Below are 57671 nucleotides of genomic sequence, written 5' to 3' on the forward strand. Positions count from 1 at the left end.
TTTGAATTTTTATACGAATGCGTTTACAATTAATGATATTTAATCATCATATGACTAGATGATTGTTATTTTGCTTAAGGGGGCGTTTTTATTATGATGTTATTAGTTGCTTTTAGTGCTGTAATCGTGCCTTTTATATTTTTAGTATTACTACGTATGTCTGCACTAAAGGGAATGATTATCAGTGCGTTAGTCGTAACATTGTTAGGGATTGTTATTTGGGGGATGCGAGGCAATGTAATTTTTGCTTCTCTACTTCAAGGTACGCATAAAACACTTACCATTCTCTATATTTTGTTCGGCGCACTCGTATTATTAAATACATTAAGGGAAACTGGTGCGGTAACACGTATCAACGAAGGTTTCAAAAAAATATCAGGAGATATGCGGGTACAAGTTATTATAGTCGCTTTTTTATTTGGTTCGCTTATTGAAGGTGCATCTGGGTTTGGTACACCTGCCATGGTTACTGCACCACTCTTGGTTGCACTTGGTTTCAGACCGATGATTGCTATTGTTACTGCTTTGATAGCTGATAGTGTTGCAGTTTCATTCGGGGCAGTGGGAACGCCCGTATTAGTCGGTTTAAGTACATTAAAAGAAGCCGACAGTGCATTTTTCCAAACAACGGCTGAGCGTATCACTACATTAGATATGCTGAGTGGCATTTTTATACCTATTATATTAATTGCTACTTTAATTATCTTCTTTGGTAAGAACAATAAATTCAAATCCATTCTCGAAATGATTCCATGGCTAGCATTAATTGGATTTATCTATGTCGCTTCTTCATTTGCTTATGCATTTCTATTCGGCCCAGAATTTGTTGCAATTCTTGGTTCATTAACGGGACTTATTGTTGCAGTATTGACAGCAAGTAAAGGATGGCTGTTGCCTAAAACGGAATGGACGGAAGGATTATATGAATCCTATACAGCTTCAACACCTGAACATTCTATGCCATTATTAACGGCTTGGGCGCCTTATTTAATGGTTGTTGTCTTATTATTACTTACGAGAACTGTACCTCTAATTAAAGGTTTCACAACACAAGTACTAGATTTTTCTTGGAATCATATATTAGGATTTGAGACCATTTCATCCGACTGGCAATTTCTTTATTCACCAGGAACTATCTTAATTCTTTCTGCCTTATTTGCCATTCTGGTCCAGAGAAAATCAGTCAAAGATTTATCAAATGCTAGTATAGCGTCACTAAATACAATTAAAACTACTGGTATTACACTAGTCGCAACACTGGCTATGGTACATGTATTTATCAATTCAGGTATTAACGCCAATGACTTAATCAGTATGCCAGAGTATATCGCCGAAAATATGGCTAAATACTTAGGACCTATATGGTTGTTCATGGCGCCTTTCCTAGGTGCATTAGGCTCCTTTATCACTGGTAGTGCTACGGTTTCAACATTGACATTTTCACCTATCCAGCTAAATATTGCGAATTCAATTGGCGCAGAACCTTATACTGTACTTGCGGCACAAATTATTGGTGCCGCAGCTGGTAACATGATTTGTGTACACAATGTCGTTGCCGTTTGTGCGGTTGTAAATATGCCAGGTAAAGAAGGCAGCGTCATTAGAAAAACGCTAGGACCTGCACTACTTTATTGTATACTGGTTGGTTTGAGCGCTTATATTATTACATCTCTATTCTTTTAATTTATGAGCAGTTATTAAAGGGAAAGTTAGACAGAAATCTGATTTTATTAAAATGATTTCGTCGTACCATACCCTCAAAAATGACTAGAATTGATAAAGTCCCATTAACTCAATAAATTGAACAGTGGATTTAAAGGTTTACCTGAGTTTTGCTTATGTATAACTCATTCATAACTCATGTGGTTGTTTTCTAAAAAGTTACATAATAGTGCAATTTATATCTCGTAATTACAGAAATTGCAAATAATATTTCAAAATATTTAGGTTATATAAATTCTTAATATTATCATCTTTATTACTATTTTGATAAAGTACTATTAAAATACTTTTTAAAATATACATACTATGTGGGGATGGGGTGTACATATGAAATTTGAAAGTATAACGTTATTCACTTCTGAATTAGATGAAACATTACAATTTTACGAAGAGATTTTGGAATGTCCTGTAACAGTCATTAATCAAGATGCTTTCATAGTTAAAATAGGAGAAACACAGTTGCAATTCCGTAAGTCTGATGAAGTCGCTCAACCTTATTATCATTTCGCAATTGATATTCCATATAATCACTTTTATAAAATGAAAGAGCATTATCAGAATATCTTATTTTTATTAATGGAAGATGGGCAGCATACAGCTTATTTTGAATCTTTTGTAGCACACGCTTTATATTTTAATGATCCTTCTGGAAACATCGTTGAATTGATTGCTAGGGTTTCAAATATAACCGATGAACCCGAATTCACAAGAATAAGTGAAATCGGCTTTGTTTGTAACGAAACAAATGCAATCTACCAAGCCTTGTCAGATTATAAAATTGCTACATTTGAGCATGCTCATTTTGAACCGTGTGCGTTGAATTTTCTAGGAGATGCAAATGATGAAAGTTATATTCTGCTCATACCTGAAGACAGACGTTGGTTATTTTCTGATAAACATTCTATAGCTTATCCAATTGAAATTAAAACACAAAAGTTTCATTTATCATATGACGTACAGCATCGCTGGCATGTATCACCTGCATAAATAATAACTGAAAAATAAAGTGTCAGTACTTATCAATAAAAAGAAGGCAAGCGTTAAAAAGCTTGCCTTCTTTTTATATTGTCAACCTTACTAAACATAGATTATCCTTTTTGAGGTTTCTGCCAGATAAAATAACTTAGTGATATAAGCAAGTCAATCCCCAAAATAATGGTCCACAATTTGATAACATGATATAGTGCTAGCACATGCTCACTATGACCTACAATATTTATAATGAGCCACAACAAGCCAGTTCCGATTAAGTACGCCAATACGTGTCTTAGCCAACTTACAAAATATGCTTTTGCATACGCGATGCCAGTCTTCTTTACAGGTAAGTGACCTACTTTCAAAACATAATATTTAAAGCGTTCATCTGCCCATCGAATCATTTGCTTACCAAAAGCCAATGACACACCAATATACACAGCTGCTATTCCATGTGGAACAGTTGCTTTAGCACCATTTAATAGATCCAATGTCATCGTCATAATTAAAATCAAATCAATGACAGGCGTCATTGATAGAAAAATCAAACCCACTTTATTCAAACGTAATACATATCGCAAAACTAATCCCAGAACGATGACAACCCAAAATAATATCTCAGCTGCAATCAGTGTCATAACTACCCAATTCATGATATTACCTCCTTATCCAAGAATCAACTTCATGCTCAATTAAATATTCAATATCTTGATTAATCATCTTCTCAGGGTTTAACCATTTATGTAACGCTAATCCATCTATCAATGCATGCATTTTTACAATTGCCATATATTGATCCAGTGAGTCATCTAATAAATGATGCTGCTCTAAGAATGACATCGACGATTTCACTAACATAAATATTTCATTTCCCATGGAGTCTTTGCCCACTTCATGCAACTCATATTGAAATGCCATCCAAACTTCCATATCTGCATAACGTTCGTCATCAAGTGGCATGGCTTTTAGCAAAGCTTGTATCACTTTATCTCGTGGATTTAAACTTTCGTCGGTAAAAACCGCTTTAATCCTCCCTCTAACTTTACAATCTACTTCAAGTGCTACCGCTTTTAGCAAATCATGGTGACTCGGATAATAATAACGTATTTGCCCTGGTGTCATACGCGCTAATTTAGCAATATTTCTAACCGTAGCCCCTTTTGCACCATCTTCTACTATAGATTGCCATGCATAGTGAATAATTTGTTGCTTCTTTTGCTCATGATTGACTATTTTTGGCATATATCGTTCCACCTTTTTAATACAGTTGTATGAATTAAATACAAAAAAATAAAACAATCTTTAAATGCATTTTCTCAACTTTAACATATTTTAATACGTTCGTGTTAAAAAAATCATTTTTAAGGCGTGTCCAAATGAAACAGACACGCCTTAAAGTGAATAACTTGTTATTCTTTTACTTGAGCTTTATCACTGACAAACTTTTTTAAAGTTTTATTTAGGCCTTCTTCCGCTTCTTGATCGTAGCCGTAAGTACCGTCTTCATTTGCAGTAATATGCTTATCTAAAATAAATCTACCTTTATGAATCGTATCTGCGCCCAACTCTTTAATCACTGGATCTAAACTATATTGAATGGCTAACACATGTGCAAATGTACCACCCAATGCCAAAGGGAGTACTGTTTTACCAGTAAATGCACCACGTGGAAGTAAATCTAAATACGTCTTCACAATCCCTGAATAAGCTGCTTTAAATACAGGGGACACAATCACAATCCCGTCCGCTTTATCTATGATTTGATGTGTTTCATTAATTGTTTTATTAGTAAAATCTGCGGTAATCAATGCTTCAGCGTCAAGTTGATGTACATGTATAACATCTGTATCGATACCCTTATTATTTAAATAGGTCTCGGCATATGCTACCACACCCGTCAATCTAGACTGAATTTTATTACCACCTGCAATGATTGCTACACTTGCCATACATCTTGTCCCCTTTCATTATTTAAATACGTTATATCTTACATAAATGACTATTATAGATAAGTTTACAGTTCAACTATCAAATCCCTAGTCATTCACGTTTTGTTAATATACTGTTTTCAGCTAACTACATTATAAACTTTCTATAACATCTACCGTATCATCAATTATAAGTGCTGTCATAGTATACGCCTTAAATAACTTATCTTTTCACTCGTATTTATTCATTACTGAGGGATATTTTCTGCTATTACGACTTGATTGTTCATATCCATGTAAGTACAAGTACCTGCATGTATATCGATATCCCATTTATAAACACCCGCTTGTGCTATTTCATTACAAAATATTGGAAAACTCGTTTCACCAGCTTGATGACGTTGTAATATATCTTTTACTAATGATAAATTAGCTGTTTGAGCTATAGGTGTAGTTACTTTAATACCTTTATCCGAAATTTCTGAACCATCTTCATGAATATACACTGTAATGCCTTGTTGTATGTTCACTGTATTCATAATGATCCCCATATCCTTGAATGCTTTAAATAGTTTTGGAAAATCTGCTCCTGTATATCGCTGATGTGCTTGTTGAATTTTTGTTAATGATAACATTAAAATAGTCCCCCCTTTTCTCTTTTATTCAATATTTCTAAATCATAGCTTTAAAACTTGTAAACGACAAGTTTTATGAACAATTTAAGCGTATCATTACAGTTACATATAATATATATTAAATTTATATACTTTTATTAAAAGTCTTTTCGCTTATCAAAATAATTTGCCAGATGTATACTTATTATAGTTTTTCTAAAGGAGTGGTATGTTATGAGTACATTTTCTGCCGAAGAAAAAGTACAAATATTATCAGATATTGTAGCAATCAAAACAGTAAATGATAATGAAATTGAAGTATGCAAATACTTACAAAATTTATTTGAGCAACACGGAATTAAATCAACTATCGATAAAATTGATGAACGTCGTGCTAACTTAATCGCTGAAATTGGTGAAGGTAATCCTGTCATAGGTATATCTGGACATATGGATGTTGTTTCGGAAGGTAACCGCGAACAATGGACATATGATCCTTTTAAACTTACTGAAGACGATGGCTATTTATATGGTCGTGGCGCTGCTGATATGAAATCCGGACTCGCAGCACTTGCAATTGCGCTTATTGAAATACATGATGCACAATTATTAACAAACGGTCGCATTAAATTCTTAGCCACAACAGGTGAGGAAATGGAACAATTAGGTTCTCAAAGACTATACGAAAATGGTTACATGGATGACGTAGAAGCGCTCATTATAGCTGAACCATGTCAAGATATGATGGTTTATGCACACAAAGGCTCCATGGACTATCGCATTAAATCACAAGGTACTTCCGCACATAGTTCAATGCCTATTCTCGGTGTAAATGCCATTACGCCTTTAATAGAATTTATCCAAGATATTGATAAGTCGTATAAAAAAATCTCTGAAGATATTAAAGGAGAAGCTTTAGACTTCACTCAACTCATCGAACGAATGAAACCTTCTTTACCAGCTACATTTGCTGTCGAAGAAATTGAATCCGCATTACAGGGTCTTGTCATTACGAACACATTAATCAAAGGCGGCGTTCAAGTTAACTCTGTACCTGAAGAGGCCGATGCTGATTTCAACATTCGTACAATTCCAGAATATAACAATGACCAAGTTAAAAATTTATTTAATAACACAATTGAACAACATAATACTAAAGGAGCAAATTTAGAAAGTGATTTGTATCTAGATTTAGATCCTGTACTTACTACTGGGCAAAATAGCTTAATTGATACTGCTAGATCGCTTGGTAAATCAGCATTTAATAAAGACTTTGTCGCTGCACCTATTGGTGGTGTAACTGATGCTTCTAATTTACTTCGCGGTAAAGATGAATCATTCCCCTTCCTAGTATTTGGACCAGGCGAAAAACCACACCAAGTAGATGAGCGCGTAGAAAAAGAGATGTACCTAAAATTCATTGATTTCTACAAAGAACTATTCATCACTTATTCAAATAATCATGAACGTACTATTGGGAATGAATAAAAGTGTTTAGCCTACTTATCTAAAATAAGCAAACATCGTCTAATCGATTCTCAAAAAATGTACGACTAAAATAAAAACACTTCCATTAAATTCAGACTAAAATGAATTTAATGGAAGTGTTTTTTAATGAAATATGAGTACTCCCAGAAGATGTATTTAACTATAATCACAGTCTACTTCGTTTTACAAACCCGTTCTTGCCACACCTTAATATTATGAGAAATAACTTACTTTATTTTCACCGATACTTCGGCCTATTTTTCTCCCAGAAAATGTTTGTTTTAGTTTACCGATTACAGTTGTATCGTTGTCCCCAATTGCTGTCCATCTCTTATTCTTTGAACAACATGCGCTTCGTTACCTGCTGCAATCACTACATTTTGACAGCCATGTTCAATTGCAGTTACAGCTTCTTGTACTTTCGGAATCATGCCACCATAAATTTGTTCTTGTTCAATATAATGTTGAATATGTTCCGACGTTAGCGTTGGCTTTACCTTATCCTCTATGATTACACCTGGAATATCACTCAACAAATAGATTGGCGCCTTTAATATTTGGGCTATTTTGTATGCTAAAGTATCTGCATTAATATTATATAAATGACTAGAGGAGCGATGCATGCCAATTGAAGCAATGATGGGAATATAATGTTCGGTAATATGATCTATAACTGCTGTATTAATATTTATAGCTTCACCCACATACCCATATTTTTCATTTAAAGGTTTAACGTCAAACAATTTTGCATCCACACCATTCAAACCGATACTTTGTATATGCGTATGATTCATTTTTCCTACCAATTGCGGATTTACCATTCCGACAAGTATCTGACTTGTAATAGTCAGCACCTTATCTGTAGTAACCCTTAATCCATCTTTAAATGATGTATGCACGCCTTGCTGTTTAAGAGCTTGATTGATAAATGGACCACCCCCATGAACGATAATCGGGCGCATCCCTTGCTGCTTTAACTGAGCGATATCTTCAATTGTTGTATCATGAAGTTCCGTCAAAGTGCTACCGCCTATCTTAATAACAATATAACTCATCTTAGACACTCCTTATGTTCTATATGAAGCATTGATACGTACGTATTCATATGACAAATCACAACCATATGCAGCCGCTTCTCCTTTACCTTCTCCTACAGAAGTTTCTATTACAATATCGTCTTCTGTTAGTCGCTCTTTTAATAATTGTTCATCAAAATCTAAATGAATGCCTTGTTCTAATACAGGTACCTGACAGAGATAGACATTCGTCTTCTCTGGTTCAATACATTTTGATGCATAACCTATAGCAGTCACAATTCTACCAAAGTTTGCATCTTCTCCATGTATTGCCGTTTTAACCAAATTAGAAGATACGATACTTTTGGCAATCTTTCTTGCCTCATCCACATTAGGTGCCCCTGTCACTTTTGCAGTAACTAATTTCGTCGCACCTTCTCCATCTTTAGCAATTAATTTCGCTAGATACTGACTTACAAAATTGAATGCGTAAACGAATTTATGCCACTCTGGATGCAAGGCATTAATTTCACTATTATGTGCTAAGCCGTTAGCCATGCATATCACCATATCATTTGTACTTGTATCCCCATCAACTGTAATCATATTAAATGACTGATCCGTTGTTTGTTTTAAACAATAATCTAACGTATTCGCATCAATATTAGCATCCGTTGTTATGAAACCAAGCATGGTTGCCATATTGGGATGTATCATACCAGAGCCTTTCGCACTACCACCAATGGTTACTGTTTTACCATCAATCTCAACTTGCACCGCTATATGTTTAGTAACAGTATCAGTTGTCAAAATGGCTTGATTGAAGAATTGGCTATTATTATACGCTTCTTTCAAGACATGCTGTGTGCCGTAATAAATTTTATCCATAGGTAAAAATGCACCTACGACCCCAGTTGATGCCACGCCAACGTTTTGTTGGTCTATATTCAATCGTTCTGCTACCCAAGCTTGTGTATCTAGCGCATCTTGTGTACCTTTTTCTCCTGTACAGGAATTCGCATTCGCTGAATTCACAACAATGGCTTGTAGTGTCTTATTAGAGTTAATACTGTCTTCTGTTAATTTTAAAGGGGCTGCCTTAAAGCGATTCAGTGTATACACACCTGTAGCTACCGCTTCCGTAGTCGAATAAATCCAACCAAAGTCTTTTTTCTTTCTTCTTAATCCTGTATGAAATCCACCAGCAATGAAACCTGATGGAGAACTTACATCACCTTGCACATCTATATTTAATTGCTTTAACGTATCAATTGTTTCGATATCTATCATATTCTCTCCCCTTTCAGATTAGCTTATGGATATACCGGTGTTTGAGTTAGTCCAGTCTTTTCGTGCCACCCAAACATTAAATTTAAATTTTGTATCGCTTGTCCGCTTGCCCCTTTAACTAAGTTATCAATGACCGATACAATAATGGCATTTTGTCTTTCTTCATCTACATAAATTCCAATATCGCAAAAATTACTACCATATACTTCTTTAGTTTTTGGATAAACACCTACATCTCTGATACGAACAAATGGTTTATCCTCATAATATTCTTTAAAAATAGAATGTAAGTATTCACCAGTCACATGTTGATTCAGCTTCACATACATTGTTGATAATATGCCTCTTGTCATTGGTACAAGATGTGGCGTGAATATAACTTTTATTTCTTGGTTTGCTAGTTTTGAAATATATTGTTCTATTTCGGGTTTATGTTTATGCTTACCTATCGCATACGCGCTAAAGTTTTCATTCATCTCTGAAAAATGAACATGTTGTGCCAAAGATCTCCCTGCCCCTGAAACACCCGTTTTGGCATCAATTATAATTGAATCATAGTCAATGATTTGTTGATCGATAAGTGGATGTAATCCCAATAATGTAGCTGTTGGAAAGCAACCAGGGTTCGCAATCAACTGCGTCGTTTGAGGATTTACATCAGACCATTCAGCAATGCTATAATTTGCGTTATCTAATTGTTGTTGAGGTGCTGCCACTTCTCCATAATATGTTTCATACACAGTTCGATTACTCAACCTAAAGTCACCAGACAAATCAATAACCTTTATATTTTGCTCAATTAATGCGGGTGCTAAATCTTTACTTACGTTAGATGGTGTTGCGAAGTATACAACATCACAGTTTATATCCCCGCTATTGAGTGCTTCATATTGATATGTTAAGTGGCTCAAGTGAGGAAATGTTTCTTTAATTGGTTCATCAATTTTTGAATGTGAAAATATATATTTAACATTTACATATGGATGATGTGTTAATAGTCTGATTAATTCAATTGCGCCATAACCACTACCACCCACAATTCCAACATCTATCATGACATTCATTCCTTTCTGAATATTCAGTCTTTTGAAGTGTTATTGTCTGCCTTTTTCTAACACTTCAGTAATCACATGGACTACTTTATCAATCTCTTGTTCATTAATAACTAGCGGTGGTGCAATACGAATAATATTACCTTGCGTTTCCTTACATAACACACCTTTTTCAATCATTTTCAAACAATATGGCTTCGCTTCTTCTGTTAGTTCTATACCGATAAATAATCCCCTGCCTCTCACATCAGAGATGATATGACTGTCTATAAGTTGTAATTGATTAAGTAACTTCTGTCCAAGATTTTTAGAATTCTCTACTAACTTTTCTTCAATTAATACGTCTAACGCGGCAATGGACACTGCACAGGCAAGTGGATTACCTCCAAAAGTAGAACCATGTGTACCTGGTGTAAGTACTTCCATCACATTCTGATTCGCTAATATTGCAGAAATCGGGTATAATCCTCCGCCTAATGATTTACCTAATAAATAGATATCAGGTTCAACGTGTTCCCACTCCATTGCGAACATTTTTCCTGTTCTACCTAACCCTACTTGAATTTCATCTGCTATTAATAACACGTTATTTTCATCACATAACTTACGCACCGCCTGTAAGAAATGATCTGGTGGTATATTCACACCACCCTCACCTTGAATAGGTTCTAGAATAATTGCAGTTGTTTGCTCATTGATTAAATTTTTCAACTGTTCTATATCCCCAAAATCTGCATAGTGCACGTTATTTAATAATGGACCAAACCCTTGTTTGTAATTATCCTGAGATGATAATGATAACGAGCCTAAAGTACGACCATGAAAGTTGCCTTTCATAGCAATAATTTCTGTAGTTGATTCAGCAATCTGTTTAACATCCGAACCCCATTTACGTGCAATCTTTATTGCCGTTTCAACTGCCTCAGTTCCTGTATTCATTGGTAATACTTTTTCTTTATTTGCCAACTTACATATTTTTTCTTCCCAAATGCCTAAATTTTCACTATATAATGCACGGGAAACCATTGTAATTTTTTGACTTTGTTGTTGAAACGCTTTGATAATTTCAGGATGACAATGACCCTGATTAACTACCGAAAAACCTGAAATACAATCTATATAACACTTACCTCCAACATCCCACACTTTTGCACCATACCCTTTAGCTAAAGCTAATTTAAGTGGGCTATAGTTGTCAGAACTATATTGGTCAGTCTGTTCAAATAAATTAGACATAAAATCCTTCTTTCTTAATAATATTTATTCTTAAAAATGAATTAATATTCATAAATGATATACTTATTATATGAATACGTCAAAGAATTTTTTGAATTTTTACACTTAATAAATCTGTGAAATGCTGTTTTAAAGCAAAATAAAAAAGATTATTAAATACTTTTATTTAATAATCTTTAATCTACCATCATATGAACGATGCATTAATTTTGCATAATATGTAGTCTACTGTATTATTGTACACAAACGTTACTTATGCATTATTCAGTTGTTTTACTAATTTCGGTAATTGTGAAATATCTTCTATAACATCCTTTGCATGAAGACTATTAAATCGTTTATTACTTTTTCAAAATGAGTATATAAACAATCTATTTCTTGACTCTCGTTTAAATAGATACCATCATCAATTCATAAGACCCCCCTGAGACACAGTTGTGTTTCAGGGGGGTTTTACGAATCACTTTTCAATGCTTATCATCACAGCACTATATTATGTTTCACTAGATTGTTTCGCTTTACGTTTTTCACGTAAATCAGCACGCATATCTTTATTAATCTTTTTAGCACGTTTAAAGTAAACACTTTCAAAGTAACTTGACGTACCTATTTTATAAAATATCAATGCAATAACGATAATCACAATAAAGTCGTATGGGTAATGAATCCAGTTCATACCTTTAAACTCTTTACTACCTATAAATGAAAGAAAGGCAAGTAAGATAAGATATAAAATGATCCATAAACTACCGCCTATTTGTTTTTTCGTATTTTTCCAATTCATTTTATATTCATAAAAGAAATAAATAGGTAAACCTAAAATGATTATCAAAATAACTTCTGCAGTTGTTGGCCACATAGCCCAATATATCGCTAATGAAGCCATAACAAATGAAAATGGCGCCATGAACTTTAACAAGTTCGCTCTGAATGGTCTATGCATTTTAGGTGCCATTTTACGCAGAGCAATTACTGTCGTTGGCCCTGTTAAATACGCAACGAGAGTAGCTGTTGAAATCACACTCGCTAAAGTACCCCAATCACGGAATAATGATACCATCACCATGCTAATAATTGCATTAAACACAATTGCTACACGGGGAATCATATATTTTTTGTTCATTTTACCTAAAAATTTAGGAATGTGCCCATTTTGTTCCATAGCGCGTAATACACGTCCAGTAACGGCAACAAATGATACACCAGTACCAAACGGTGATACGACTGCTTCCATATACAATAATATAGCTAACCAATTTAATCCTAATAAAATAGCCATATCAGCAAATGGTGAGTTAAAGTTTATACCACTCCATCCATTTTCATGAATCATTTCACTTGGCATTGATGTGATAAATGTACTTTGAAGCACTATGTACAATACCGCACTTAATGTCAGCGATATCGCGATACCACGCGCAATATTTTTTTCGGGTTTTTGAATTTCTGATCCCATATTAATAATTGTTTGGAAGGCATTAAATGAAAAAATAATACCTGATGCCGTTGTAGCAGCAAAAATCGGTGCTGAACCATATGGCATAAATTGGCCGGCCGAATGACCATAATTCCCGGTATCAAAACCAGAAATGATTAACATAATAATTGTTAATAAAGGTACACCTAATTTAAATATTGAAATTAAACTTGTAAATGACGTTAATAACTTAACCGACCAATAGTTTAACAATGAAAAAATAATGATAATTACAAATACTGCTAATAACCCAGCATTACTAATTGTAGTTCCGTCCATTAAACCAGTCGTAAATTTCGCCCAATCCCATGGCCAAGAACTCATATATTGTACAGCTGACACTGCTTCAATCGGGATGATAGTTACCAGTGATACCCAATTTGCCCATGCAGCAATAAATCCAAGTAATGAGCCATGTGTATATTGAGCATAGTTACTCATACCACCTGATTGTGGAAACATCGTTCCTATTTCTATGTAGTTATAAGCAATTGAACCTATGACTACAAAACCTATAATCCAAGAAATAATAGCAGCTGGCCCTGCAATGGAAGAAGCCTCCCAAGCGCCGAATAACCAACCAGATCCTATTAATGAACCTAAACCTAGTAAAACAAGCTGTGGTAAATTAATTTTACTACTTTCGTCTTTTTGTCCCATAATTACTCCTAATATTGTCTCTTTTATATTCATATCAAGAACACGTAAAATTTATACACCTTCTTGTATATGGTGTTATTATACTCGTATAACAATTCAAGTCAAATCAACTTCTCTGTTAACTATAAGTGAATAAATCAGTATTTTTATTCATATATAACATAATTATTGTATAAAAGCGTTGCCCAACAAGTCACTTTCAATTCACTGTCAGCCATACTTTGAAGCTCTATTTACTCATGTTACTTATTTATTCATTTAAAGCATATTTTTAAAAAAACTTTATTTTAAAATTTATAAAACGCAAATCTTTTAAACTCAGTATTTACAGTACTTTAAAGCTATTCCGCCTATTTTTTTGTAACATTTTTACACAATGGTGTATTTATACAAAAATAAAGCATTATCTACAAGATTATCTTTAATAACCTAGAAATAATGCTTTATACGATGTTACTCAAATATAAATAAATACTTTTCAATTCTTGCTACACTATAAGTGATTGATATATTTAATCTTTTCTAACTTCATCTTCCCACCAAAGTGCATCTTTTGGATTCTTCACTACATCTTCATAATCTTCTTGTGTATCAACATTTGGATAAGAACCTCTTAGTGATTTATTTGAGGTAGATTTAAACATTGTTATAAAGACAATGAGTCCAATCACATTAATAAACATTAAGTAATAGGATGGCGCAATTTGTTGTCCTGTTGTTTCTACTAACGTTGAAAGGATAAATGGTGTTAGACCACCAAATATTGCAGCACCAATATTATAAACAAGTGATAGTGTACGTAATCTCACTTTAGTATGGAACATACTTGGTAATACTGAAGGCATCACACCCTCAAATGTGGACATAAATAGCGCAATGATAAATAATCCGAGAATTACAAAAGGAATCATTGGGATACTCATCAACCAAAATGCAAGTACTGAGAACAAACTAAATCCTACGAGTCCAAATAAAATTGTCCGTTTGTTCCCTACTTTATCACTATACCAACCAAAGAAAAATACTGCCGGTATCATGACCAACATGGTGATGGTGCTTAATATTGAGCCCATTGTACCACCTAGATTAATCGTTGAATTCAAGAAAGACGGCATGTAGGACAGAACCATATAATTTGCTACATTTAAAAAGGCTACACCTGTAAAGCAAACTACTACGTCTTTCCAATAATATTTAAAAATATCTAAATAAGAATACTCTAATTCTTCTTGTTCTTCTAATGTAGACTCATAAGCAGGACTTTCATCTAAACTTGAACGTAAGATAATACCAATAATCCCCAGTGGTGCAGCAAGAATAAATGGAATTCTCCAACCCCAATCTGCCATTTGTTGATCATTTAATATTGAGTACATTAGACCTGCCAAGATGGCAGCCATGATATTACCAGCTAGTGTCCCAATTTCTAGACCGCTTCCTAATTTACCTCTAGTCTTATCAGGAGACGTTTCTGCAATGTAAGTCATTGCACCAGCATACTCGCCACCAGTCGAAAATGACTGAATCATACGTACAACGAGTAATAATATAGGCGCCCATATACCAATTTGCTCTTGTGTAGGTAAAAGTCCAAGCATTAATGTTGATGCCGCCATAAGTAAGATTGTTGTCGATAATACAATTTTCCGTCCATACTTATCACCTAAATGGCTAAAAAATATACCACCAATTGGTCTTACGATAAACGCAAAGGCAAATACAGCAAATGTTGAAACTATTTGCATTTCTTGCGGTAAGTTACCAAAGAAATTAGCACTTAATATGACAGCTAATTGTGCATATAATCCAAAATCAAACCATTCTATCGCATTACCGATTCCCGTTGCTACAACGCCTTTTTTGGCTTGATCAGAATCTACTCTATTAATTTTTTCTTTTTTAAATTTCACAAATAAAAACACCCCTTAAATTGTTTCTATTTATATAACATAGCCTATGTATTAAATTATAAACACTTATAAGTTATATTTAGTTGTTTTTAAAATTCTAAATCAATAAATTTCATAATGTTATTAGAAATTTATTAAATGCTATGTTAACCAGCGGTCTGGCGCTATATTTGTTAATATCAAAAGAGACACAATCCGCATATTGATAACCGGCACTTCATTTTCAAAAAATAATGTACTCTAATAAGATTTTTTCAATTGTTTCTATTTAATTTATTCAACTTCATCAATCAAATCATTTCCCATAACACTTACTCTACACTCTTTATATGTCTTTTGTTCACTTTTGATATAATAACTTTATTACATATATATGGAGGTCTTGTATGAAACAAATTTATTTTAATCACGACGGTGGCGTAGACGATTTAATTTCCCTATTTCTGTTGTTGCATATGGATGATGTAAATCTCATTGGTGTTAGTGCGATTGGCGCTGATAGCTACGTTGAACCAGCAGTGAGCGCATCTCAAAAAATGATTAATCGTTTTTCCAAGCACCCTATTGATGTCGCTGCCTCAAAGCAACGCGGTAAAAATCCATTCCCTAAAGATTGGCGTATGCATGCTTTCTTTATGGATGCCTTGCCTATTTTAAATGAAACAAATAAAGCGCATGCTAACTTACTTAAACAGGATGCTTATCAAGATATCATAGAAAAAATTCGAAACAGTCCTGATTCAGTAACCTTATTATTTACTGGACCCTTAACTGATTTAGCTAAGGTAGTAACCGTTGACCCAACGATTGTTGATCGTGTGGAGCGCTTAGTTTGGATGGGAGGCACTTTCTTAGATAAAGGAAATGTTGAGGAACCTGAACATGATGGTAGTGCAGAGTGGAATGCATTTTGGGATCCAGAAGCTGTTCAAACTGTCTTTGACACAAATATTCATATCGATATGGTTGCACTAGAAAGTACTAATCGTGTGCCGCTTACATGGGAAGTAAGACAAGCTTGGGCAAATGAACGCCATTTCCCTGGCGTTGATTTCTTAGGTGTCAGTTATGCAGCAGTACCACCGTTAACACATTTTCAAACTAACTCTACTTACTTCTTGTGGGATGTATTAACGACTGCTTACATAGGCAAACCTGAATTGGTACAGCAACATGCTGTAAAGGCTAACATTTATACAGAAGGACCTAGCCAAGGTCAAACATATATCGATGATATCCACGGTAGAACCGTCTCGGTCGTAGATTATGTTGAGCGTGATGCCTTCTTTAAATATATTACAGATTTAGCTAAACACGCTAAATAATACTACATTAAAACAGCTTCCTTTCATGTTGTAACGCACTGAGTTTACAATAGAAGGAAGCTGTTTTAATTTAATTGTCAATTTAATCAATAACTTTTTTCATCCAAGTATTGTTTATCGATGACATCCTTTGTAATGCCTACAAGCCTCTGACGTGATACTTCACTATCATCTTCAAGATTCAAAGCATGCTGTTGTGCTGCTTGATTTTTATAATGATTTAATGTGTACATTTTAAAATTTTGAGCGATATCATTATATTGGGGGTTTGGCATTTCATAATGTGTCACCAATGACTTCCATTTAACATTTTTAATTTGTATTCCTTTGGGATGCTTTTCTAAATTGAAGCGTAGGTTACCACCTAGTATATTATTTTCATTACCTGACGCTTGTCCATTCAGAAAATTTCCCAGGGAATAAGCAACTAATGTTTTGTGATTATCTCTTCCCTTCACCCATTTAACTGGTTGTATCACATGTGGATGTGTTCCTAACACTACATCTACCCCTGCATCAGCAAAAACCTTTGCATATTTTTGTTGCATCGCATTCGGCTTATTCTTTCATTCATTGCCCCAATGAGCAGATACAATAATAGCGTCACTTTGTTCTTTTGCTTTTGCTACATCTTTTTTGATTTGTACTTCATTAAAATAATTAATTTGATAAGGTTCTTCTCTTGGAATATCATTTGTCCCATATGTATAACTGAGCATTGCAATTTTAATTCCTTTTTGCTCAACGATTGGAATCGTATCGCGTTGCTTTTGCGAAGCAAAGGTTCCTGAATAGAACACCGACTCAATTTGTTTCCATACGTTTATTTCATGTTCTAACCCCTCAGTTCCCTGGTCTAAAGCATGATTGTTGGCGCCATTGATCACATTAAATCCGGTGTCTACTATATTTTGAGCAATTGCTTCCGGTGTGTTAAATTGCTTATATCCAGATAAACCTCTATCGTCTCCACCTATAGGTGATTCTTGATTGATATATGAAATGTCCGCTGACTGAATCTCTTTTTTTAAATTATGATACATTGGTTTAAAATCAAATTGTCCATCCTTTTGCAAAGCGTCTTTGTAAACAACTGGATGAATTAAATGATCACCTACTGCATAAACAGATAACGATTGCGTTAGCTTTTCCCTTTCATTCAAACAATTTATACTTAATATACAAAAACAAGTAAATAAAAAACACAAAATGATGCTATATTTCCACATGTAATTACGTCACCTGCCTAGATATATTAATTTCATTATAATTTTTATATGTAATGATTTCAATAATGTTGTAAAATAATACCGTTTTTTATTGAAAATTAAAAAAAAGACATTTTTCTAATTAAAAAAATGTCTTTACTTCATGTATTAAACGTATTTAGTAACCGTTTCTGTAGGTAATCTATAAGAACCATGTGCCGGATTTTTAGCTTTACCAATCGCTACAATTAAGACTGGTACATAGCGGTCAGCATCTAAATCAAATGCGTCTGCAATTTGATCACTTTCAAATCCACCAATTGGGTTCGTATCATAACCATGCGCTTTCGCAACGAGCATAAACTGCATAGCGGCTAAGCTGCTATCAATCTTCACGATATCATTCATTTGTTCCTTTGGTGCATTATCGTATAAGGGTATTACTTTTTCTAACATTTCGTTTTTTACTTCCTCTGGCATTAAACCTTGCTCAACTGCGTTGTTATATATCTCTTCGCCATACGTTTGACTCTTCATATCACCGAAGATAACCACCATGGCAGACGATGAATCATTTTGACGCGTATTGAAGCGAATAAGCGGACGTAGTTTATCTTTACCTTCATCGCTTTCTACTACTAAAAATCTCCATGGTTGCATATTTACAGAAGATGGTGCAGTTGTTGCTTTTTTAATCATTTCATCCATTTCCGTTTTGGGTATTTTAAACTGCTCATCAAATACTTTTACAGATTTTCTATTCATAAGAATTTCTTCAAAATTATTATTTTTCATTAGTAATGACTCCTTAAATATTTTTAACAAAATCAAATTATACTCAATTTAAGCGTAAATACAAATCATCTGTTTATAATCAAAAATAAAACAAATTTGCTACTACCGAAGTCATACCTCAAAACTTTAGAACACGGTACAAATAAAAAGTATCCACCAATGACTTAACTATCTGAAACAATCGTCATTGATGGATACCTATTATTTAATCAATATTTATATTGCTATCATCCACATTTATTTACGTTGTTGTTTTCATTTTTTTAATACCTGGTTTAACGAAACTCATAGCGATAATACCTATGACTGCAGCTATGACTGCTGAAATAAACATCGATCCATAACCATAAGCTGTTACAAGTATACCTGTTAACGTTGGAGCTATGATAGTTGCAGAGTTAACAAAGAAATGTGTAATACCACCATATGTACCTGTTTTCTTTGGTGCTGTATCAATGATGACAGACCAATAAACAGCATTAGGTAGGAATATACAAGCATTCCCTAGCATCATGAGGAACATAATCCACCCAATTTGATTTGTAGTTGGAATAATTAAAAAACAAATGGCTGCTAAGCTCATACCAAAAATGGCTAAACCTGAACGTGCAATTCTTAGACTTCCTGTTTTCACACGCAACCAATCTGATAATCTTCCACCAAAATATGCTGTAAAACAAGCCCCAATCCACGGAATCATACCAAGATACCATAATGAATGAATCTCAAAATGGTATTCATCTTGCAAATATTTTGGCGTCCAAGTTAATATCAAGAAATTAATATATTGAAAGCCAAAATAACCAATCATATTAAATATGAGCGTTGGACTTTTGAAAAAATGATACCATTTTTCATGTGCATTTTGCTCAGTTTCAACGGTCTTTTCCCCGTGAACTGTTTCTTCTGTTGATCGAATGCTTTCTAATTCCGCCTGTGAAACTTTTTTATTATCTTCAGGATAATCTGTAAATACTTTATACCAAATAATAATCCATACAAGTCCTAATAAACCTAAAATCACAAAAAGTACACGCCAAGTTGAAATAACTAAAAATCCTGAAACAATTGGCGCTGTAATTAACGCACCAAGCGGTACACCAATCAGACCTAAAGCAGACAATAAACCACGTTCTCTTGGCGCTGCCCAGTTTGCATTCGTCTTACTTATTGTTGAAAATATTGGCCCCTCAGACAGACCAAATAATACTCTTAATAATCCGAAACCAGCTAATGCAGATCCGCCAAATAAAGCCATACCTATTTCACCTGCAAAAGCCATACCTATTTCAAATAATGACCAAAGTGTACCAGCAATTAACCAAACAAACTTAGGCCCCTTTTTATCTGCTGTAACCCCTCCAAACAATGATCCAAGCATATAACCATAGCCAAAATAGCCTAATATTGAACCCCAAGCGATATTATCGAAACCAAATTCTTTTATAATATCTTCTTGAGCATAGGAAATAGCGCCACGATCGATATAATTAATCATTGTCATTACAATAATCATCGTGATAATAAAATAACGATAGTTTTTCATTTTAAATTTCCCCCACTTGTTTAGAACATTGTAAATATAGAAAAACTTACCGCTAAATGAAAGCGCTGTCAACAAAATATTTATACAACCTATTAATTTTTATTTAATAATACATTTAAAACCCTTGATATTATGCGAAATAAAGTTTTTGAAAATAACAATTATTAAATAAAATTATTCTATTAAATTAATGGACTTTGTAATATTTAGATTATGAAACCCCATTTTTTCATATAAATATTGCGCCTTATTCTGTGCATCTACATTTAATCTGACTTCATAAATACCCTGTTTCTTAAATTCTTCATTAACGAAATGTATTAACTTCTCAGCTAACCCTTGTCTTCTGTAATTTTCAAATACATACAATTCATAAATAAAACCATAATCTCGCTGAACAATGTGGTCAGTTCGTTTATCAATTAAGACAAATCCTTTCAATATATCATCTTCAATGAGTACATAATACTTTGCACCTTGTTCTCTCAATTGATTTGACATATTGTGTAAAGATGCATCTGCTAAATCAAAATTTGCTGTTATCGCTTCTTTAAATAACTTTGGTATCTCATTGCTAATCACTGTCAATTCATCATCATTAGCTTGTCTAATAGTCATAAGTTTCGCTCCACTTCAATTTATGTTTAATAGTATCATCTCACTTATATAGCTTGCCTAAAAATTAAAGATTTAAGCATTATTTGCATATATTATTTGCAAACAACCTACTTCACCTACAAATTTGAAGTCTTTTGCTTTTATTTATAGTACATAACCATGCTACAATATATTCTTTAGAAATAAAATATTCTTAAAAAAAAGAACATTTTATTATTCGTACCATTACGCACAACTTTTTATTTTCAAAGTTGAAATGAATAAGCAAAGTTTGTTATATTTTATCTTATTTAGAAGGTAAATGAGAAAATTTTATTAAAAGAGGGAACACAATGAAGTCTATATCAGTCATAGTGACTTATTACAATTCAGAAGATTATATTGAAAGATGTTTGATAAGTCTTAAAAAACAAAGATTCCAAGATTTTGAACTCATCTTGGTTAATGATGGTTCAACTGATCGTTCAAAATCACTGGCAAAACGCGTCCTTAAAGATTGGGATATTCCAATTAAAGAAGTTAATTTATCTGAAAACACAGGACATGCGCATGCTAGAAATATAGGTCTCAAAGAAGTAACATCTCCTTACTTCATATTTATTGATTCAGATGATTATTTAGCTTCTTATGCTTTATCTTTTTATATGAAGAAATTAAATCAATTTGATGCCTTAATCGCACCGGTACATTCGTTTACACTAGATATACCGCAATATGTAGATCAAGATTTAGTACGTACGCAATATTTAAATACCAAAACAGACTCTAATCAATTTTTACGTAAACAAACCGTATGTAATATTGTTTTTAAAACTGCTATTGCACGCGGGCATCAATTACAATTTAACGAAGATTTAAACATCTTTGTGGACTGGTCATTCATCCTAGAATTTATAAAATATGCCAATGGCTTTGTGCGTATCAGTCGTTTTCCCTTCTATATTAAAGGTGAAATCTATGATCCGTTCTTAAAACCTGCACTATCTAAACAAGATTTTGACATTACATTCAATGATTATGTATATAGTTTTTCTGATTCTGTTAAACGTGCACCTTTGAAAGAAAATAAAACTTTCATTAAAAACAAAATGAAAAATGTTTATAAACGTTCTTTTGAACCATCATCTAGAAAAACACCAGAGCGCTATAAATATAACAGTGAATTACTTCCGAAAGTAACAAGAAACTTAATGCCGACCCTTTTCAAGAATGAAAAGCCACTGTTTATCATAGAATCATTAATGTTAATGTTTAATAAACGTAAATCTGCGTTTAAACTAAATAAACTTAGAAAACAAGCGCGTTTAGTGAAAAGCATCGTACTCCGTAGAAAAAATAAAAATCGTGCACTATATCAATTAACTGATAGTGAAGATAAAGTGGATTCAAATACAATTGTATTTGAAACGTTTGCCGGTAAAAACTACAGTGACAGTCCTAAATATATCTATGAATATATGATGAAGCGTCATCCTAACTATAAGTTTATATGGGTCTTTAAAAACCCTTCTAAAATTCAAATTCCAGGACCCGCTAAAAAAGTTAAAAAAGGTTCGAAAGCTTATTATGAAGCATATTCAAAAGCTAAGTATTGGGTATCTAACGCGAGATTGCCACTATACCTAAATAAGAAACCAAACCAAGTTTATATCCAAAATTGGCACGGCACACCTTTAAAACGTTTAGCCAATGATATGAAAGTGATTCGTATGCCAGGAACTACGACAGATAACTACAAGCGAAATTTCAGAGAAGAAACAAGCCGTTGGGACTACCTTGTGTCACCTAATGCTTATTCTTCTAAAATCTTTGAGACCGCGTTCTGGATGAAACCTGAACAAATACTTGAGATTGGTTATCCTAGAAATGATGTCTTAGTTAACCATGCCAATGATGAATCATACATCCAAGAAATTAAAGAAAATTTAAACTTACCTACAGATAAGAAAGTCATCATGTACGCACCAACTTGGAGAGATGATGAATTCGTTAAGAAAGGTAAATATTTATTTAATTTAAAAATTGATTTAGACAACTTACAAGAACAACTTGGCGATGAATATGTCGTGTTACTAAGAATGCATTATCTCATTTCTAATGCATTAGATTTACGCGGCTATGAAGATTTTGCAATTGATGTGTCAAACTATAGCGATATCTCTGAATTATATTTAATTTCAGATTGTCTTATCACAGATTATTCGTCTGTCATGTTTGATTATGGTGTATTGAAGCGCCCACAATTTTTCTTTGCTTATGATTTAGATAAATATGGTCAAGATTTACGTGGGTTCTATTTGGATTACCATAAAGACTTACCTGGACCTATACACAAAGATCCTTACGAATTGACGGAAGACTTAAAAAACATAGACCAAGTCGCTGTTGATTACAAAGATAAAATCAATAAGTTTTATGATGACTTTTGTTCATTAGAAAATGGTAGAGCGTCTAAGACAATTTCCGATTTAATTACAGGCAAAAGTAAGGATTAAAGTTAATATATAATCCTACTATATACTAATTGCTTAGGACTATAACAAAGATGATTTACACTACAAATATTTTCTATATTGAACAGTATTTTTAACTTTAGTAAGTTATATATTAATAAATGCATCACATAAAAAAACAGACAGAGACAATTAATTGTCTCTGTCTGTTTTTGTGTGTTGCTCATATCTCTTGGATTCTTATACCCATTGTCAACAAAGGGAGACTTATTTCACTGTCCCTGCGTCTTTATCATGTACACCATGACGATAGAAATCAATGTATTCTGGGTCTAAAGGTTTTTTACCACGAATAATATCTGAAGCTTTTTCAGCCATCATCAATACCGGAGAATGGATATTACCATTCGTTGTACGAGGCATTACAGATGCATCCACAACACGTAAATTCTCCATACCATGCACTTTAAATGTTTCTGGGTCTACTACTGACATTTCATCAGATGCAGGTCCCATTCTACAGCTACATGATGGATGTAAAGCTGTTTCACCATCGCGTTTTACCCACTCTATAATTTCTTCATCTGTCTGTACCTCTGGACCTGGTGAAATTTCTCCACCATTATAAGGATCTAATGCTTTTTGTTTCAAGATATTTCTAGCTACTTTAATCGCTTCAACCCACTCGCGCTTATCTTCTTCAGTAGATAAATAGTTGAATACGAATTCTGGTTTTTCAAAAGGATCTTTTGATTTAATTTTTAAATGACCACGAGAATTTGAGTACATTGGTCCAACATGAACTTGGTAGCCATGTGCTGCTGGAGCTTTCGTACCATCATATCTTACTGCGATTGGTAAGAAGTGGAACATTAAGTTAGGATAATCTACTTCATCATTAGAGCGAACGAATCCTCCACCTTCAAAGTGATTTGATGCAGCTGCACCTTTACGTCCTAAGATCCATTGTAAGCCAATAAATGGCATCTTCAATTTATTTAAACTTGGTTGCATTGATACTGGTTGTTTACATGCATGTTGCACATATACTTCTAAATGGTCCTCAAAGTTTTCACCAACGCCTGGTAAGTGAATACGAGGTTCAATACCTAATGAACGTAAGTGTTCAGCATCTCCGATACCAGATAGTTGTAATAATTGCGGTGAGTTAATTGCACCACCAGATAAGATAACTTCTTTGGCCATTACTGTATGCTCTTTACCATTTTTCTTAAATGTTACTCCAGTCACTTTATTACCTTCAAAGTTTAATTTCGTAACAAAAGCACGTGTTTGTACTTCTAAATTTTTACGTTTCATCGCTGGATGTAAATATGCTCTAGAAGCTGACACACGACGTCCATTATGGACTTGGCTGTCAAATGGGCCGAAGCCTTCTTGACGGAAACCATTGACATCTGGTGTTTTATTATAACCCGCTTCAACGCCTGCATCGAAGAACGCTTGGAATAATGGATTATCAGCTGGTCCACGTCTTAACTTAATTGGACCGTGATGTCCGCGATAAGGATCATCCTTTGTAGAACCAAACGTTGTCTCTAAACGTTTAAAATACGGTAAACAATGCGCATAGTCCCATGAATCCATACCTTCAGGTTTTGCCCATTTTTCATAATCCATAGGGTTCCCTCTTTGATAAATCATACCGTTAATTGAACTTGATCCGCCTAAAACTTTACCGCGAGCATGTCCAACTTTACGGCCACCCATATGTGGTTCTGGTGTCGTTTCATAAATCCAATCATACAATTTATTACCAGCCGGATACATTAATGCTGCTGGCATTTGTATTAATAAGTCCCATGGATAGTCACTGCGTCCTGCTTCTAATACAAGTACATTATTTGATACGTCTTCACTCAATCTGCCACCTAGCACTGAACCAGCACTACCGCCACCAATGATGATATAATCATATGATTCTTTCATTATTATAACGCCTCCTGAATTTATTATATGTTGTTTAGCCTTCTTTATTTATATATTTATAATTATGCTTTACCGAACCAATTAACGGGCTCTGGATTTGTATTACGTAAAATATGCTTTTCTTCTTGATATTCAGCTAATCCTGGTTTGCCTAGCTCTCTACCGATACCTGATTGCTTATAGCCACCCCATGGCGCTTGCGCAAAGTATGGATGGAAATCATTAATCCACACCGTACCCATTTTCAACTTATTAGCTACACGTTCGGCTTTACCAACGTCATTTGTAAACACGCCACCTGCTAATCCGTAAATAGAATCGTTAGCAAGCTTGATTGCTTCCTCTTCAGTTGAGAAACTTTCAATTGTTACTACTGGGCCAAACACCTCTTCTTGTACAATACGCATTGATGTATCACAATCCGTAATAACAGTTGGTTCAAAGAAGAAACCATTTTGTAAATCTTCACGTTCAGGACGCTGACCACCAATAGCGATAGTTGCATTTTCAGATTTCGCAACTTCCATATAATTTTCAATTTTTTCACGGTGCTCAGCAGAAATAACTGGACCCATTTCTGTATCTTCATCAAAGCCGTTACCTAATTTAATATTTTTTATTCTTTCTACAAGTTCTGCTTCGAATTCTTTTTTAATATCATTTTGCACGATGATTCTTGCCCCAGCTGAACAAACTTGTCCTGCATGGAAAAAGCCACCATTGAGTGCTTGATCTACAGCTAAATCAAAATCAGCATCTGCAAATATAATATTTGGATTTTTACCGCCTAATTCTAAAGCAATATTTGTCACGTGATCAGCTGCATTTTTCATAATATGTTTACCAGTTTGAATACCACCTGTAAACGATACTAAGTCAACGTCTTTATGCGAAGAAAGAGGTTCACCTACTTCAGAACCTTTACCTAACACGAGGTTTATAACGCCTTGTGGGAATCCAACTTCTTCCATCAATTCAAATACACGAATTGTTGTTAACGGAGTAATTTCACTTGGTTTCATGACTAATGAACAACCTGTTGCTAATGCAGGTGCTATTTTCCAAGATGCTTGAAGTAAAGGATAATTCCACGGTGTGATTTGAGTAACAACACCAATCGGTTCTTTAATGACTTTACTTTCGGTATTTGGAATAGGAGAATCAATAATCTCTCCACCATCTTTATCTGCTAATCCAGCAAAAAAGTTAAATACGTTGGCAATATCGTCCATATCCGCATAAGATTCTTCTAACGTTTTACCCGTGTCTAATGTTTCAAGCTTAGCCAATTCTTCACGATGCTTAACGATTAAGTCAGAGATGGCTCTCACTTTCTTACCACGATTTTCACTAGTTTCGTTAGCCCATTCACCATGTTCAAATGCGCGTCTAGCTGCTAGTATTGCACGCTCACTATCATCTGCTGTTCCTTCTGCAACTTCAAAAATCACTTCTTGATTGTATGGATTAATAATTTTTCTTGTTTCTTTATTTGAGCTTTCAACCCACTCACCATCAATAAATTGACGACGAGACAAATTTTTTACAAGTTCCATTAAAATTACCTCCGTTAAGTTTGTTAAATTTTTATTTAACGAATTTTATAAAGTTTATGTTAGCATAGTAAATGAAAGGGTGTCAAACGCGTTCAAATTTCATGCGGTTAATAACGTCTCTTAATAAAAATCTACTTAAATTCCGTTTATTGACCTGCTATAATTTGAATTTATAAAAAATATTTGGTCGGAGGTGTACATCATGGTACATTCATACAACCCTGAGAATCAGTTAGACGAAGCAAAAGATCTTGTTATCAATGCGATTGGTGAAACGATGGATTTATATGGTATCAATAGAAGCGTCGGAAATTTATTTGGTACGATGCTTTTCGAAGATAGCATGACCCTCGATGAAATGCGCGAACAATTACAAATGAGCAAGCCAAGCATGAGCGCTGGTGTCAAAAGGCTTCAAGAATTTGATATTGTGAAACAACAGTTTACGCGCGGTAGTAGAAAACAACATTTTGTTGCCGAGAAAGATTTCTTTAACTTCTTTCGTAATTTCTTCACGCGCAAATGGCGCCGAGAAATCGTAATTAATGCTGAAGCTGTCCATGATTCAGTAGCTATTTTAGATAAAATTATTAACAATCCGAGTGTTGATGCAACAACTAAAAATGAAGCACTTGAAACTAAGCAGCAACTCGTTGATACATTGCCATATTATGAATGGTTAGATCAATTAAGTGATGCGCTTGAAAGTGGTGAAATTTTCAAATACTTCCCAATACCTGAAAGTACGTATAAACAACAATAATCCCTCGAATTCATTTAATAAGCAATATATGTAAAAAAATAGCTGCCGACATGTTGTCGGCAGCTATTACTTTGTTTTATAAGTTGTCGTCTTCTTTTTTCTCTCTCACTTGTGTAATTCTTAATGAACGACGTTCTACTTCCCTATATTTATCAGCACGATGTTCCAGTTTAAGTCGATCTTCAGACAATGTTCGTAAGAATGAAATCATCATCATTACAAACACAATAAGTACCGGAACACTCGCTAATACAGAAGCTGTTTTCAATACATCTAATGCGCGTTCGCCGCCAACTAACATCAAAGCAAATGGTAATAGACATAGTGCAAATGCCCAATATAAACGATTTGCTTTTAATGGTTCGCCAATCACTTTCTTCTGTGAAGCTGCAGCTAAAATATATGATCCAGAGTCAAATGTTGTTGCTAAAAATAAAATAGCTGAAATTAAGAATAAAATAATAACTAAGTTTGGAAACGGTAAATGATGTAAAACTTCAATAATTGTGGCCTCAGTAGTATGAGAATTTAGAAATTCAATTACATTAAATTGACCACTTATTTGTAAATACACTGCATAGTTTCCAAAAATACCAAAGAACAGCATACAGCCCAACGTACCATATACTAATGTCCCTAGAACAAGTTCTTTTAGCGTACGGCCTTTTGATATACGTGCAATAAACAATCCAATAAATGGCGCATAAACTATCCACCATGCCCAATAAAAGACCGTCCATTTTTGAGGGAATTTCGTTTCTTCACGTCCCCCTATACCGCCAAATGGTTCAATCCATGTTGCCATTTGGAAAAAGTTTTTAAACATATTACCCATACCAGTGATCGTTGTTTCCATTATAAATACGGTTGGACCGACAACGAGCACAAATCCAAGTAATATAAACGACAAGATAACGTTGCCGTCACTTAAAACTTTAATCCCTTTTTTCAATCCTGAATAAGAACTATAAGCAAATATTGCAGTAATAATTAACAAGATAACACTCTTCATGAGCATATTATCTCCATCTATCCCTGTAAGCCGCTCTATTCCTGCTGTAATCATCGGTACACCTAATGCTAATGAAGTAGCAGCTCCGCCTAACAAACCAAAAATAAAGATAATATCAACTACTTTTCCGACAATACCATCTGTTTGCCCTTTTAATATAGGACGTAGTGTTTTACTAATTTTATACACTGGCTTGTTCTTTACAAATACAAGATAACCAATACAAAGTGCTGGCAATACAAATGTTGCCCATGCAATTGGCCCCCAGTGGAACATGCCATACATTGTCGCATAATTAAGCGCACTATCTGTCATACCTTTACCACCATGTGGAGGATTTTGGTAATAAAACGCCCATTCAATGATTCCCCAGTATAAAATATCAGAAGCAATTCCTGCACAAAATAGCATGGCAGCCCAACTGAAATTATTAAATTCAGGTTTATCGGTTGCTTTACCAAGCGTTACGTTACCATATTTACCAAAAGCTATGTATAATACGAAAATCAATGTTGCTAAGCCGATTAGTAAATAAACAGAACCAATTGTACTAGAAACAGCATCGTTCATTTTAGTAATAACTTCTTGACTTGCTTTTGGAAAAACCATCATAGGAATTACTGCAATAAGTAAAATTACGGATGATCCTATAAAGGTCGTCCAATCCATAACTTTATTTTTTTTCATTATTGAACACCCCTGTATTTAATTTTTTGTAACTATGTAGAACTTGCTAAAAATATAAAACTTAGCAAAAATAGATAATAATTCACAAACATGAGCCTAACGAACTTTAAATAATAATGCAAATTACATTCAAAATTCTGAAATTAATAATATGAATATTTATATAAAATTGATAATTTATGTTCAAATGAAAATGGCTATAATCATAGTGTTAAGTTTGAACTTAACGTAATTAATGAATCTTACAATATCGTTTAATGTATTTTTATTCATTAATAGTGTATAAATATTTGTTTTTATTTTTTAGATGATTTAAGTATTATTGGGTTATTTATTAATAAAAATTGGATAAATGCGGTTTAAGTTACAGTCAGCTAAATTTCGAATTGAAAAGTCTTAGAAAGATCATCTCTTACATTTAAAATAAAATATTCTATAATAGTGTAAACAGCAAAATTATTGCAAGAAACCGAGGCGTATGCAAATGGAAAAATCAAAAATAATTAATTACTGGGATAAACGTGCTGATTCTTTTAGTAAAAATAAGCGTGCAGAACTAAAAAGTACACATGCACAAAAATGGATAACTGAAATAAGTCACATAACTCCTATTAAGCCAGGAATGAAAGTTTTAGATATTGGAACTGGTGCTGGTTTTTTAGCGATTTTATGTAGTGAGCAAGGTGGTGATGTCACAGGTATCGATTTGTCTCCCGATATGATTCAATCAGCAAAACAAAATGCGGACCGTTATAATCATGATATCCATTTTCAAGTTATGGATGCTGAAACCTTATTATTTAATGATGAAACTTTCGATCTCGTCATTTCACGTAATGTTACTTGGCTACTTCCAAATACAACACTAGCATATCAAGAATGGCTACGCGTATTAAAACCAAATGGAACACTCATCAACATAGATGCTAATTATGGGCAGGATTCATTTACAGACTATCAATCACTCAATGCAGACCATGCACACCATACACTTGGAAACAATATGCTTGTCGAAAGTGAAGCAATAAAACAAAGCATACCTATTAATCATCAGCCTAGACCTCAAACAGATATTGGTATATTAAAGCATTTAGGTGTGAATGATATTCATTTAGACACTGAAATTTATTTACGTATCTATTCAGAGCAAGATGCATTTTATAATCCAACACCAATATTTTTAATTTCAGTTACTAAATCATAATCGCTACATAACAAGTTGATATAAAAGCTATAATATTTATTATGTTATGACATAGTAAATGCCTACAGCTTGCGTTCTGTCTGATTTTTTATCATACTATAGGAGAATAAAGTAAAAGGAGTGGTAAGAATGAATAAAGAACAATTTGACAAAGTGAAAAACGGAAAAGGCTTTATTGCTGCTTTAGACCAAAGTGGCGGTAGTACACCTAAAGCGTTACGTGACTACGGTGTTACCGAAGATCAATACGACAGCGAAGATGAAATGTTCAAGCTCGTTCATGACATGCGTACGCGTATTGTATCTTCACCATCATTTAGTTCAGATAAAATTGTTGGGGCGATTCTTTTCGAACAAACAATGGATCGCGAAGTAGAGGGTAAACATACAGCTGATTACCTAGCCGACAAAGGCGTTGTTCCTTTCTTAAAAATAGATAAAGGCTTAGATGAACAAAAAGATGGCGTTCAATTAATGAAACCAATGCCTGAATTAGATGACTTACTAAATCGTGCAAATAAGCATAAGATTTTTGGAACTAAAATGCGTTCTAATATCTTAGAATTGAACAAAGACGGTATTGATTTAGTTGTTAAACAACAATTTGAAGTCGCTAAACAAATTATTGCAGCTGGTTTAGTTCCAATTATTGAACCTGAAGTAAACATTAATGCTGACAATAAAGAAGAAATCGAATCATATTTAACAGATTCAATTTTAGAAGAATTAAACAAATTAAATGATGATCAACTAGTTATGCTTAAAGTAACTATCCCTACTAAAGCTAATCAATATCAATCATTAATTAACCATCCAAATGTTGTACGTGTTGTTGCACTATCTGGTGGTTATAGTAGAGAACATGCCAATGAAGTACTTAAACAGAATAAAGATTTAATCGCAAGTTTCTCTCGTGCATTGATTAATGATTTAAATGTTAATCAAACTGATGAAGAATTCAATAAGATTTTAGGCGAAACTGTTGAATCAATTTATGATGCTTCAGTTAACAAAAATTAAAGAATCGTAGTTAAAGCATTATCATATTTACCGCTTTAATCCATATAATATCCAAGCTTTCTGAGGCTAGGACACGTTTTTTTGTGTTCTAGCCTCACTTTTTTTAATTAGCTATCATGACACAGACATATCATTCCTTACACACACAATATGATTTATCATCCTTTCATACATAAGAATTGAGCTAAAAAATCTAAGTCAGACTAGCCAATATTGAAAACAATAGCTATACTAAAATTAATTTATGACATCTTTTAATTAACTAACGAGGAGATTACTTAATGAAAAAACACTTGCATAGATGGATAATTGAAGCATTAAGTTTTATGGCTTTGGGTTTGTTTGGTTCTTTAATTATAGGGCTTATTTTAGAGACAATTGGCAATCAATCTTTAGTGCCACAATTAGAGTTATCATTTTTATCAGAAATAGGTAAGGTGGCAATGTCTGTAACTGGTGCTGCAATCGGAGTAGCCATTGCTTATGGATTAGGCGCAAAACCTTTAGTTATTTTTTCGTGTGTTATTGTCGGCACATTAGGTTATACCACATTTGGTGGCGGTGCAGTCGGTGCCTATATCGCTACACTTATCGTTGTAGAAGTGAGTAAATTTTATGCAAGTAAGACTAAAGTAGATATCATTGTTACACCATTACTAACTATTGTAATAGGTGGTATCATAGCAAAACTTTTTGGTCCAGCATTAAATCAATTTATGACAGGTTTAGGCAAAGTAATCATTGCTGCAACAGATCAACAACCATTCATTATGGGAATTTTGGTATCCGTTATCTTTGGTTTAGCACTTACTGCCCCAATTTCTAGTGCAGCCCTCGCGCTTATGCTTGATCTAAGTGGTTTAGCTGCAGGTGCTGCAACAATTGGCTGTGCCGCACAAATGGTAGGTTTCGCAGTCAACGGATACAAAGATAACGGATGGAGTAGCTTATTGTCTATAGGTATTGGCACAAGTATGTTGCAGGTTCCAAATATCATTAAAAATCCTATGATTCTCCTGCCTCCAACACTAGCAAGTGCAATCGTCGCACCAATCATGACTACATTATTTCCGATGACAAATAATCCTGCAGGCGCAGGCATGGGTACAAGTGGATTAATTGGTCAAATTATGACGATCAATACAATGGGTGGCTCGCTTCAAACATGGTTATTAATATTGATTTTCCATATTATTTTACCTGCAGTCATCAGCTTCACTCTATACAAATATGCTTTCAAAAAGCAATGGATTAAACCAGGTGACCAGCTAATCCACGTTGCAAACTAATGTGACGTTCAACCATTTTCCTCTAAAAAACCGTATCAGTACAATTATACTGATACGGTTTTTTTAGTTTGACTATGATTTAATAGTCAGATTGGTTATCCCCTTTCACGGGGACATATGGACTTTTGGTTGATTTTCTTTTTTGAGTTAAATAAAGCACAGCTGCAATAAAATACCAGACTAATACAATTAACCATTCCGATGGCCAAGCTAACGATGAGGGCATACCTGGTAAATAAATTACGATAAACAATATACTCAAAACTACTGCAATGATTCCGACTGTCTGTCCATTTTTAATACGATAAGGACGTTCTAAATCAGGTTGTGTTTTACGTAGTTTAAGAAATGAAATGGCAACGAGTAAATAGCCAAGTACAACACCAATGCCTCCTGCATTTACAATCCACGAAAGTGCAGGTCTTCCTAATAATGGGGCAACAAAGGCAAGAACACCTAAAAATAAAATACCATGTGTAGGGGTTTTAAATTTGGGGTGGATATAAGCAAACCATTGTGGAATCATTTTGTTTTTAGCCATTGCGTATAGTATTCTACTTCCACCAATAATGAAAGCGTTCCAACTTGTGATTATGCCAGCAACGCCACCCAGTACAAGTAAGACACCAAACCCACTATGTCCGAATAAATTAACCATTGCATCAGCCGTTGCTAAACTACTTGTATTAAGTGCTGTAGGTGAAAGGCCAGTAGCTACACCAAACACAATAAGCAAATAAAAAATAACAGATGCTACGATTGATAATATTAAAATACCACCAATTTTTTTAGATGGTGCCTTTACCTCTTCTGCAATTTGTGGAATCACATCAAAGCCAACAAATAAGAAAGGAATCATCATCAACACAGACATTGTTCCTCCTACGCCATGTTCAAATGGTACTAAATTACTAAAATTACCATTAAATCCTGCACCAAACACAAGTAATAATCCTACTGCCACAATAAAAATGGTGAACACCGTTTGCATTATAGCTGCTGGCTTGACACCAAAATAATTAAGTGATGTTAATATGATACTCCCAATTGAACCAATTAATACCCATGTGAAATAGACATCCCAACCAGCAATTTTCCACATAAAGCCATGATGTTCAAAGGGAATAACATAATCAATGACTGTTGGTAATGCAACTGCCTCAAACGTAATAACAGATACATATCCAAATAAAACTGACCAACCAGAAATAAATGCTATACCAGGAGAAAATGCTTTTTTAACAAATACAAAGCCCCCTCCAGTTTCTGGAATCGCAGATGCAAGTTCTGCGTATGTAAGACCGATTACAATAACAAGCAATCCGCCAATTAAAAAAGCAACAATGCTTCCAGCAAATCCAGCTGTTGACACCCATTCTCCAGATAAGACGACCCATCCCCATCCTAGCATGGCGCCGATAGCTAGAAATAAGACATCAACGATATTCATTGATTTATTAAATTGTGATTTTTGTGATTTCATTGAACATACCCCATAACATTCTACAAATTAAAATAATAATATAGCAAGGGCGACACAGTCCTCTAACTTCAGCACTGTGTGCGCAGCCTTGTCATGATTTAATGATTATTCTTGAAACTTTTAACCCTTGTTTATCATCCAAGTGAAACTACTTTAATTATCATTCGTGAATAGACAGATATTTTGTTTCTAAATAAGGTTCAATACCTTCTATGCCGCCTTCTCTACCGTAACCACTTTCTTTCAAACCACCAAATGGTGCGTGTGCAGCCGAAGGACCTCCGTCATTCCAACCCATAACGCCGTATTCTAATTCATTAAATAATTTCAAACCAGTGCGATAGTCATTCGTAAAGAAGTATGATGCTAGACCAAATTCCGTATCATTTGCTATGCGAATAACTTCATCTAAATCTTCATACGTCATCACTGGTGCAACTGGTCCAAACGTTTCTTCATGCATAGCTTTCATAGCTAAGTTCGCATTAGAAATTACTACTGGCTTTAAGAAATTCCCACCTAATGATTGAACTTCTCCAATGCTACGTGACAATGTGCCACCTTTTTCTTGTGCATCTGTAATATGTGTCAATACTTTCTTGACAGCTTGTTCATCGATCAACGGTCCTACTTTCACATCATTTTCCAAACCATTACCTACAGTCAGTGCATGTACTTTTTCAATTAATTTCTCTGTATAGTCATCTGCAATATCTTGATGTACATAAATTCTATTTGCACATATGCATGTTTGTCCTGCATTTCTAAATTTAGAAGCAATTGTGCCCTCAACAGCTGCATCAATATCAGCATCTTTATGGACAATTAACGGTGCAAGCCCACCTAATTCCATCGTTACATTTTTAACTTGTTGTGCCGATTGTTCTATCAATGACTTACCTACTGCAGTTGACCCAGTAAATGTCACTTTACTGATGTGTTCATGTTCTGTAAATATATCACCTGCGTTTTTACCAGATGCAATAATATAAGAAATAACATCTTTAGGAAAACCAGCTTCATGCGCGAGTTCCACTAATTTAATTGTAGTTAATGGTGTTTTAACTGCTGGTTTACAAATAATTGTACAACCGGCGGCCAATGCAGGTGCCATTTTACGTGTGATCATCGCTGCAGGAAAGTTCCAAGGCGTAATTGCACCGACAACACCTACTGGGAATTTATCTATAATTATTTTTTTAGATGAAGTGCTAGCTGGAATTGTTCGACCATAGATACGTTTGGCTTCTTCTGCATACCACTTCACATAGGAGTTGGCATAAGTTACTTCGCCTTTTGCTTCAGCAAGTGGTTTACCACCCTCTAAAGTAATAAGGCGTGCTAATTCATTTTGATGTTCATCTATAAGTTCTGCCCATTTCATTAATTTAGCAGAACGTTCGTGAGCGTCTACTTTTTTCCATTGTTGAAATGCTTTATGTGCACGTTCTACTTGCGCTTGAATCGCCTCGTTACTCGTATAATCTATGCGTTCAATCACTTCATTAGTAGCTGGGTTGAATACGTCTAATTTTGTCATATTAAGGTCCCCTTTATTTAATTAATTATAATATGCTTATAATTACCCTTACCCTATATCAAAAAATATAAAGTGTAGTGGTTTAAGCGATACCCTCTTTAGAAATGACAGTCTCAAATGCATTTGTTAGAATGCGCAGTCCTTCATTCAATTCATCGTCTGTGATAACCAATGGTGGTAAGAAGCGAATGACATTGCCTTTGATACCTGCAGATAATAATAATAAGCCTTTGTCATTTGCTAATTGAACAAGCTTAGCTGTTAACGCCTTATCAGGCGCACCTGTTTCTGGATTTATCACTTCAAAAGCAACCATTGCACCTAATCTACGTATATTTGCAATTTGATCATACGTTTCGTTCAATGATGTTAAATATGTTTCTATGTTATAACCTAATTGTTCTGCTTTAGCATTTAAATCTTCTGTTTCTATAATTTCAATAACTTTCAGTGCAGCCTCGCATGCTAATGGATTTCCAGCATACGTGCCACCCAATTCTCCTGGTGCAGCACTATCAATAATTTCTGCTTTACCAACTACACCGCTTAACGGAAAGCCCGCAGCCAATGATTTAGATACTGTAATTAGATCAGGTTCGATATCAAAATGTTCTATAGCAAATGTTTTGCCTGTTCTAGCAAAGCCACTTTGAATTTCATCAGCGACAAAGACAATACCATTATCTTCACATATTTGCTTTACCGTTTTGACAAATTTAGAATTCGGTATAATAAAGCCACCTTCACCTTGAACAGGCTCCATAACAATACAAGCTACATCACTCGGATCCACAGTTTCTATAAAGAAATCATGTAATTTATTAATTATTTGATCTGTATAAGCTTCACCTGATAATTCTTCAGATTTTTCAGAAATATTAGGATACGGGGCTTGGTAAACTTCTGGCGCAAACGGTCCGAAACCAAATTTGTAAGGCTTCACTTTACTCGTCATTGACATAGTCAAATTTGTTCTACCATGAAATCCTCTTACAAAAGAAACAACAGCTTGCCTACCCGTGTATTTTCTCGCAATCTTCACCGCATTTTCTACTGCTTCTGCGCCAGAATTAAGCAATATTGCTTTTTTCTCAAAACGGCCTGGGGTTATCTCTGTTAACTTTTGTGCTAAGTTAAGATAACTTTCATACATAATGACATTAAATCCAGGATGTATAAATTTATCTAATTGTTTTTTTAAGTGTTTCGTAATCTCAGGATGCGTATGTCCCACATTCAATGTTCCAATTGCTCCGGCAAAATCAATAAATACATTACCTTCAACATCTTTAATAGTTGCACTTTGTGCTTCATCAGCAACATGTAGATTTCCGTTTCCTACGCCACGTGCTACATATTTTTCACGTTGCGCTTTATAATCATTAAATTTATCCGACATCATAAAACCTCCAATAACTGAATTACAAATGTTATTTCATTTATTGTCTAAAAATTTAAAATATTATTGGTATTCTGTAAAGCACCAGTTTGTCTTATTCAATGGTACCAGATGAGTCAGTGATTACTTTTTTTAAGCGCTGAACAGCTTCAGGTATTTGTTGTTGCTGGATTTTAGAAAATCCAATAATCAATATTTTCCGGTCACTATTATTTTGAAGCGGTTTCACATTGAAGCGATTTATCGTATAAAGCTCTAAGTTATAATCCTTGGCTCTGGATTCAATTTCTTCATAAGAGTACGACGAAATAACTTCAACAATAAAATGTAAGCCCGCCTGTGTATCTTTGATATCAATTCTAGTACCAAATGTCTGTTGTAATTGCTCAATAAGATAAGCCCTCTTTTTACCATATAATTGATGCATTCTTTTTATATATTTTTCATAATGTCCTTCTTTTATCAATAAATTTAATGTTAAGGCATTTAATATTGAAAAGTCTGGAATAGTACTTTGATTTTGCACATCAAATTTCTGAACCAAGTTAGTCGGTAATATCATATAACTGATTCTTAATCCCGGCATTAATGTTTTGGAAAATGTGCCTAAGTATATCACGCGTTCATTTTTATCAAAACTAAATAATGAGGGAATGTTATCCGTTTCGTACTTGAACTCACTATCATAATCATCTTCAATGATATAGCTATGTGTTTTACTCGCCCAATTTAATAAACTGATGCGCCTAGATACTGGCATAATAGTGCCCATTGGAAATTGATGAGATGGCGTAACAATAATTGCATCTGGTCGCATACGTTTGATTTCTTCTATTGAAATACCTTTATGATCTAGTGAAATGGAAGTCATTTGAATGTTTGTTCTTTCTAATAACGTTCTGAAACGAGAGTAACCAGGATTTTCAACAGCAATCGTTACATTTTCAGACATGAGTTCAATTAAGTTGGTTAATAACGAATTAGTCCCCGAGCCTATAATAATTTGTTCTGGATGACAATGGATACCACGTTGATAAGAAACTAATTTTGCAATAGATTGTCTTAATTCAAATGGTCCCTTCACATCAGGAATAGAAGATAAGTAATGATCATAATGTTTAAAAACTTGTTTCATCATTTTAGTCCAAGTATCTACTGGAAATTCTGAAATATCAGTACTCATGTGCGAAAATGAATAGTCAAACTCCGCATCAGATTTAGTATCAAATGTTGCTACTGTGTGTTGTTGCTCTGTTTCAACAATCAATTTGTCTAATGGTTCTATGTAATATCCTTTGCGCTCTTTCGTATAGATGTAACCTTCTGCCAGTAACTGTTCATAAGCTGCTTTCACACTATTCACACTTATGTTTTTATGTTGAGACATCACGCGTTTTGAAGGTAATTTCTCATGACTTTCATATTTAAATGTCAGAATATCTTCTTTTAATTGACTATATAATGCTCTGTAAATATATAAGTTACTGTCGCGTTGCATAGTACACCTCATTTGTTTGTTTTTTCGAATTATTAATAATATAATTAAAATTAATTTATAATTATTCTGGCAATTATATCATATAAAAAAACAGTGGCTATTTTAAGATAGCCACTGTTTTAATCACATAATGAGATATTTTATCGCTCTTGTACGTTATAATACTGGCGACGCTAATTTGGCAATAGCCTGTTTAAATTTAATCCAATTAGAACGTTGATTATAACGAGCTTCAGTTAATTCTTTTGATACTTTTAAATCTTCAAAGAAAGCATCTTTAAGTTGTTTAGTAATACGTTCATCATACATAAAAGCATTTATTTCAAAGTTTAATTCAAAGCTACGGATATCCATGTTTGCAGAACCGACACTTGCAACTTCATCATCAATAATCATCATTTTAGAATGAATAAAACCATTTTCATATGTGTAAACTTTCACACCATCACGTATGAGTTGGGCTACACTTGAAATTGTCGCCCAATATACAAAGATATGATCAGGTTTACATGGTATGATCAAACGGACATCCACCCCAGATTTTGCAGCTATTCGCAATGCATTTATATAACCTTTGTCTGGAATAAAATATGGACTATGCATATATATTGATTCTTTAGCATTCATTATCATTTTCATATATCCAAATTCTATTTGGTGCCAATTATCACTTGGTGCACTTAGTGCAAGTTGCATTGAGACGTCACCGCCTTGATGTGCATTGTCTGGGAAATACTTGTCATTGTAATCCAATTGTTCACGCTTAGCTTGTGAGTTCCAATCATGTATAAAGCTTAATTGTAATGCATCTACACCATCGCCTCTCACTCTAAGGTGAGTATCTCTCCAATAGCCAAATTTTTCATTCAAGCCTAAATATTCATCCCCCACATTGAAACCACCTACATAACCTGTCATCCCATCAATGACAACAATTTTACGGTGATTCCTATTGTTCACTCTAAAGTTTATTAATGGTATTTTAGCTTGGAAAAAGGCTTCTACTTGTCCACCGTTTTCTTGGAACTTTTTAAATTTTGATTTGTGTACAGATTTAGACCCTACTGCATCATACAGTAGTTTAACTTCAAGACCTTCTTCAGCTTTTTGTTCTAAAATTTCAATGATTTCTGTACCTAATCCGTCTAAATTCAATACATAATACTCCATATGAATGTAAGATTTAGCATTACGTAAATCTTCTTTCATTTGATTGAATAAATCATGACCATCGGTATAGATATCAATATTATTATCATTACTAAGAAATGAAGGTTCTTTTGTTAAAAGTGTCGCTGCAATATCATGGTGCTTCCTAACAATAGGGTTATCAGAATCACTAATTTTATTAGTTGAATCTTGTAATTGCGATTGCACTCTTTTCATCCCATCTTCAATCTGATTATGTGCAAACCCTCGTTCACGCTTTTTACGAATGCCTCTTCCGAAAAATATATAAATGAAAAAACCTAAAATAGGCATTACAAATAGTAAAAACAACCATGCCCATGTTGCTGTGGCATCCCTTCTATCTCTATCTAAAAAGACAATAACAAATGCTAAAATCACATTGATTACAAAGAAGAAGGCTAGTACGCCACGATATATCGGACTTACACCCGGATCAAATATTAATTGCATTACTTCACCTCATTATTCTTTCATTATAGATAGCAAAACTATTATTAGCCATTTAGTTACAACACTAAAAATGTAACTTACTTAATAATTAAATATCTTTACTAATAATATAAAGATATCTGTTTCATAAGCATTGTCATCTATCATATTCCATTATAAATGTATTTACCATTTTCGCTATAGGATAATCATTATAATAATAAATTAATGTGCGTTACTTCTGAAGTGATTGTTCAATTGTATGATTGCGACCTGCTTGTGAACCAAATAAAGTAATGATAACCGCTGTGAGTAATAAAATACATAAAGAAGCCATCCAAGTACCAGTCACGTCATGTAAAATACCAAATAGCAATGGACCAGTGGCCGCAAATAAATAACCAATAGACTGCGCCATTCCAGATAGTTTTGCTGCTGTTTGACTATGTTCTGTCCGCAGACTAAAGAAGGTATTTACAAGGCCAAATGCAATTCCTCCAGCAACACCTATCAAGATAGTTGAGATAATTGCTAACTTCGGTATTAATAACATAATTAACACACCAACAATAAAAAATAATCCCGTCACAAAAGTCAATAAAAACTGGGATTTCATCTTAGTCGCAAATATAGGGGTGATAAACGTAAACGGAATAATTGAAATCTGAAGTATGGATAAATATACGCCTGCTTCACTGATAGACATGCCACTCTGTGATAAATATGCTGGCATCCAATTAATTAATGAATAAAAAATCAATGATTGGCCACCCATCAATATTGTAATTTGCCAGGAAACTGGTGACTTCCAAACATTCACACTTTCACGAGGCAATGCTGTAACCATTTCTTGTTTACCTTTCAACTGAAATGACCAAATTACCATAGTCACAAGTGTTATGATTCCAATTAAACTTATTGCAATATTATAATTAAATGTTTTGAGCAAAGGGACCGTACCATATGATGATAAACCGCCGAATACATTCATAACTACAGTATAATATCCTGTCATGATACCTATATGTAATGGAAATTTTGCTTTAATCACAGCTGGTGCAAGCACATTTCCAAACCCGATACCTATACCAATGAGCACTGTTCCTATATACAACCACGACATATCGGTAATTGATCTAACAGCAATACCTATAAAAATTAAGCATAGCGCCAGGAAAATTGTTTTCTCTAAGCCAAATTGATTGCTTGTTCTTGCAGCAAATAGTGAAATAACAGCAAATGCTAACAAAGGTACAACCGTAACAACACTGACAGCACTGTTAGACAGCGCTAAGTCTGTTTTGATATCAGGTAAAGCAACACCAATGGACGTGATAGGCGCTCTCAAATTTGCCCCTACTAATAAAATACCTATAAATAATAACCAATTAAATGGCTTTGTTTTTCTATAATTTTTCATTTTGTACCACCTTGAAGTGTCTATTTTTAAAAGAACACATTATATGGTACGATATGTACGTTATATTGTAAATAGGAGAGATCAAATTGTATAATATTCAAAATATAGTAGCAAAAAATATAGCAGATTATCGAAAAAAGCATCAGTTAAGCTTGGATAAAGTGTCCAGTGCGACAGGTGTCAGTAAAAATATGTTAAGTCAAATAGAAAAAGGTCATTCCAATCCTACTATTACTACCTTATGGAAAATTGCAAATGGACTTCATATCTCATTGTCGCAGTTAACTTCCTTAAATAATGATGAAGTAGATTTTATAGATGAGTCTGATATTATTCCTATCATTGATGATAAAGTCACTATTTATCCATATTTTCCCTATGATGATAAAAAACAATTTGAAATGTTTAAAATGGCAATAGAACCTAATGGAAAAATGGACTCAGCTCCTCACCATGCTGGTTCAGAGGAGTATATCATTGTGAACGAAGGCATCCTTGAAATGGAAATCGATTCAAAAATCTATACAATTAATCATCATCAAGCTTTTCGTTTTAATAGTGATGTACCACATAGATATTGTAACCCTGGTGACATCACTGTCGTTTTCACTTCTACAATGTATTATCAATAGCTTATTAAAGCTTCCCATTTTAAAGCTCCACTACTCTTTAGCGCTTTAGTTCTTGTAAGGCGTTTATTGAGCTAGTAGAGCTTATTCATGTGCTTCAGTCGTAATATTCCTCTTTCTATAACACTATATAAGTTTATTTTAACTATTATAAATTTAACGTTTATGTTCAATTGACACTTTTAAATATGTCAGATATATTGTACATGTAATATATATTTGACACACAAGGTGGCGATGTATTCACTATGAATCATGTAAAACTTTACCGAACCTCAAAGCAAATGTCACAACTTACGCTTGCTCGCGCGGTTGAAGTATCAAGACAAACAATCAATATGATTGAAAATAACAAATATAATCCATCATTGAATTTATGTATTAACATAGCGAAAGCTTTAGACGTTACACTCAACGATTTATTTTGGGAGGAGGATTCATATGAATAGAAAAGATAAATGGTTATATCAAAATTTCACCGGTTCAATGAGTAGCCCAGATGAATATCAACAACATGAAATTGATAAAACACTAGCGAAATGCAGTATTATCGGTTTGTACACGCTTATCGCACTCGTTTATTTCTCTATTTTCTTCGACATTGAACGTTCATTTTTATCTCCATTCACTATTGGCGGGGTATGCTTGCTAATCGTTTTGGGTTGTAGAATGTCTATCAGTAAATTTAGCGCTGAGCCATTAACTATCGAGGTCAGCGATTCAGACGTTTACCAGAAGTTGCTACGTGAAACTCGCAATAAAAGAATTATTTTCTTAATGATTGCAATAATTTATATGCTTTTAACTGCAACAGTAATCGCACCAATCCTTGCAGGAAACCGTTTTAATTTTGATATTTTAACTGAGTATAGTACCTATCTACCATTAATTATCATCACCATATTTACGGTTACTAAGGATTCTCGGATAAAACTGCTAGATGAAAGGAGTGAACATGATGAATAACGACAAAATTCTACGTTTAATTCCTAACTTTAGATTTACAGATGAATATGAACGTCAACAACTATTACACGATTATGCTAGGTTCTCTCCATGGATTTTTTGGGGTAGTCTTATTGTAGGCACATTAGATTTTTTTATAAATAGCTATCTAGGTCAGCTGCCTGCGTTAGGTATATTAACTTATATATTCATACTCATCTATTCTGTCATATTAGTCGTTTCTCTTCGTAAGAAAAAAGTAGACACTTTAGAGGTTCATACTGAGGCACAATATAAGATCCAATTAAAGAAATTACATAAAAGCAGCCTATTATTCGCAACTATAATGTTTATCATATTCAACCTAAATTATTACTGGATACCATTCGTCACAGGTTCAGATTTGCCACATCGTTCAGATATTTTAACAAATCTACTTACGACTTTAATTATTGCTTTAATAACTGGCTTTGTCGTCTACGGATTTGCGAAAAGTAAACTCATTAAAACATATAAAGATAATGCGTAGTTAACACTTAATTATTATCTATTAAACGTCTTCATTTGTACCTTTTAATAGATAGTAGTGATTATAAGTAATGCCCACGTTTGATTAACTAAACGTGGGCATTTATATCAATTTATTTATGCTGGTTTTGTATAACTTAAATCCCATCCAATGGCATACTTATCAACAAGTTTGGCATATTTCGCTCCCCAAAACATATCGTCAAGTTCCATTTGCACTTCACCGTCTGCTTTTAAATGATTATAGGCACGCGTTAATGCTTCTTCACTATCAAAATCTAATACAATATATACATTGCGATCTTGTAACATTGTATTATCATCTTTAGGAATATCTGACAGCATAAATATTTGTCCATCAACTTCTAATTGGCTATGAATAACACGCTCAGGGTCATCAGCAACTTGTTCATTTGCTTCGCCATATGTCATGACACCTTTAATCGTACCTTCTAATATTTCACTATAAAATTTTAAAGCGTCTCTGCATGTACCATTAAAAAATAAATAAGGTGATACTGTTTTTAACATAGTAAAGCCCCTTTCATATTTTATAATACTTTGACCTTACCCGACTATTGTAAATCTAGTCATATGATTCAGTTTAAATGACATGCCCCTGACTTATATGCCACTTTTTAGCACGATGCATTCAGTTGTTAAACATTTAGACTGTGCTAAAGAAACTTTTCTATATAAAAAGCAGATTCTTCAATTGATTTGTATTCTGTATTAATGACTGTCGCGTTTAACTTCCTAAAAACTTCTTCAGCATAGCTTAATTCTTTCCTAATTCGGTCAACACTATTATAGTTTGTCGGTCCGTGTAAACCCAATACTTTAACACGTTCATTACGTATATTTAAAATATACTGTGGACTTGCCGTCAATCCAAAAACTTTTAACTTTTTATGCCGAAAGACTTCATCAGGAATATCCACTTCTGGTACTAGTGGTATGTTTGCTATCTTATATCCTTTATTTGCCAAATACATACTCAAAGGGGTCTTAGATGTTCTTGAAACACCAACTATCAATGCATCCGCTTCTCCAATGTCTGTAAAATGTTTACCATCGTCATATTTAACAGAATATTCCATAGCTTCTATTCTTCTAAAATAATTTTCGTCTAATTTACGTAAGGCTCCGCTTTCTAAAATTGGCGAACAATTTGTGCGTTGTTGAATAATACCAATTAAGTCAGACATATAATCAACATATGGAATATCTGCTTCTTTTGCAAATTGCTGTCCTACAATATTAAATTCAGGATTCACTAATGTTGTTATCACAACTGCCCCACGTGCTTTAGCACTTTTTAAAATATTAATGAGCTCTTCTTCACTTTTGATAAAAGGAAACTTTTTTATTTCAATTTGTGATACTTCCGGAAATTGAGTTAGTGTTGCATGTACCATGCGCTGCGCCGTTTCACCTATAGAATCTGAAATAACATATAATCTGAGTTGTGGTTCTTTTGAATCACTATACACGTGATCGACCACCTTTAACCTCGCTTTGCGCAGTTGATAATAATGCACCAGGTACTCTGAATGGTGAGCATGAAACATAATCAATATCGATTTGATTAAAGTAATGAATTGATTTATCATCTCCACCTAATTCACCACAAACACCTATTTTAATATTAGGATTAACTGCTTTAGCTTGTTGCGCAGCTTTTTTGACAAGTTGTCCTACACCATTTTGATCTAAAGTTTGGAATGGATCACGTTCTAGAATACCTTGCTCTAAATATGAACCTATAAATTTACCAGCATCATCTCTCGAGAATCCAAAAGTCAATTGTGTTAAATCATTCGTTCCAAAGCTAAAGAAATCACACACTTCCGCTAACTCGTCGGCAATTAGGCATGCTCTCGGCGTTTCAATCATTGTTCCAATGAGATATTGAATTCTATCTCCAGCTTCTTGTTGTAATTGTTCTATCTTTTCAACAATTTGATCTTTTAAAATAGTAAATTCTGCTACTGTTGAAACTAAAGGTATCATAATTTCAGGTTGGCATTCGATACCTTGTGCTTTCAAACGCAGTGCACTGCTCACTATAGCTTCGGCTTGCATAACATACAATTCAGGATACGTAATCGCAAGACGACAACCTCTATGTCCCAACATTGGGTTTACTTCGTTTAAATTTTCAATATACTGTTCCAATTCACGTACTGACACATTTAACTGTTCCGCTACATTATTTTTTTCTTCTACAGAACTTGGTAAAAATTCATGAAGTGGTGGATCTAACAGTCTAATAATCGTTGGTCTCTCACCAGATAACTTCAATATTGCTTCAAAATCAGTCATTTGATATTGTTGAATTTTATTTAATGCCGCAATACGTTTATCTTGTGTATCTGACAAAATAAAGCGACGCATTTCAATCAATCGTTCCGGTCCAAAGAACATATGCTCCGTACGAACAAGACCTATACCTTTAGCATTAAACTGATAACCAGTCTGAATATCTTGCGGCGTTTCTGCATTCATTCTAACTTGTAATCTTGCTACATCTTCTGACCATGACATAAATTGTTCAAAAGCTTCACTGCGCTCTGCTTTCATTGTCGCTACTTCGCCATAATAAATGTCACCTTTCGCACCATCTACCGAAATAACATCACCTTCCTGTAAGGTGCCACCTGGATAATGAATTACCTTATCTACAACATTGATTTCAACATCCGAACATCCTGTCACACAACATTTGCCCATTCCTCGTGCTACGACAGCAGCATGTGATGTCATACCACCATGTGTTGTAACAATCGCTTCACTTGCAATCATACCTTCAATATCTTCCGGAGAGGTTTCAGGACGCATTAAAATAACTTTATTTCCATTTTCAGCTTGTTCTTTCGCAATTTCAGCTGAGAATACAATTTTACCACTGGCTGCTCCAGGACTTGCTGGTAACCCAATTTTAGAAATCGTTGTTGCATTTTTAAGTGATTGTTCATCAAAGTTCGGATGCAATAACTGATCAATAGATTTCACTTCAACGTTCAACACTGCTTCTTCTTTTGTAATAATTTCTTCTTCTACTAAATCTACAGCGATATGAATGGCAGCATTCGCTGTTCGTTTGCCACTTCTCGTCTGTAAAATATATAATTGTTCATTTTCAATTGTAAATTCAATATCTTGCATGTCCTTATAGTGCGTTTCAAGACGTTTAGAAACATCAACAAATTGTTGATGTACATGCGGCATTTGCGCTCTTAATGTTTCAATATCTTTAGGTGTACGGATACCTGCCACTACGTCTTCACCTTGTGCATTTAATAGATACTCTCCAAACAAGTTTGCCTGCCCTGTAACAGGATTACGTGTAAATGCCACTCCTGTACCACTACGCTCTCCGCTATTACCAAAAACCATTTCTTGTATATTGACTGCGGTACCAATATCATGGGGTATCTCATTTAACTGACGATATACACGCGCACGATCGTTATCCCAAGATTTAAACACAGCTTCAATGGCTTCGGTTAATTGGTTAATTGGTTCTTGTGGAAATGGTTTATATGTTTCTTCTACATACACTTCTTTAAAATGATTGCAAATATCTTGCAAACCTTCAGCTGGAATATCCGCATCACTTTGGTACCCATGTTGTGTCTTATATTGATTGAAATATGTATCAAATGCTGCCATCGGAATGCCGTAAACAACCTGTCCAAACATTTGCAACAACCTTCTATAGCAATCATATGCAAAGCGAGAATCATTTGTTTTAGTAGCTAATTTTTTTACATTTTCATCATTCAAACCTAAATTCAAAATCGTATCCATCATGCCCGGCATAGAAATCTTAGCGCCGCTACGTACAGAAACTAATAACAGTGACTCATCCGCAGAAAAAGATTTTTGTATGCGTTGAGATAAAGCATCTAGTTCAATATTCAACTGCTCTAGCAATGTATCAGGAAGTTCTGCATCATTTTTTAGATATTCAATACATGCTTCAGTTGTAATAGTGAAACCGTCTGGAACAGGTAAGCCTAAGCTTTTCATCTCTGCTAGATTTGCACCTTTACCCCCTAATAAATCTTTCATAGATTTTTGTCCTTCATCAAACTTATAAATATATTTAGTCATACTAAATCACCTCAAATAATTATTATGTTATACTAATTTCTATAGAGTATGTCATATTAGAACGAAAAAGACAACTAAAAAATTTAACATTATCAAAATATATTTTTATTTTTGTCTATTATTTAAAATTTGCTGCATTTGCTTAGATACTTTCAGATAAATAAAAAAGCCTCAGCAACCGCATAAATTGTTGCTGAGACCTTTTACATTTCACCAGTTTTTGCCCTTTTAAGTAAAAACATATGCTAACGTATTTAAATGTATAGCTTCACCGAATATGTTCAATCTACATTAATAAATGATTCATACATGCTATTACTCACAAATGATAACCTTGCTATTATTCATTCTATTTCAAATTGTATAATGATAGGTTTTTTAAACTGGTCTTTGGTTTTTATACTGAGGAAATAAAAGTGGGTGAAATAGATAGAATTTAGACTATGTGCAATGAGATTTAAAAATATCTGTGCTCGTACTTAAAAGTGGCCGAATCCGTAGATTAAAATGTATTCAAGTAGGTTTATTAATATATAATCATTTGAAAAAGTGACAAAAGAGGAATACTTGTTCTTAAAATGAAACAAGCTTAAAAATTTCATTCATATTAACTTTGATATTGCTCAGTTCTTTGCTTTGTAGTGTAATGAATATTTTCTCGTTAAAACATAGTTACAAAATTAGAAAGTATAATTACTCAATACATATTATGTTCACTTCCCATCTTTTGATAATACATCAAGTACGATTGATGTGCGTCATTACTTAATAACTCAAAATTGGTACCATTTCTAATCAGGCAAATTCATAGTGGAAACAAAACGTTTTGTATCTATAAAGAATTTCATTATAAATTTTATAGAATTATTTAGCAATAACTTAATTTAATTATATTGTTGGTCGTGTAATTTGTAAAGCACTTTTTTGCAGTCACAAAAAATACCATAACGTCTTTAATTATACTAAGCTATTTTATAAATTACTCAGTTCTTAAAATACATGATTATTTAACACCACAAAGCAATTTGTAATTTTATCGCATCAGAATATTTTTTAGGATTTAAACCTGTTTGTGTTTCACATTTTTCTAAACGATACAGCAATGTATTACGATGTATATAAAGGTATTTCGCAGTTTGTGTTATATTCAAATCATTATCAAAAAAACATTTCAATGTTTCAATGCTTTGTTTGTCCAATCCCTCCAATATTCTTTTTTTATACCGCTCTCTTATTTCTTCATTTATTTGGTACAGTAATGTTTTTTCTTCTACATCTTCAAATGAAACTAGGGAAGCATTTTGATCATTTAACATAAAAACAAGTTCACATTCTTCATATGCTCTTTTAAACTCATTTAAACTTGTAAAAACTAGACTGGAGGCTATGTGCACGTCTAAATTTAGTGATGTAAATACTTGGTGTATTCGATTTATTTTTAGATCCAATGTTTCTGAATTTTCATCTGTTATTAAAATAACAATGCGATTATAATTTGTAAAAGCAATTGTAAAGCTCGTTTTATCAATTATTTTAACTAACATTTGTACTATAGTACTTCTTGAGAATATTTGCTTTTCTAGATGGACAACGATACATTTCCTATAAGTTAGCAATGCTAAATTTAATTGCTTCGTTAGATATTGCATAAAAGATTTAGACGGTTCACTTTTTAATAATTCTTCTATAAATAATTCCTGACTGCGTAGCTGCCCTTCTAATTCATATGTAAAATAATTTTGATATAGTAGTAACTCCGTGGACATTTTCACTAAATCAGCTACATGGGTCAATGTTTGTGGATCGCCTGTAATACCGATGACACCAACTATATTATCTTGAAATATAATTGGTAAATTAATTCCAGGTTGGGTACCTTGCAAATGAGCTGTGTCTTTTTCTGATAAAATAACCGTTTGCGCATTCGCTAATACTTGAAGTGCACCCTCATGAATTTGCCCAACTCTACTTTTATCAAAAGAAGCAATAATTTCTCCATTAAAATTCATTATATTAATATTACTATTTGTTCTTTTTACTGTTTCTTTTACGATTAATGTAGCTAATGCTTCAGTTAAGATTTGCATCAAGTCACCTCTTGTATATTTTATATAAATGAACAGTACCATTTTTGTATATTTTAACCCTATTTTATCTTAATTAAAATCGATATAATGAGTAAACAAGATAATGAAAACGATTTCAAGGAGTGTGACTTATTTGAACATTATTTTAGCACCTGATTCTTTTAAAGGAAGCATGTCAGCTACTGAAGTAGCTACTTATATGAGCCAAAGTATTTCTGACGTATTTCCAAAAGCTGAAATACATACTTTACCTGTTGGGGACGGGGGTGAAGGCACAATGGAAGCCTTAGTAAATGCTACAGACGGAACATTCACAACAGTTAATGTAACTGGGCCACTAGGAAATAAGGTCACCGCACAATATGGTGTGCTCAATGATAAGCAAACGTGTGTGATAGAAATGGCCGAAGCATCTGGTTTAAAGCATGTGCCTAATCATGCACTGAACGTTATGCAAGCCACTACGTTTGGTACTGGAGAATTAATTAAAGCTGCTCTAGATAGTGGCTACACCAAATTCATTCTTGCCCTTGGTGGTTCTGCTACAAATGATGCTGGTGCTGGAATGTTACAAGCATTAGGCGCCAAACTTTTAGATCAATATGATAATGAAGTTGGCTTCGGCGGTACTTGTTTACAACACATACGCAACTTCGATTTAACTCATTTTGATGCACGAATAAAACATTGTACGTTTACGATTGCTACTGATGTGCAAAATCCACTCATTGGTAATAATGGGGCTTCATTTGTATTTGGTAAGCAAAAGGGTGCAACAGAAGCCCAATTAAACGCATTAGAACAAAATCTCACACATTGGGCAGATTTAGTTGCACTTGAGAAAGGTATCCGCCTGCATGATTTACCTGGTGCAGGCGCTGCCGGGGGATTAGGTGGTGCTTTCAAAGCTTTTTTCCCTAGTCATTTCGAAGATGGTATTCAAGTCGTAATAGATTATATCAAACTAGATGAATATATGGACAATGCAGATTTAGTCATTACAGGTGAAGGTAGGATTGATTTTCAAACTTTCTACGGTAAAACACCCATGGGTATTGCCAAATTTGCTCATAAGTATAAAGTTCCCGTTATTTTTATAGGTGGTTCTATCGATGTCGATGTAGATCGATTTAATGACGTTGGTGTAATTGGTGCTTTCAGTCTAACTAACGGTCCTATGTCACTCGAAGATACGATAACACAATCGGAAAGCTTAGTTAAAAAAGCAACCAAAAATATCGTCAAAACATTCTTTCATAAACGATAGTTTTATCTAAATATTCTGAATAATGTTAAAATAAGTCAAACGGAATGCTTTATTTACAAAACTTATAGTTGTGAGGAGGAATCATTTTGAAAACTAACATACTATATGGTAAATCCAATGTTGAAATTGAGTTACCTAATCGCAGTGTGTTGATTGAACCAACTGATATCGATGCATTAAATGATGAAACCACTGCAGTCCGAAACGCTTTAATGCACCCAATTGGCACTAAGCCCTTAAAAAACATGGTAACTGAAAAGCAAACTGTCGCTATTGTTATTAGCGATATTACAAGGCCAACACCTAATCATATTCTTGTGCCAATGTTACTAGAAGCGCTATCACATGTGCCACTTGAAAATTTTGTGATTATAAATGGTACAGGTACACACCGTGATCAAACACATGAAGAGCTAGTACAAATGTTAGGTGAAGACATCGTGAAGAATGTTAGGATTGTTCATAATCATTGTAATGACAAAGCAACTTTACGTAAGGTAGGACATAGCAAATATGGATGTGATGTCTATTTAAATAAAGACTATGTGGATGCTGATTTCAAAATTGTCACCGGCTTTATTGAACCTCATTTCTTTGCTGGATTTTCAGGTGGCCCTAAAGGAATCATGCCAGGTATCGCTGGTATCGAAACGATTATGACTTTTCATAACGCTAAAATGATTGGCGATATACGTTCTACTTGGGGCAATATGAATGATAATCCTGTGCAAGATATGACTAGAGAAATTAACGCTATGTGTAAACCAGACTTTATGCTCAATGTCACTTTAAACAAAGACAAAGGGATTACAGAAGTCTTTGCTGGAGAGTTATATGAAGCGCATGACAAAGGTTGCGCTTATACTAAAGCACATGCCATGTTTAAATGTGATAATCGCTTTGATGTTGTCATCGCTTCAAATTCAGGATACCCATTAGATCAGAACTTATATCAAACCGTTAAAGGAATGAGCGCTGCACATAAAGTTGTTAAAGAAGGCGGCAGTATCATCATGTTATCAGAATGTAGCGATGGTTACCCTAATCATGGAAATTACGCCGAGATTCTCAAAATGGCAGATTCACCTCAAGCACTCGTTGACATGATTAGTGAGCCCAATTTTGCAATGCTTGATCAATGGCAAGTTCAAAAGCAAGCTGTCATTCAAACATTTGCCGATGTATATCTATACTCTAAGCTTACCGACAAACAAGCAACAGATGCGATGTTACATCCAGTTCATCATATTAACGACACATTAAAAGCACTAGAAACTAAATATGGCACTGAAATGACTATTGGCGTGATGCCACTTGGTCCACTTACAATTCCATATGTTGAATCATAATTAAGGAGGAATACGATGTTAACCCAAATAATAACAAAAGAACAAAAGTTAGAAGCTATTCTTAAGGATATGCGTAGCGTTATCGTCGCTTTTTCGGGCGGTGTAGACAGTAGTCTTGTACTAAAAAAAGCAATCGATGTTTTAGGACACAATCATGTGAAAGCCGTAATTGTTAAGTCTGAATTATTTAGAAATGAGGAGTTTAATCAAGCGATTGCTTTAGGTAAGCAACTGAATGCTGAAATCATAGAAACAGAGATTGAAGAATTAAATGATCCTCACATCATTGAGAATACACCTGACAGTTGGTATTACAGTAAACGACTATTATATTCTAAACTTGAAACTTTAAGAACTCAGTATCATTTCGACTATGTAGTGGATGGTATGATTATGGACGATATGAATGATTTTAGACCTGGATTAAAAGCAAGAACAGAATTTAATGTCAGAAGCATTCTACAAGAAGCAGAGTTATTTAAATCTGATGTTAGAGCAATAAGTAAAGCTAACCATTTACCTGTGTGGAATAAACCCTCTTTATGCAGTTTCGCTTCTCGTATTCCATACGGTGAGCCATTAAGTATTGCAAAAGTCAGTAAAATTAATAAAGCAGAACAATATATATTAGGCTTAGGATTAAATCATGTTAGGGTCCGTTATCATCAAAATATTGCCAGAATCGAAGTGAATGCTGCCGATATCCCTACTGTTATTCAAAACAGAGATAAGATTACGTTTCACCTCAAAGCATTGGGCTTCGATTACGTTACGATTGATCTTGAAGGCTACCGCACAGGCAGTATGAATGAAGTCATCAACACGCAGCAAATAGATGAATAAGATAAAGGTGGCAAAATAATGACAGAACAATACGACACTCTCGAACATGTACTTCGAGCTGTTCATGCTAATACGTTATCTGTTGATGAAGCTAAGGCGCAGTTAAATCACTATGATGAACTGGGCTTTGCAAAGATTGATTTACACAGAACACAACGTCAAGGGTTTCCTGAAGTTATATTTGGTGAAGGTAAGACAAAGGAACAGTTGGATGAAATCGTTCATGCGCTCATCAAACATGATGAAATTGTGCTTATCACAAGAATCAATCAAGAAAAAGCCGATTCTATTACAGCAAAATATTGCCATCTCGAATATCATGAAACGGCACACATCGTTTCTACACCGATCAAACACATCCCAAAGACGAAACACTATGCCTCCATCATTTGTGCCGGCACTTCAGATTTACCCGTTGCCGAAGAAGCAGCAGTTACTGCAGAAGTAATGGGTATTCAAGTGCAGCGATTTTATGATGTGGGGGTTTCAGGCATACACCGATTATTTGCACATATTGAAGCAATTCGACAAAGTAACGTTTCAGTCGTGGTTGCAGGCATGGAAGGCGCACTTTCAAGTGTTGTTGCTGGATTAGTAGACCATCCTGTTTACGCTGTCCCTACAAGCATTGGTTATGGTGCTAATTTACAGGGTGTTACTACCTTACTATCCATGGTCAATTCTTGTGCACCTGGTACAAGCGTGCTGAATATAGATAACGGATTTGGTGGTGGTTATAATGCTGCTATGATTATAAAAATGATTGAAGCCCATTAAGAATGGAGTGAAAAATTATGACAAAAGCACTGTATTTAGACTGTCATGCGGGTATTGCAGGTGATATGCTATTATCTTCTTTAATAGACTTAGGTGCAGATATAGATTATGTGAATAAGCATTTGTTAACGTTACCTTTGGACCAATTTAGTTTAAACTTTTCTAAAAAAAATAAACAAGGGATACAAGCAACAGCGCTAACAATTACTTTTAAAGAAGCACACCATCATCGAAAAGCAGCAGATATATTTAAAATGATTAACGAAAGTACTTTACCAAAAAGAGTTAAAGCACGTAGCATTCGTATATTTGATGTCATTGCACAAGCTGAAGCAAAAATACACGGTATGCGTGTAGAAGAAGTTCATTTTCATGAAGTGGGTGCCATGGATTCCATCATTGATATTATTGGTAGTTGTCTCGCATTAGAATATTTAGACATCACTGAAATTCAGGCTTCGCCAATCCCTACTGGAAATGGGAAAATCAAGATTGCCCACGGTATATATCCTATTCCAGCACCAGCAACTGCAGAAATATTAAAAGGCATCCCACTCACTACATTTGATGTCCAAAGCGAATTAACAACACCTACTGGCGCGGCTTTTATTAAAGCATTAGCTACTAAAATAGGCCCTTTACCTTCTATCACTATGACAGATATTGGTTACGGTTGTGGCACAAAAGATTTCGACTTCCCGAATGTCATACGCGCTATACAATATACAGCAACAGAAACCACACCGAATCAAGTGCAAGTATTAGAATGCCAAATCGATGATATGACGCCGGAAACACTCGGTTACTTTATAGAGCAAGTTATTGACGAAGGTGCACTAGATGCATATTATACACCCATCACGATGAAAAAAAGCCGTCCAGCAACTCAACTAACAGTCATTAGTAGCGTTACACAAGCAACTTATTTTGAGGACTTTATCCTTAAGAACACAACTTCTCTGGGCGTTCGTAGTTGCGCCGTTAATCGCAAAGTCTTACATCGTCAATTTCAAACGATTCATACACCTTATGGTGCTATATTAGTTAAAATAGCTATGAAAGATAATAAAATCATAAAAGCTAAACCTGAATTCGAAGATGTCAAAAATGCGGCCCTCCAATCTCAACAGTCATTTACTAACGTTTATAATGACATTCAAAATGAAGTTAGAAAGCACATTCAAATAGATTAAATTAAACAAGCGAGATGTAGTAATCAATTAACCAAATAAATTACTACATCTCGCTTATTATATTTAACGATAAAACCGCCTCAACAATGATATAAGATGAGGCGGTCGTTCTTAACAATTATTGTTTTTGGGATGGACCTACTTTGATATTCGCACTATCCAACGCTTGTTCTAGCACTTCAACCACATGAATACTATGTTCTAATTTCTGCGCTACTACGTCAAAATTTTTCTCTTTAATTATTTGAGCAATTTTTACAAACTCTTCATACATACGATGATTATAAGGATTTACTTGATATGCTTGTGTCCCGCCTTGGTTATATTTTAATTCAAATGCTGTCAATTCATTTGTTGGGCCTTTGATATTAATCATCGCCTGGTCACCTTGAATATAAGACTGATTGTCAGAGCTTGAATCTTTCGCGCCTATACATACGACTTTCATATCATTATAATCCAATTGCAATATTCCTGAAGTATCTATGTTATTTTGAATATTAGCAAAATAAGCAACGCCTTCTGGTTTACCAAATAAACCCACAGCCAAATGAATATTATAAACGTTAATATCCATTAATGCGCCACCACCTTTAGATGGATCGAAAGCAGGCGCTATAATACCCTCTTTGAAATTATCATATCTCGATGAATACTGAGAGTAATTAAATTGCGCAATTTTACAGTTACCTAGTTCATTGATTGATTGTTTTAATACTTCAAAATTACTCAAATAAAGATTAGTGATAGCTTCAATAATGATTACTTCATGTGCTTGAGCTAAATCCTTTAATTCTACTAATTCCGCTTTGGTTAAGGTAAATGGCTTCTCACATATCACATGTTTATGGTGTTGAATCGCTTTCCGTGCATAATCAAAGTGTAAGTGATTAGGCACTGCCAAATAAATGATATCTATCATCTCATCTTGAATAAATTGTTCATAATCGTCAAATATCGTTTTAATATTAAACTGTTTTTGTAAATTCTTTACGTTTTCTGGATTTCTTCCTGACGAAACAATGCTTTGAAATGTAAATTCTGGAATTTGTTCCATCACAGGTAATGCTTCTTTAACAATTTTACCCGCGCCAACGATACCAATATTCATTAAAATGCCCCTTTAGCTTTTTATATTTCTCAGATACGACTTGCATGTATATTTAACATTTTACGTCTCATTCAAATGATTAATTTTTTATTTTCAATTATTAATTATTATTTTACGTTATTATGCTAAGAATTCAAAATCTATAGCTTTCTAAGTTGATTTTAATACTTTATTTTAAGATAAAAAAGAAGCATTCAATCGTTGATTAAACACTCCTTTTTAGTACATCATTCATATTTCTATATTATGAGTTAAATTAATTTGCTTGTATATCTATTATCTTAATCATTTTAACTGGATCGTCTGTTGCTCAAACCATGACTTAAACTAAGTCCCTATTTTATGTCTTAATCTATCATCGCTATACTCTTATTAACTTAATATGACATCTGCAATTTCTTCAGCCGTTGTTTTGCCAAAATAATAGGACATATCAAGCTCATTTAGAGCTCCAACGATGTCTTCTTTCACAACACGCACACCAGTTAATTGAGATTCTACATCCTTGATATCACCTTGTCCAAAAAAGTCACCATAAATACGACATGCGGCAATACGTCCTTGTTCGACGCTCAGTGAAATATCAATAGTTCCGACCGTTAATCTTGCATCACGATTATACTCATAACGTGGCGAACGTCCAAAGTTCCATTCCCAATTATTGTATTTTTTATCGAGCATGTCGTCAATTGCTTGCCAATCACGCTCCGTTAATTCATAACGTTTCGCTGCGCTCAAATCATCAATTCCTAGTATTTGCTTTACCATTAAATCTTTAAATTCATGAATCGTCACTTCTTGGTACTCAGGTGCCAGATGTTCTCTGATGCTGCCTACCCGTGAACGTACTGATTTAATACCTTTAGATTCTATTTTTTTACGATTTGGTTTAAGTACTTTGACCATTGGTTCATAATCGACATCCAATAAAAGTGAGTAACCACCATAAATACGTCCCTTGATTAATGTCATTGCTGCACCAGATACTTTCTTACCATGAATGGCTAAATCATTACGGCCACTTTGTTCTACTTCAGTTGCCCCAAGTTGGTGAAGCGCATCGATACCC

Annotated in this window: 46 protein-coding genes and 1 pseudogene (1 of these 47 only partly in view); 18 read left to right on the top strand and 29 right to left on the bottom strand. The window is 34.1% G+C overall.

Going from position 1 to position 57671, the window contains the following annotated elements; translation table 11 throughout:
- The first annotated feature begins 93 nt into the window (after nucleotides 1–93).
- On the top strand, nucleotides 94–1683 hold the full coding sequence (locus BTJ66_RS05490) for an L-lactate permease (RefSeq protein WP_099089968.1): 1590 nt from the start codon (nucleotides 94–96) through the stop codon (nucleotides 1681–1683).
- 366 nt (nucleotides 1684–2049) lie between these two features.
- Complete coding sequence (locus tag BTJ66_RS05495; protein ID WP_099089969.1) at nucleotides 2050–2709, top strand: hypothetical protein; 660 nt, start codon at nucleotides 2050–2052, stop codon at nucleotides 2707–2709.
- A gap of 101 nt (nucleotides 2710–2810) precedes the next feature.
- Here BTJ66_RS05495 and BTJ66_RS05500 read toward each other — a convergent pair whose 3' ends face one another.
- The 4 genes from BTJ66_RS05500 to BTJ66_RS05515 all read right to left on the bottom strand — a co-directional run bounded on the left by BTJ66_RS05500 (nucleotide 2811) and on the right by BTJ66_RS05515 (nucleotide 5260).
- Nucleotides 2811–3350 carry a hypothetical protein gene (locus BTJ66_RS05500; RefSeq protein WP_099089970.1) on the bottom strand — a complete coding sequence of 180 codons (540 nt, stop codon included), beginning with the start codon at nucleotides 3348–3350 and terminating at the stop codon, nucleotides 2811–2813.
- 4 nt (nucleotides 3351–3354) lie between these two features.
- Entirely contained in the window at nucleotides 3355–3939 is a 585-nt protein-coding gene (locus tag BTJ66_RS05505) for a TetR/AcrR family transcriptional regulator (protein WP_099089971.1), read from the bottom strand.
- 167 nt (nucleotides 3940–4106) lie between these two features.
- Nucleotides 4107–4646 carry an NADPH-dependent FMN reductase gene (gene ssuE, locus BTJ66_RS05510; RefSeq protein ID WP_099089972.1) on the bottom strand — a complete coding sequence of 180 codons (540 nt, stop codon included), beginning with the start codon at nucleotides 4644–4646 and terminating at the stop codon, nucleotides 4107–4109.
- 227 nt (nucleotides 4647–4873) lie between these two features.
- Nucleotides 4874–5260: a DUF1398 domain-containing protein gene (locus tag BTJ66_RS05515; protein WP_099089973.1), complete on the bottom strand. Its 387-nt coding sequence runs from the start codon at nucleotides 5258–5260 to the stop codon at nucleotides 4874–4876.
- 213 nt (nucleotides 5261–5473) lie between these two features.
- On the opposite strand from BTJ66_RS05515, the gene BTJ66_RS05520 reads away from it, so the two are divergent.
- A complete protein-coding gene (locus tag BTJ66_RS05520; RefSeq protein ID WP_099089974.1) occupies nucleotides 5474–6727 on the top strand; it encodes an ArgE/DapE family deacylase in 1254 nt (417 codons plus the stop codon).
- A 293-nt stretch (nucleotides 6728–7020) separates the two neighbouring features.
- On the opposite strand, the gene argB is transcribed toward BTJ66_RS05520, so the two are convergent.
- The 6 genes from argB to BTJ66_RS05550 form a co-directional block, all read right to left on the bottom strand.
- On the bottom strand, nucleotides 7021–7782 hold the full coding sequence (argB, locus tag BTJ66_RS05525; protein WP_099089975.1) for an acetylglutamate kinase: 762 nt from the start codon (nucleotides 7780–7782) through the stop codon (nucleotides 7021–7023).
- A 12-nt stretch (nucleotides 7783–7794) separates the two neighbouring features.
- Nucleotides 7795–9033 (bottom strand): bifunctional glutamate N-acetyltransferase/amino-acid acetyltransferase ArgJ, encoded by a 1239-nt coding sequence (gene argJ / locus BTJ66_RS05530; RefSeq protein WP_099089976.1) that lies wholly within the window; start codon nucleotides 9031–9033, stop codon nucleotides 7795–7797.
- Between the two features lie 23 nt (nucleotides 9034–9056).
- Nucleotides 9057–10088, bottom strand: a complete 1032-nt coding sequence (gene argC, locus BTJ66_RS05535) for an N-acetyl-gamma-glutamyl-phosphate reductase (RefSeq protein WP_099089977.1) — start codon at nucleotides 10086–10088, stop codon at nucleotides 9057–9059.
- A gap of 39 nt (nucleotides 10089–10127) precedes the next feature.
- Nucleotides 10128–11321: an ornithine--oxo-acid transaminase gene (rocD, locus tag BTJ66_RS05540; protein WP_099089978.1), complete on the bottom strand. Its 1194-nt coding sequence runs from the start codon at nucleotides 11319–11321 to the stop codon at nucleotides 10128–10130.
- A 493-nt stretch (nucleotides 11322–11814) separates the two neighbouring features.
- The gene (locus BTJ66_RS05545; protein ID WP_099089979.1) at nucleotides 11815–13458 is read right to left on the bottom strand and encodes an APC family permease; all 1644 of its coding nucleotides are present in this window, start codon (nucleotides 13456–13458) and stop codon (nucleotides 11815–11817) included.
- 512 nt (nucleotides 13459–13970) lie between these two features.
- Nucleotides 13971–15368, bottom strand: coding sequence for an MFS transporter (locus BTJ66_RS05550; protein ID WP_099089980.1), 1398 nt, complete (start codon nucleotides 15366–15368; stop codon nucleotides 13971–13973).
- Between the two features lie 386 nt (nucleotides 15369–15754).
- Between BTJ66_RS05550 and BTJ66_RS05555 the strand changes: the two genes are divergently transcribed.
- Nucleotides 15755–16693, top strand: coding sequence for a nucleoside hydrolase (locus BTJ66_RS05555; RefSeq protein WP_099089981.1), 939 nt, complete (start codon nucleotides 15755–15757; stop codon nucleotides 16691–16693).
- A gap of 86 nt (nucleotides 16694–16779) precedes the next feature.
- Here BTJ66_RS05555 and BTJ66_RS05560 read toward each other — a convergent pair.
- The 4 genes and pseudogenes from BTJ66_RS05560 to BTJ66_RS05575 form a co-directional block, all read right to left on the bottom strand.
- Nucleotides 16780–17922, bottom strand: a pseudogene (locus BTJ66_RS05560) (CapA family protein).
- A 147-nt stretch (nucleotides 17923–18069) separates the two neighbouring features.
- Nucleotides 18070–18696, bottom strand: coding sequence for a nitroreductase family protein (locus BTJ66_RS05565; protein WP_099089982.1), 627 nt, complete (start codon nucleotides 18694–18696; stop codon nucleotides 18070–18072).
- 241 nt (nucleotides 18697–18937) lie between these two features.
- A complete protein-coding gene (locus BTJ66_RS05570) occupies nucleotides 18938–20242 on the bottom strand; it encodes an MFS transporter (RefSeq protein ID WP_099089983.1) in 1305 nt (434 codons plus the stop codon).
- A gap of 174 nt (nucleotides 20243–20416) precedes the next feature.
- On the bottom strand, nucleotides 20417–20860 hold the full coding sequence (locus BTJ66_RS05575; protein ID WP_099089984.1) for a GNAT family N-acetyltransferase: 444 nt from the start codon (nucleotides 20858–20860) through the stop codon (nucleotides 20417–20419).
- 332 nt (nucleotides 20861–21192) lie between these two features.
- On the opposite strand from BTJ66_RS05575, the gene BTJ66_RS05580 reads away from it, so the two are divergent.
- The gene (locus tag BTJ66_RS05580; protein WP_099089985.1) at nucleotides 21193–23355 is read left to right on the top strand and encodes a bifunctional glycosyltransferase/CDP-glycerol:glycerophosphate glycerophosphotransferase; all 2163 of its coding nucleotides are present in this window, start codon (nucleotides 21193–21195) and stop codon (nucleotides 23353–23355) included.
- 225 nt (nucleotides 23356–23580) lie between these two features.
- On the opposite strand, the gene betA is transcribed toward BTJ66_RS05580, so the two are convergent.
- Both betA and betB read right to left on the bottom strand, forming a co-directional pair.
- Nucleotides 23581–25263 (bottom strand): choline dehydrogenase, encoded by a 1683-nt coding sequence (betA, locus tag BTJ66_RS05585; RefSeq protein ID WP_099089986.1) that lies wholly within the window; start codon nucleotides 25261–25263, stop codon nucleotides 23581–23583.
- 62 nt (nucleotides 25264–25325) lie between these two features.
- On the bottom strand, nucleotides 25326–26819 hold the full coding sequence (betB, locus tag BTJ66_RS05590; protein WP_099089987.1) for a betaine-aldehyde dehydrogenase: 1494 nt from the start codon (nucleotides 26817–26819) through the stop codon (nucleotides 25326–25328).
- Nucleotides 26820–27021: 202 nt separating this feature from the next.
- Here betB and cudC point away from each other — a divergent pair, with 202 nt between their 5' ends.
- Nucleotides 27022–27582, top strand: coding sequence for a choline uptake/conversion transcriptional regulator CudC (gene cudC / locus BTJ66_RS05595; protein ID WP_099089988.1), 561 nt, complete (start codon nucleotides 27022–27024; stop codon nucleotides 27580–27582).
- Between the two features lie 76 nt (nucleotides 27583–27658).
- Here the strand turns inward: cudC and BTJ66_RS05600 are convergent, their stop codons facing one another.
- The gene (locus tag BTJ66_RS05600; protein WP_099089989.1) at nucleotides 27659–29281 is read right to left on the bottom strand and encodes a BCCT family transporter; all 1623 of its coding nucleotides are present in this window, start codon (nucleotides 29279–29281) and stop codon (nucleotides 27659–27661) included.
- Between the two features lie 484 nt (nucleotides 29282–29765).
- Between BTJ66_RS05600 and BTJ66_RS05605 the strand changes: the two genes are divergently transcribed.
- The 3 genes from BTJ66_RS05605 to BTJ66_RS05615 all read left to right on the top strand — a co-directional run bounded on the left by BTJ66_RS05605 (nucleotide 29766) and on the right by BTJ66_RS05615 (nucleotide 32794).
- Nucleotides 29766–30485, top strand: coding sequence for a class I SAM-dependent methyltransferase (locus BTJ66_RS05605; protein WP_099089990.1), 720 nt, complete (start codon nucleotides 29766–29768; stop codon nucleotides 30483–30485).
- A gap of 129 nt (nucleotides 30486–30614) precedes the next feature.
- A complete protein-coding gene (locus BTJ66_RS05610) occupies nucleotides 30615–31505 on the top strand; it encodes a fructose bisphosphate aldolase (RefSeq protein WP_099089991.1) in 891 nt (296 codons plus the stop codon).
- Between the two features lie 281 nt (nucleotides 31506–31786).
- Complete coding sequence (locus BTJ66_RS05615; RefSeq protein ID WP_099089992.1) at nucleotides 31787–32794, top strand: PTS sugar transporter subunit IIC; 1008 nt, start codon at nucleotides 31787–31789, stop codon at nucleotides 32792–32794.
- Nucleotides 32795–32873: 79 nt separating this feature from the next.
- Here the strand turns inward: BTJ66_RS05615 and BTJ66_RS05620 are convergent, their stop codons facing one another.
- From BTJ66_RS05620 to BTJ66_RS05645, 6 genes are all read right to left on the bottom strand, one after another.
- Nucleotides 32874–34277 (bottom strand): APC family permease, encoded by a 1404-nt coding sequence (locus BTJ66_RS05620; protein WP_099089993.1) that lies wholly within the window; start codon nucleotides 34275–34277, stop codon nucleotides 32874–32876.
- A 160-nt stretch (nucleotides 34278–34437) separates the two neighbouring features.
- Nucleotides 34438–35817, bottom strand: coding sequence for an NAD-dependent succinate-semialdehyde dehydrogenase (locus BTJ66_RS05625; protein WP_099089994.1), 1380 nt, complete (start codon nucleotides 35815–35817; stop codon nucleotides 34438–34440).
- Between the two features lie 82 nt (nucleotides 35818–35899).
- Nucleotides 35900–37216, bottom strand: a complete 1317-nt coding sequence (gabT, locus tag BTJ66_RS05630; protein ID WP_099089995.1) for a 4-aminobutyrate--2-oxoglutarate transaminase — start codon at nucleotides 37214–37216, stop codon at nucleotides 35900–35902.
- A gap of 94 nt (nucleotides 37217–37310) precedes the next feature.
- On the bottom strand, nucleotides 37311–38714 hold the full coding sequence (gene gabR / locus BTJ66_RS05635) for a MocR-like transcriptional regulator GabR (protein WP_099089996.1): 1404 nt from the start codon (nucleotides 38712–38714) through the stop codon (nucleotides 37311–37313).
- 156 nt (nucleotides 38715–38870) lie between these two features.
- The gene (gene cls, locus BTJ66_RS05640) at nucleotides 38871–40355 is read right to left on the bottom strand and encodes a cardiolipin synthase (RefSeq protein WP_099089997.1); all 1485 of its coding nucleotides are present in this window, start codon (nucleotides 40353–40355) and stop codon (nucleotides 38871–38873) included.
- A gap of 214 nt (nucleotides 40356–40569) precedes the next feature.
- A complete protein-coding gene (locus BTJ66_RS05645; protein ID WP_099089998.1) occupies nucleotides 40570–41754 on the bottom strand; it encodes a CynX/NimT family MFS transporter in 1185 nt (394 codons plus the stop codon).
- Nucleotides 41755–41840: 86 nt separating this feature from the next.
- On the opposite strand from BTJ66_RS05645, the gene BTJ66_RS05650 reads away from it, so the two are divergent.
- The 4 genes from BTJ66_RS05650 to BTJ66_RS05665 all read left to right on the top strand — a co-directional run bounded on the left by BTJ66_RS05650 (nucleotide 41841) and on the right by BTJ66_RS05665 (nucleotide 43857).
- Complete coding sequence (locus tag BTJ66_RS05650; protein ID WP_099089999.1) at nucleotides 41841–42386, top strand: helix-turn-helix domain-containing protein; 546 nt, start codon at nucleotides 41841–41843, stop codon at nucleotides 42384–42386.
- A gap of 245 nt (nucleotides 42387–42631) precedes the next feature.
- Complete coding sequence (locus BTJ66_RS05655; protein ID WP_099090000.1) at nucleotides 42632–42832, top strand: helix-turn-helix transcriptional regulator; 201 nt, start codon at nucleotides 42632–42634, stop codon at nucleotides 42830–42832.
- Nucleotides 42825–43349 (top strand): hypothetical protein, encoded by a 525-nt coding sequence (locus BTJ66_RS05660; protein ID WP_099090001.1) that lies wholly within the window; start codon nucleotides 42825–42827, stop codon nucleotides 43347–43349. Before BTJ66_RS05655 ends, BTJ66_RS05660 begins: the two co-directional genes overlap by 8 nt.
- Nucleotides 43342–43857 carry a hypothetical protein gene (locus BTJ66_RS05665; protein ID WP_099090002.1) on the top strand — a complete coding sequence of 172 codons (516 nt, stop codon included), beginning with the start codon at nucleotides 43342–43344 and terminating at the stop codon, nucleotides 43855–43857. The genes BTJ66_RS05660 and BTJ66_RS05665 overlap by 8 nt, the downstream gene beginning before the upstream one ends.
- Nucleotides 43858–43973: 116 nt before the next feature.
- Here the strand turns inward: BTJ66_RS05665 and BTJ66_RS05670 are convergent, their stop codons facing one another.
- The 4 genes from BTJ66_RS05670 to BTJ66_RS05685 form a co-directional block, all read right to left on the bottom strand.
- Entirely contained in the window at nucleotides 43974–44387 is a 414-nt protein-coding gene (locus BTJ66_RS05670) for a VOC family protein (RefSeq protein ID WP_099090003.1), read from the bottom strand.
- 146 nt (nucleotides 44388–44533) lie between these two features.
- Nucleotides 44534–45349, bottom strand: coding sequence for a pyruvate, water dikinase regulatory protein (locus BTJ66_RS05675; protein ID WP_099090004.1), 816 nt, complete (start codon nucleotides 45347–45349; stop codon nucleotides 44534–44536).
- On the bottom strand, nucleotides 45342–47975 hold the full coding sequence (gene ppdK / locus BTJ66_RS05680; RefSeq protein ID WP_099090005.1) for a pyruvate, phosphate dikinase: 2634 nt from the start codon (nucleotides 47973–47975) through the stop codon (nucleotides 45342–45344). Before ppdK ends, BTJ66_RS05675 begins: the two co-directional genes overlap by 8 nt.
- A gap of 1007 nt (nucleotides 47976–48982) precedes the next feature.
- Entirely contained in the window at nucleotides 48983–50062 is a 1080-nt protein-coding gene (locus BTJ66_RS05685; RefSeq protein ID WP_099090006.1) for a CdaR family transcriptional regulator, read from the bottom strand.
- Nucleotides 50063–50195: 133 nt separating this feature from the next.
- Between BTJ66_RS05685 and BTJ66_RS05690 the strand changes: the two genes are divergently transcribed.
- The 5 genes from BTJ66_RS05690 to larC all read left to right on the top strand — a co-directional run bounded on the left by BTJ66_RS05690 (nucleotide 50196) and on the right by larC (nucleotide 55491).
- The gene (locus BTJ66_RS05690) at nucleotides 50196–51329 is read left to right on the top strand and encodes a glycerate kinase (protein ID WP_099090007.1); all 1134 of its coding nucleotides are present in this window, start codon (nucleotides 50196–50198) and stop codon (nucleotides 51327–51329) included.
- Between the two features lie 86 nt (nucleotides 51330–51415).
- Complete coding sequence (gene larA / locus BTJ66_RS05695) at nucleotides 51416–52678, top strand: nickel-dependent lactate racemase (RefSeq protein ID WP_099090008.1); 1263 nt, start codon at nucleotides 51416–51418, stop codon at nucleotides 52676–52678.
- A gap of 15 nt (nucleotides 52679–52693) precedes the next feature.
- Nucleotides 52694–53521 carry an ATP-dependent sacrificial sulfur transferase LarE gene (gene larE, locus BTJ66_RS05700; protein ID WP_099090009.1) on the top strand — a complete coding sequence of 276 codons (828 nt, stop codon included), beginning with the start codon at nucleotides 52694–52696 and terminating at the stop codon, nucleotides 53519–53521.
- 18 nt (nucleotides 53522–53539) lie between these two features.
- Nucleotides 53540–54298 carry a nickel pincer cofactor biosynthesis protein LarB gene (gene larB, locus BTJ66_RS05705; protein WP_099090010.1) on the top strand — a complete coding sequence of 253 codons (759 nt, stop codon included), beginning with the start codon at nucleotides 53540–53542 and terminating at the stop codon, nucleotides 54296–54298.
- A gap of 17 nt (nucleotides 54299–54315) precedes the next feature.
- On the top strand, nucleotides 54316–55491 hold the full coding sequence (gene larC, locus BTJ66_RS05710; RefSeq protein ID WP_099090011.1) for a nickel pincer cofactor biosynthesis protein LarC: 1176 nt from the start codon (nucleotides 54316–54318) through the stop codon (nucleotides 55489–55491).
- A 118-nt stretch (nucleotides 55492–55609) separates the two neighbouring features.
- Here larC and BTJ66_RS05715 read toward each other — a convergent pair whose 3' ends face one another.
- Both BTJ66_RS05715 and BTJ66_RS05720 read right to left on the bottom strand, forming a co-directional pair.
- Nucleotides 55610–56602 carry a Gfo/Idh/MocA family protein gene (locus tag BTJ66_RS05715; protein ID WP_099090012.1) on the bottom strand — a complete coding sequence of 331 codons (993 nt, stop codon included), beginning with the start codon at nucleotides 56600–56602 and terminating at the stop codon, nucleotides 55610–55612.
- A gap of 372 nt (nucleotides 56603–56974) precedes the next feature.
- Nucleotides 56975–57671: the 3' portion of a lipoate--protein ligase gene (locus BTJ66_RS05720; RefSeq protein ID WP_099090013.1), read on the bottom strand. It continues 326 nt past the right edge of the window; the window shows 697 of its 1023 coding nt (coding positions 327–1023); the start codon falls outside the window, past its right edge; its stop codon occupies nucleotides 56975–56977.

It is taken from the genome of Staphylococcus edaphicus (assembly GCF_002614725.1).
In the GTDB taxonomy this organism is placed as follows: domain Bacteria; phylum Bacillota; class Bacilli; order Staphylococcales; family Staphylococcaceae; genus Staphylococcus; species Staphylococcus edaphicus.

Bases quoted from the DNA above. Each gene is read 5' to 3' on its own strand.
- BTJ66_RS05655 (WP_099090000.1), top strand. From the start codon at position 42,632: ATGAATCATGTAAAACTTTACCGAACCTCAAAGCAAATGTCACAACTT.
- BTJ66_RS05555 (WP_099089981.1), top strand. From the start codon at position 15,755: ATGAAACAAATTTATTTTAATCACGACGGTGGCGTAGACGATTTAATT.
- BTJ66_RS05625 (WP_099089994.1), bottom strand. From the start codon at position 35,817: ATGACAAAATTAGACGTATTCAACCCAGCTACTAATGAAGTGATTGAA.
- betB (WP_099089987.1), bottom strand. From the start codon at position 26,819: ATGGAACTTGTAAAAAATTTGTCTCGTCGTCAATTTATTGATGGTGAG.
- BTJ66_RS05505 (WP_099089971.1), bottom strand. From the start codon at position 3,939: ATGCCAAAAATAGTCAATCATGAGCAAAAGAAGCAACAAATTATTCAC.
- larB (WP_099090010.1), top strand. From the start codon at position 53,540: ATGACAGAACAATACGACACTCTCGAACATGTACTTCGAGCTGTTCAT.
- larE (WP_099090009.1), top strand. From the start codon at position 52,694: ATGTTAACCCAAATAATAACAAAAGAACAAAAGTTAGAAGCTATTCTT.
- BTJ66_RS05670 (WP_099090003.1), bottom strand. From the start codon at position 44,387: ATGTTAAAAACAGTATCACCTTATTTATTTTTTAATGGTACATGCAGA.
- BTJ66_RS05685 (WP_099090006.1), bottom strand. From the start codon at position 50,062: ATGCAAATCTTAACTGAAGCATTAGCTACATTAATCGTAAAAGAAACA.
- argC (WP_099089977.1), bottom strand. From the start codon at position 10,088: ATGATAGATGTTGGAATTGTGGGTGGTAGTGGTTATGGCGCAATTGAA.
- argB (WP_099089975.1), bottom strand. From the start codon at position 7,782: ATGAGTTATATTGTTATTAAGATAGGCGGTAGCACTTTGACGGAACTT.
- BTJ66_RS05580 (WP_099089985.1), top strand. From the start codon at position 21,193: ATGAAGTCTATATCAGTCATAGTGACTTATTACAATTCAGAAGATTAT.
- BTJ66_RS05715 (WP_099090012.1), bottom strand. From the start codon at position 56,602: ATGAATATTGGTATCGTTGGCGCGGGTAAAATTGTTAAAGAAGCATTA.
- BTJ66_RS05545 (WP_099089979.1), bottom strand. From the start codon at position 13,458: ATGGGACAAAAAGACGAAAGTAGTAAAATTAATTTACCACAGCTTGTT.
- BTJ66_RS05490 (WP_099089968.1), top strand. From the start codon at position 94: ATGATGTTATTAGTTGCTTTTAGTGCTGTAATCGTGCCTTTTATATTT.
- BTJ66_RS05615 (WP_099089992.1), top strand. From the start codon at position 31,787: ATGAAAAAACACTTGCATAGATGGATAATTGAAGCATTAAGTTTTATG.
- BTJ66_RS05575 (WP_099089984.1), bottom strand. From the start codon at position 20,860: ATGACTATTAGACAAGCTAATGATGATGAATTGACAGTGATTAGCAAT.
- rocD (WP_099089978.1), bottom strand. From the start codon at position 11,321: ATGTCTAATTTATTTGAACAGACTGACCAATATAGTTCTGACAACTAT.
- BTJ66_RS05610 (WP_099089991.1), top strand. From the start codon at position 30,615: ATGAATAAAGAACAATTTGACAAAGTGAAAAACGGAAAAGGCTTTATT.
- BTJ66_RS05645 (WP_099089998.1), bottom strand. From the start codon at position 41,754: ATGAAAAATTATAGAAAAACAAAGCCATTTAATTGGTTATTATTTATA.
- gabT (WP_099089995.1), bottom strand. From the start codon at position 37,216: ATGTCGGATAAATTTAATGATTATAAAGCGCAACGTGAAAAATATGTA.
- BTJ66_RS05600 (WP_099089989.1), bottom strand. From the start codon at position 29,281: ATGAAAAAAAATAAAGTTATGGATTGGACGACCTTTATAGGATCATCC.
- BTJ66_RS05660 (WP_099090001.1), top strand. From the start codon at position 42,825: ATGAATAGAAAAGATAAATGGTTATATCAAAATTTCACCGGTTCAATG.
- BTJ66_RS05665 (WP_099090002.1), top strand. From the start codon at position 43,342: ATGAATAACGACAAAATTCTACGTTTAATTCCTAACTTTAGATTTACA.
- larC (WP_099090011.1), top strand. From the start codon at position 54,316: ATGACAAAAGCACTGTATTTAGACTGTCATGCGGGTATTGCAGGTGAT.
- ssuE (WP_099089972.1), bottom strand. From the start codon at position 4,646: ATGGCAAGTGTAGCAATCATTGCAGGTGGTAATAAAATTCAGTCTAGA.
- cls (WP_099089997.1), bottom strand. From the start codon at position 40,355: ATGCAATTAATATTTGATCCGGGTGTAAGTCCGATATATCGTGGCGTA.
- BTJ66_RS05565 (WP_099089982.1), bottom strand. From the start codon at position 18,696: ATGAAAAATAATAATTTTGAAGAAATTCTTATGAATAGAAAATCTGTA.
- betA (WP_099089986.1), bottom strand. From the start codon at position 25,263: ATGAAAGAATCATATGATTATATCATCATTGGTGGCGGTAGTGCTGGT.
- BTJ66_RS05570 (WP_099089983.1), bottom strand. From the start codon at position 20,242: ATGAAAAACTATCGTTATTTTATTATCACGATGATTATTGTAATGACA.
- BTJ66_RS05515 (WP_099089973.1), bottom strand. From the start codon at position 5,260: ATGTTATCATTAACAAAAATTCAACAAGCACATCAGCGATATACAGGA.
- gabR (WP_099089996.1), bottom strand. From the start codon at position 38,714: ATGCAACGCGACAGTAACTTATATATTTACAGAGCATTATATAGTCAA.
- BTJ66_RS05500 (WP_099089970.1), bottom strand. From the start codon at position 3,350: ATGAATTGGGTAGTTATGACACTGATTGCAGCTGAGATATTATTTTGG.
- ppdK (WP_099090005.1), bottom strand. From the start codon at position 47,975: ATGACTAAATATATTTATAAGTTTGATGAAGGACAAAAATCTATGAAA.
- BTJ66_RS05495 (WP_099089969.1), top strand. From the start codon at position 2,050: ATGAAATTTGAAAGTATAACGTTATTCACTTCTGAATTAGATGAAACA.
- argJ (WP_099089976.1), bottom strand. From the start codon at position 9,033: ATGATAGATATCGAAACAATTGATACGTTAAAGCAATTAAATATAGAT.
- BTJ66_RS05620 (WP_099089993.1), bottom strand. From the start codon at position 34,277: ATGAAATCACAAAAATCACAATTTAATAAATCAATGAATATCGTTGAT.
- BTJ66_RS05605 (WP_099089990.1), top strand. From the start codon at position 29,766: ATGGAAAAATCAAAAATAATTAATTACTGGGATAAACGTGCTGATTCT.
- BTJ66_RS05520 (WP_099089974.1), top strand. From the start codon at position 5,474: ATGAGTACATTTTCTGCCGAAGAAAAAGTACAAATATTATCAGATATT.
- cudC (WP_099089988.1), top strand. From the start codon at position 27,022: ATGGTACATTCATACAACCCTGAGAATCAGTTAGACGAAGCAAAAGAT.